This is a genomic window from Sphingomonas sp. 1185 (assembly GCF_040544655.1).
In the GTDB taxonomy this organism is placed as follows: domain Bacteria; phylum Pseudomonadota; class Alphaproteobacteria; order Sphingomonadales; family Sphingomonadaceae; genus Sphingomonas.
In genome coordinates this window covers 1-53,814 of record NZ_JBEPKL010000029.1, presented here as the reverse complement: position 1 = coordinate 53,814, position 53,814 = coordinate 1, and the positions used below count along the sequence as shown (strand labels likewise).

Below are 53,814 nucleotides of genomic sequence, written 5' to 3'. Positions count from 1 at the left end.
CGATCTGGTTTACCCCACCTCCCCCCCGGCAGGGGGTGGGGGCGGGCGGGCGGCATGCGGGTGGGGTTAACCCGCCCGCGCGGGAGTGAACCCCGCGCGGCGACACCCCTCCGTCACGGCCGCGCCGTGCCACCTCCCCTTGCAGGGGAGGAATGGGGGCCACCTCACCCATCGACCCGCACCGTGCCGTCCGCGCCGATCCGCACGATACTGCTGGCCCGGTCGCGGGTCAGGCGCAGTTCGACCGGACGGTCGGCCAAGCCCGTCACGTCGAAGGTGATCCGCACCCGCCCGCTGCTGTCGGGGATCGCGGCCTGTGTCCCGTCCTCCCATTGCGCGACGCGCAGCGGCTTGGCGGTCATCGGGCTCCACGCGCCGTCCGCGCGCCGGTCGAAGCCATAGCCGCCGCGCGTGACCCAGATGCTGACCGGCGACGCCTCGACCACCGCCACGTCATGCGCGGCGCGGACGCGCGCGGCGAAACGCAACGCCTCGTCGGTCAGGCGGCCGCGCCGGTCGGGCAACGACCAGACCGCGATGGCGGAGGCCAGGCCGATGACGGTGATGACGATCATCAGTTCGAACAGGGTGAAGCCGTTCGCCCGTGCACTTCGACTTCGCTCAGTGCGAACGGAGGTCGAGGCCAGTTCCTCCGCTCCGTTCAGCCTGAGCGAAGTCGAAGGCCACGCCTCCCACCCGCCGCCGTCCCCGGCATCCAGGCGGGGCCGCGTCATCACTTATCCCAGTTGCCGATATCCGCGTTGATCCCCTCGCCGCCTTCCTTGCCGTCGGCGCCGTAAGTCCAGACATCCGCCTCGCCATGCTGGCCGGGCGCGGCATAGAGATAGGGGCGGCCCCAGGGATCGTCGGGCAGCTTCTTCAGATAGCCACCCTTCTGATAGCGCGACGGATCGGCCAGACCGGCGGGCATCGACACCAGCGCCTGCAAGCCCTGCGCGGTCGTCGGGAAGGTCAGGTTCTGGAGCTTGTACATCTCCAGCCCGCCCTCGATCTGCGCGATGTCGGCCTTGGCCTTCTGCACCCGCGCGGTGTCGCCCGAGGGCAGCACGTTCAGCGCCACGATCGTCGCCAGCAGGCCGATGATGACGATGACGACCATCAGCTCGACAAGGGTGAAGCCGTCCTCGCGGCGCTTGCGGCGGGTCGGCCGTTGGGTGGGGTTACGCATCGACTTGTCCTCTCGACTCATTGTCCCGCCAGCGTGTTGAGCTGGAGGATCGGCAGCAGGATGGATAACACGATCGTCGCGACCACGCCGCCCATCACGACGATGATCGCGGGTTCGAGCAGCGAGAGCGCGGTGGCGGTGAAGCGGTCGAACTCGCGCTCCAGATAGTCGGCGGCGCGCTCCAGCATCTCGTCCAGCCGCCCCGCCGCCTCGCCGCTGGCGGCCAGATAGGTCAGCAGCGGCGGAAACACCCCCGCCCGCCGCATCGCCGCCGAGAGACTCCCGCCGCCCCGGATCGCATCGACGATCGCGTCGGAGGCGACCCGCAGCCGCCGGTTGTGGATCGTGCCCGCCGTCAGGGTCAGCCCTTCGAGCAGCGGCAGGCGGCTGGCGACCATCGTCCCCAATGTGCGCGCCATCCGCGCGGCGTGCAGGTCGCGCAGCAACCGGCCGAGCAGCGGCAGCCTGAGCAGCCAGCTGTCGAAGGACAGCCGGATCGACGGCACCTTCAACGCGCGCCAGAATGCGACACCGCCCAGCACCGCGACGCCAGCCATCAGCCACCACCAGCCGACCAGCAGGTCCGACACGCCGATCACCATGCGGGTCAGGAAGGGCAGTTCCTGCCCGACCGTGTCGAACTGCTCGACCACCTGCGGCACGACGAACATCATCAGCGCGGTCACGACCCCCATCGCCACCACCGCCAGGATCGTCGGATAGGCGAGCGCGGTGATCAGCTTGCCCCGAATCTCCGCCTGCCGCTCCAGAAGGGCCGCGAGCCGTTCCAGGATCGTCGGCAAGGTGCCCGAACTCTCCCCCGCCGCGACCATCGCGCGGTAGAGCGGGGGGAAGCTCTTGGGTTCGCGCGCCATCGCATCGGCCAGGCGACGCCCCTCGGTTACGCCCTGATGCACCGTCGCGACGATGGCGCGCACCCGCTCCTGCTCGGTCTGGCGGGTGATGGTGCGCAAGGACTCCTCCAGCGGCGAGACGCGGTTGAGCGTGGCCAACTGGCGGGTGAACAGCGTCAGCTGCTTGACCGACATGCGCGCGCGGCCGAGCTTCAGCCCGAATAGCGGGCGACGCTCGGCGGTGTCGCCGCTGCCCGGCTTGACCGAGACGATATAGAGCCCCTGCTTCTCCAGCGCGGCACGCGCGGCGTCGGCGGTCTCGGCGGGGATGAAACCGCGCTTCTCGGCGCCCTTGGTGTCGATGACGACATAGTCGAACCCGGCCATGTCAGCGCCTTACCCCATCCACGGGCACCACCCCGGCGAAGGCCGGGGTCCAGTCGCGATGTCGGTGCAGACGCGGGGTTTCGGATGGAAATCCTATCTCACGCGGAGACGCGGAGACGCGGAGAGAAGATTGGTTCGTGCAGAGGCGCAGAGGACGCAGAGATGTCGTCCTCGCCGCGCCAGCGGCCCTCCTGCTTTGGCTGCTTGAAAAAGCTGTGCGCTGCCGCGCACGAGTCGTCTCTGCGTCCTCTGCGCCTCTGCGCGAACACACCTTTCTTCTTCGCGGCTTCGCGCCTTCGCGTGAACACAGCTTTCCTCTCCGCGTCTCCGCGTCTCCGCGTGAACGCGAATGCACGACGCACGGCAACTGGACTCCGACCTTCGCCGGGGCGGTACGGGAAAGGGAACGAGCCGCCATCCTCACCCCGCGTCGGAATCGCGGCGGGACACGCGGATGGCTTCCTCCGCCGTCGTCACGCCGTCCAGCACCAGCGTCCGCGCGGCGCTGGCCAGCGGCTGTTGCCGGGCAAAGGCGTGCGCGGCGATCGCCTGTTCGTCGCCGCCTTCGTTGATCAGCCGCCGGATGGTGTCGTCGACCCGCACCGCCTCATAGACGCCGGTCCGGCCCTTATAGCCGCTGCCGTTGCACTGGGGACAGCCGACCGCTTCGTACACCGTCGCCTGCGGGTCGATGCCGAGCAGCGGCGCGACCGTGTCCCGGGCCGCGACCGGACGCTTGCAGGCGGGACAGAGCCGCCGCACCAGCCGCTGCGCGATGACGGCACGCAAGGTGGAAGCGAGCAGGAAGGGCTCGACCTTCATGTCGCGCATCCGGGTGATCGCGCCGACCGCATCGTTGGTGTGGACGGTCGACAGCACCAGATGCCCGGTCAGCGACGCCTGCACCGCGATCTCGGCGGTTTCGCGGTCGCGGATTTCGCCGACCATCACCACATCGGGATCCTGGCGCAGGATCGCGCGCAAGCCCGCCGCGAAGGTCAGTCCGACCTTGGCGTTGACCTGGGTCTGTCCCACCCCTTCCACCGCATATTCGACCGGGTCCTCGACGGTCAGGATGTTGCGGCTGCCATCGTTCAGCAGGCGCAGCGCGGCGTACAGGCTGGTCGTCTTGCCCGAACCCGTGGGGCCGGTGACCAGGATGATGCCGTTGGGCTCGCTCAGCGCCTCGCGCAGCAGCGCATACATGGCCGGGTTCATCCCCAGCGCGTCGAGGTCGATCCCGGCATTCTCCTTGTCGAGGATACGCAGCACCACCCGCTCGCCCGCACGGCTGGGCAGGGTCGAGACGCGCACGTCAAGCAGCTTGCCGCCCAGCGTCAGCGCCATGCGCCCGTCCTGCGGCACGCGGCGTTCGGCGATGTCGAGTCGCGCCATGACCTTGATGCGGCTCACCACGACCGGAGCGACATGCGGCGGCATGCGCAGCGTCTCGCGCAGCACGCCGTCGATCCGCATCCGGACGACCAGGCCGGTCTCATAGGGCTCGATATGGATGTCCGACACGCCGTTGCGCGCGGCGTCGGCGATGATGCCGTTGATCAGCCGGATGGCGGGCGCGTCGTCGGCGGTGTCGAGCAGGTCCTCGGCGGTGGGGATCCCGTCGGCCAGCATGTCCAGCTCGTCGCCCATGCCGACGGCCGCGATCGCGGTCGCCTGTCCGTCCATCGCATAGGCATCGGACAGCAGCCGGTCGAAGGCGGGCCCCTCGACGCGGGCGATGGCGAAGGGGCGGCCGATATGGCGGCGCAGCTCGATCAGCGCGCGCGGGTCCGCGCCTTCGCGCAAGGCGACGGTCAGCGGGTCGGCGGTCTGGACCACCGTGCCGAACTTGCGCGCGAAGGCATAGGGGATGGTCAGCGGGGCAACCAGCTCCAGCGCTTCGTCGGGCGCGGGGAGCGGGAGAGCGGTTGGCCCTCTCCCATCCCCTCCCGCCTGCGCGAGGGGCGTGCCCAGTGGCAGAGGGACCATATCACCCGTGGGGAGGGATTCCGGCGTGTCAGTCACGGCGCTTGATCGATTCGACCGGCTTGGCGACGGGGACCGCGATGCGCGGGTCCTCGATATTGCCGGGCATCGGCGCGTGCGGGATCGGCGGCGCGGCGTTCATGTAGTCGCGGACCAGCTCATCGATCGACGGCTCGACGCCGGGTTGGGCATAGCCCTGGAGCTGGCGGAGATAGCCGTAACGCTGTTCGGTGACGCGGCGGCTGTCCTCGGGGGTGCGCAGGATGGTGGGGCGGATGAAGACCATCAAATTGGTCTTGGACCGGCTGCGCGCCTTGGACCGGAACAGCGCGCCCAGGCCCGGAATGTCGCCCAGGAACGGGATCTTCTCGATCGTCCGCCGCTCATTGTCGTCGAGCAGCCCGCCGATGACCGTGATCTGGCCGTCATCGGGGGTGAACACATTCTCGAACGCGCGCTTGTTGAGGATCAGTTCGCTGTTGTTGCTCGACACCGGCCCCGCGATCGAGCTGACCTCCAGGCGGACATAGAGTTTCAGCGAGCCGCCCGCATTGACCTGCGGCTTCACGTCCAGCTGGATGCCGACATTCTGCCGCTGCACGGTGCGGAAGGTGTTGTTGAAATCATTGGACAACGCCTGGCCGGTCGTGACCGGAATTTCCTGCCCGACCAGGCTGTGCGCCTGTTGATTGTCCAGCGTGATGATGTGCGGGACCTGCAACAGGTTGGAGGTGGTGTCGCTCTTCACCGCATTGATGATCGCGCCGAACACCGTGTTGCCGACCTTCCCGCCCCAGCCGGCAAAGCCGCCGGTGGTGCCCAGGATCGACTGCACCGCCGACTGGGTCAGCTGGCTATAGGCCTGGTTGGGGACGTTGGTCGTGGTCCGCGTGCCGTCGGGCGCGACCACCGTGGTCGTGGTGCCGCCGATCGTGTTCGCCCCGACCGCGCCTGCGATCTGGAGGATGTTGGGCGCGGTGTTGCCATAGGTCGACGCGGCGAACGCGCCGCCCGTCAGGCTGCCCAGCAGGAACTGCGCGCCCAGCCGCCGCGCGGTCTGGTCGGAGACCTCGGCGATGATCGCCTCGATCAGCACCTGTTCGCGACGCACGTCCAGCTGGCGGATCACCTCGCCGATCTGGCGCTGGATATCGGCGGGCCCGGCGATCACGATGGCATTGGCGCCGACGAAGCGGGTGACGACCGCCGCGGTGCGGCCGCCCTGCGTGCTGATCGCGGGTGGCTGGCCGGTCTGGCCACCTGCACCGGGCGCGCTCGCCGCCTGGGGCTGGGCGACCGGCTGGACACGCTGCGCGATGGCGGTTCCCGCCGCCGATCCCGACTGGCTGTTGGTCTGGGTGAAGCTGCCGCGCGACAGGGTGGTTTCCTGCACCGGATCGGGCGTCTGGCCGACCAGCTGCTGGAGCACGGGCAGAAGCTGCTCGGCATCGGCATTTTGCAGGAAGACGACGCGGATCTCGGTGCCGCTCTTGGCCTTGTTGTCCAGGTCCAGCGCGATCTGGGCGAAGCGCGCGACGCTCGACGGATCGCCGCGCAGCGCGATCGAATTGGAGCTGTCGATGGCGACCACCGACACGCCGGTTCCGCCTTGCGCAGGCGCTCCGCCCTGCCCGCCGCCGCCATTGCCCGCCAGCGTCTGGAGCGCGGTCGCGATCTCGCGCGCGCCCGCATTCCTGAGCGCGATGACGCGGGTCGAGGCATTGTCGGCGTCGATCCGGCGGACCACCTCGCGGATGCGGCGGATATTGTCGGCGAAGTCGACCACGACCAGGCTGTTGCCCGCGCGGTTCGCCGTCACCGACCCTTGCGCGCTGACCAGCGGGCGCACCGTCTCCAGCGCGCTCGGCGCGTCGATCGCGCGCAGGCGAATGATCTCGGTGACATAGGAATTGCGGTTCGCGCCCGACGATCCGATCCGGCTGGGCTGCGAGGCGGCATTGTCGATCGGCTGCACCCGGAACGCCCCGCCCGCGCTGGGCACCGCGACCAGCCCGTTGGAGCGCAGCGTCGACAGGAATATCTCGAAATATTCGGACTTGGACAGCGGCCGGTCGGTCACCACCGTCACCTTGCCGTTCACCCGGCTGTCGATGATGAAGGTCCGCCCCGTCACCTTGGCCGCATCGGCGATGAAGGCGCGGATATCGGCGTCGCGGACGTTGAGCGTGGTCTGCGCCTGCACCCCCGCCGCCAGGGCGAGCGCCAGAACCGAACCGAGGACGAGCTTCTTCATGGCCGTGGTGCCGCAATCTGAAGGGAGAGCGGCAGCGTCTGATCGCCCCGCTCGACCGTGATGGAAAGAGAGCCGCCCTGTGCGAAATCGCTCGCCAGGCGGTCAAGATCGCCGGGGCCGGTCACGGGGCGGCCGCCGAGCGCGGTGACGATATCGCCCTCGCGCAGCCCCGCCGCGCGGAACGCCGTGCCCGCGCCCATCGGCCGGACGACGAGACCGGAGACGCGCCCGCCGTCGAGCCGGGGGATGAAGCCGATATCGCTGCGCAGCTGCGCGATGGCGATGCCGCCCTGCCCGGCGGCCGGGGGAGCGGCGATGCCGGGCACCGGCGCGCCGGGCGCGGCGGGGGGCGCGTCCGACTGGTCGAGATACAGGTCCTCGGTCGCGCCGCCGCGATCGATGGTGATGTGATCGAACGCCACCGACTTCAGCGTCACGCCCGGCTGGATCTCCTCGCCGACCGAGACCGGGCGCTGGACGCCGTCGGGCCCCGCCACGATCGCCGAGCCGCGCCCCGACGCCTCGTCGATGCGCGTGCCGAACAGGGTGAGTTGCAGGCTGGTCACCGCCGAGGGCGCGGCCTGCTGTCCCTGCAACCGGAAGAACGGGTCGAAGCCGTCGAGGATCGCCGCGGTCGATCCGACGACGCTGGGCGCGACCGGCCGCCACTCGCCCAGCGGCGAGACCGGCGTGACGAGCACCCATAGCAGCCGCGCGCCCTGAACGGCGAGGACCGCCATCAGCGCCAGTTCGGCCACCGAATAGACATTCACGACCGGCAGCCGCCGCAACCATCGGCGCCCGCGCGCGTCGAGCCTCAACCGCATGAAATCAGACCCCATCCGCTTTTCCGGGCACTAGGCATGGCATGTTACATGTTTGCGTCAAAGCCCCGAAACATGTTCGTCATATGGGTTTCACATGGACATTGCGATGAACCCTATCCCGACCGACCCGCCAGAACTGGGCAACGGCCTTGATCCGACACCGATTATCGCCCGACTGGCCGCCACGCCGGGGGTGCAGCGGCTGCCAAGCCCCAAGCTGACGCTCTTCGTGAAGCGCGACGTCCTGCCGCTCGAACTCTGCCAGGCGTTGATGACGCGAATCGACGAGGTGCGCCGTCCCTCGACCATCGCCGACGCCAATGGCGACGCCAGCTATCGGACCAGCGAGACGGGCGACCTGCCCGGCGACGACCCGGCGGTGATCGAAACCGAACGCCGCATCGCGATGCTGACCGGGCTGTCGGCCGCGTTCGGCGAACCGATCCAAGGCCAGCGCTATGCCGTCGGGCAGGAGTTCAAGCAGCATACCGATTATTTCGAGCCATCGGGCCTCGACTATCACCGCTATTGCGCGCTGTCGGGCAACCGGACCTGGACGGTGATGCTGTACCTGAACACGCCCGAGGCCGGCGGCGCGACCCGGTTCAAGGCGGTGGACAAGATGATCCAGCCCGAACCCGGCAAGCTGGTCGCCTGGAGCAACCGCCGCGCCGACGGCTCACCCAATCCGGCCACGCTGCATCAGGCGATGAAGGTGCGCGCGGGGGTGAAATACGTCATCACCAAATGGTATCGGGAGCTGCCGTGGCGGGGGTAGAGACGGACGTCCGTTCGCGGCGCAGCGAATCCCTTGGCCTTCGACTACGCTCAGGCTGAACGGACGGGGGATAATTGCATTCCCATCCGCCGTTCAGGCTGAGCGAAGTCGAAGCCCACGCCCCACCCTCTCCGCCGAACCGAAAAGGCCGCCGCCCGGATCGCTCCGGACGACGGCCTCATGCCGGGATCAGAAGGTCGTGCTGATCCCCAGCGAGAAGATCCGGCCCAGATTATACCGGTTCAGATAGACGAACCGGCCATTCCCGAAATCCTGCCGCTCGTTATAGCGCGTGCGGGTCAGGTTGCGGGCCTCGGCCTTCAGCTCGAACTTGCCGCCCGCCAGCTCGAAGCCCTGCCGCGCCACGAGGTCGAGGCGGATGCCCGGCACCTCGATGATGTCGGGCTGGAAACCGTCACCCGACAGGTTGGAGGGGCCGCGATTGGTCACGCGGTTGCTGGCATAGTTGAACAGCACCGTCACCTGCGACAGCGCGGCGGTGTCCTCCATGCCGAGTTGCAGGTTGACCAGATGGTCCGACTGGCCGGTCAGCGACGCGCCGTCGCGGAACAGCAACCGCGCCGGGCCGAAGCCCGAGGCGCAGCCCGCCAGCCCCGGCGACCCTTGCGCCGCCGCCGGGTTGGGCACGCAGGTCGCGTCCGCGCGGATCTTCGACTTGGTATAGGTATAGTTGGCCATCGCGACGAGGCGGCGGGTGGCGAAGAAGTCGCCGCCCAGCCCGGCGAGCGGCACATATTTCTGCAACTCGAACTCGCCGCCATACAGATTGGCCGAGGGCAGATAGGTGAAGCCCGTCTGCAATCGGTCATCCGCGCCGGTATAGAAGCCGACCTGCTCGATCGGGTTCTTGATCCGCTTGTAGAAGCCCGCGACCGTGAAACGCTGGTCGCGCGCATAGAACCATTCGTAGCGCGCCTCGAGATTCCACAGCTCGCTGTCGCGCAGGTTCGGGTTGCCGAAGAACAGGCGGTCCGAATCCGGGTCGCGGAACTGCTGCGGCGCCAGCTCGCGGAACTGCGGGCGCGAGATGGTCTTGGCCCCGCTCGCGCGCAACTGCATGTCGGGTGCGAAATTCCAGGTCAGCGTGCCAGCGGGGAGGAAATAATCGTTCTTCAGCCGCGTCGTCGCGCTCTGCACCGGCGTCACCGTCTCGACCGCCGTCTCGTAGCGGACACCCGCCACCGCGCGCAGCCCGTCGGCCACCTCGGCCTCCGCCTGGACGTATCCGGCATGGACGTCCAGCCTGGCGTCATAGGCATAGGCGCCCAGCTGCTGCGGCGAGCCGAGCTGGAGCGTACACGCCCCCTGCCCGCGCAGCGGACAGGCATTGTTGATGACGTCGGGGCTCAGCAGATAGTCGGGGCGATAGAGATTATAGGGAAAGCCCGGTGCGGTCCCTGCGCCGTCGCTCGTCTGGTAGTTGAACTGGATACGGCTCGAATAGCGGTCCGTGCCCTGGTAGAAATAGCCGCTGCTCAGCGTGATCGGCCGCTCGCCGTCGATCCTGTAGGAAAGATCGGCCTGGCCGGTCCAAAGATTCTCGTTGAGTTCCGAGAAGATGATCGAAGCGAAGGGGGTGAAGCGCTGCGTCACCTGATAGGCGCCGTTGCACTGGAACCCGCCCGCGCCATTGCCGCCGTCATAGCTGATCGGCAAGCCCGTGGTGGTGCGGTTCGAGCAGAGATAGTCGAACTGGCGCTCATAGGGCGCATTGCGCTTGGAATTGGCGAAAGCGCCGCGCGCATCGAATTTCAGCGCGTCGGTCAGCTTGAACTCGCCGACCAGCTGGCTTTCGATCAGCTGACGCTCGAACCAGTTGGTGTTCTGCTGGAAGCGAAGCCCGCTGGCATTGTTATAGACTTCCGCCGCCGATCCACGCCCCTGTTTCAGCGTGTCGTGGATATAGACATTGGTCCAGCGCACCGTGTTGTCGCCGAACTCGTAACCCAGCCCGACCAGCGCATTGGCGACGATGCGGTTGTCGGTCAGCAGGGTGCGGAAATCGTTGCGGATCGTGCCGTCGGTGGACACCGAATCCTGCTGGATCGCAGAGCGGGTGCGGAAGGTGTTGGACAGGCTGAGCGACGAGATCACGCCCAGCCGGTCGCTGCCGATGTCGAACACCGACCCAGCCGAAATCTCGCCCGACAAATTGGCGGGCAGATGGTTGTTGCGCTGGAGCAGCGTGGTCGAGGCATTGGAGAGCTGCGCCACCTGTGCGGCGGGCACGATGCCCGATCCGCGCCCCGCCTGGACGTCGCGCACGAACTGCGGCACGGCGCGCGTCCCGTCGTCATAGCCCAGCCAGTCGGCCTTGCCGCCCGCATAGGTATAGCCCAGCTCGCTGGTGGTCACATCGTCGGCCGCGACCGTGAACCCGCCCGAGAGGAAGTTCTTAGCCGGGATCGCCTTGGTCGTCAGGTTGATGACGCCGCCGCCGAACTCGCCGGGATAATTGACCGAATAGGTCTTCTGGACCAGCGCCGAGCCGACGATGGTGGTCGGGAAGATGTCGAGCGGGACCGAACGGCGCAGCGGCTCGGGGCTGGGCAGCGGCGATCCGTTGAGCAGCGACGAGGAATAACGGTCGCCGAGGCCACGCACATAGACGAAGCCGCCGCCGACGACCGACAGGCCGGTAACGCGGGTCAGCGCGCCCGCAATGTCGCCCTCGCCCGTGCGCGCGATATCGGCGGCGGACAGGACCGAGACGATCTGCGGCGTGGCGCGGATCGTGTTGGGGATGTTACGGCCGACGACGACGATCTCGTTGCTGGCCGAGGCGTCGACGCCGGGGGCCGAGATCTCGACCGGCTCGTCCGCCGACTGGCCGTCCTGCCCGGTCGGGGTCTGGCTCTGCGGGGTCGCCTGCCCGTCGGGGCTGGTCGCGGTGGTGCTGGTCGGTGCGGGCGCGCCCACCGTCTGCGCGAGCAGGGCGGGCGTGACGAGCTGGGACGTCAGCAGAAGGAGGGAGGCATAAGCGAGGCGTCGCTGCATGGCCGGGTCATCCGATCAGATATATGGAGGAAAGCCGGGGCGGCGATGATCCGCCACCCCGGCTTGCCGAGAGCGCCCGGTCGAGCCCTGGGCGCATGGTCAGCGGGGCCTTAGCGGCCGTTGCAGCTGAAATAGACCGAGGTGAAGACGGGCGGACCGGCTTCCTGCGGGCCGCCATTGTCGGTCGGGCCGACACCGGCGGCGCGGATCGTCGTGCGGTCCGAACCCGAACCCGCACCGGCCACGATGTTGACGCAGGCGACGCCGGAATTGGTCGACTTCACGATGCCGTTGATGAAGGTCATGTCGGCCCCGCCGCGCAGACGGATCGCGGCGGGCGCAAGCGCGGTCTGGAGGAAGGTGAAGTTGGCATAGCGGCCAAAGGTGCGCGGCAGCAGTTCCTCGGCGTTGTTCGAGTCGATCTCGGTCGAGAAGCTGTCGGCGGTCGCGCCGATCGTGCGCTGCGCCGCGATCAGGAACTGCATGAAGCCGCGATAGCCATTGTCGATGTCGAAGCCGTCATCGTCCGCGCCGGTGATCGCGATATATTTCAGGTTCGACGTGCCGCCGAAGATCTCGATCCCGTCATCGGCCGAATTGTGGCTCTGGATATGGTCCAGAACCGTGCCCGAACCGGTGCCGCCCAGCGTCAACCCCTGAAGCTCGTTGCCGTCCGAGATGGCGATGCCCGAATAGCGGATCTGGACATAGGACATCTGGCCCGACGAGTCGGCCTGGTTCGCACCGCCATAGAAGCGGCCGGTCACGCCCTCGATCGCCAGCTGGCAGGTGGTCGACGAACCGGAGGCTGTGTTCGGGCCGGTGCCCGACACGCAGACCGCAGTCGGCGCGCGGCCGAGCAGGATGATGCCGCCCCACTGGCCCTGAGACGCGTCGGACACGCCGTTGCTGACCAGATTCTGCTGCGAGGTGAAGATGATCGGCGCGTCGCGGGTGCCGACCGCCGCGATCTTCGAGCCGCGATTGACCAGCAACAGGTCGTTGGTCGCCTCGGTCGAGTCCGCCGCGATCACCACGCCGGGGGCGATGGTCAGCGTGACGCCCGAACCACCGGTGGAACCCAGGTCGCTGCCCACCTCGGTCTGGCCGCGCAGGCGATAGACGACGCCCGCGATCTTGGGCAGCGACAGGTCGGCGGAGATGGTCTGCGGCAGGCGGCAGAAGCGCAGGCTGGGCGAGGACGAACTGTTGGTGCCGTCATCGATCGTGCCGGTCGGGCAGACCGAGGTGGCGGCGGCATAGGTGCCGATCGACGGCACCGCCGTGCACCGCGCGCCCGAGCCGCCGAACTCCGCCGAGGTCGAGTTGCAGGTCCAGCCCTGGAAGGCGGTGTCGGACGGGCCGTTGAGCGCGCCGACATAGTTGGTCGAGGCGAAGAAGCCGTTGATGATCGACGGATCGGCGGCGGTGGTCAGCGAGGTGCTGCTGACAGGATAGATGCCGTTCAGCGTGGCCCCGGTGCCGTTGACGTTGTTGTTGCTGCCCGCATTGACGATCGCGAGCTGTTCGTCGGCGGTGACCGAGACGCCGTTGACCGCCGTCACGGCGGCGAATTGCGCGGCGGTGATGTTGGCGGTGGGCGTCGGGGTCGGCGAGGCGCTCGGCGTCGGGGTGGGCTGCACGATCACCACGCTGCCCGCGCCCGGCGACGCCACGCTGTCCGCGCCGCCGCACGCGGCCAGCGCGGCGCAGGCCGCGCTCGTCATGAGAAGAAGGCCGAACCGCTTGATGCTCGCCATCGCCGAAACACTCCCGATCTTGTCATTGCTCTATCGGGCGAAGAGCCGCCCGCCGACCGATCCGGGACATGTCCCCCCATCGATCATGACACGGGCGTTAGGCGCGGCAGATGACGCCAAGATGCAGTTTTCGAGAATCTTTTATGACATATCCGCGTCGTTGATGTGACAGCCGGTCAGACGGCGTCCGCCCCCAGCGACTCCTCGACATCGAGCGTGCTGGAGACGGGAATGGCGATGGTGCAATGGACCCCCTCGGCCCCCAGCTCATAGGTGGTCCTGGCACCCAGCTGATAGGGAAGCGCGCGTTCGATCAGCTCGCGGCCCTGCCCCCTGCCGGGCCAGGTGCCGGCCGGGGCCATGTCGACCCCGCTTTCGCGCCAGTCGATATGCAGCCACGGCTTGCCCTCGGTCCCGCCGGGGCGCAGCGCCCAGCGGATCGCCAAGTGGCCGCCCGACTGACGCAGCGCGCCATATTTGACGGCATTGGTCGCCAGTTCGTGCAGCGCCATGGCCAGCGTGTGCACGGTCGAGGAGCGGAGCCGCACACCCGCCGGGCCCTCCAGCGTGACGCGATCCGCGCCGCCGTCCATCGCCATCAGCTCGGTGCGGATCAGGTCGTCGAACGCGACGCGGTCATGCTCCCCCAGTCGCGACAGCATCGCCTGCACCCGCGACAGCGCCGCCAGCCGATCATCGAAATGGGCGCGGAATTCGGGCAAGTCGCGGCTGGTGCGCGTGCTGTGGTCCGCGATGGATCGGACGATCCCCATCAGGTTGCTGGTCCGATGCTGCAACTCGGCGATCAGCACACGTTGCAGCGCCTCGCTCTTGCGCAGTTCCTGGTCGGCCCGTCGCCGCTCGGTCAGGTCGGTGGTGACGACGAGGAAGCGATTCCCGTGCCCGCCGCTGTCGGGCAGCAGCGATATGATGCTGCTCGCCCACACTTCCGTTCCGTCGGGGCGGCAATAGCGTTTGTCGAGGCTGCTCGGCATCCCGGTTTCGGCCGCGTTGGCAATCGCCTTCAGGCTGGGCGCGAGATAGGCGGGATGGGTGACCTCGGCGACGTTCAGCGCCAGCACCTCCTCGCGCGATCGGCCCAATATCCGGCACAATTCCTCGTTCACCCGGACGAAACACCCGTCCGAGGTGATGACCGACAGCCCGACCGGCGCGGTGGCGAAGATCGCGGCGAGCTGTCCCTCGGTCTCGGCGAGCTTGATCTGCACGACCTCCTCGCGAAGCCGCACGATCTCCGCCTGCGAGCGTTTCCATTCGGTGATGTCGCGGGTCGTGGTGGCGATGCCGTCGCCCAGTTTCACCACCGTCTGGAAGAACCAGCCGTCGAACTGCTCATGCGCGTAATAGCGTTCGTCCTGTTCGGCCACGCCGGTTTCGGTGACGCGGCAGAAGGTGTCGAAAATGCCCTCCTGCACGACGCCCGGATTGCGCTCGAGCAGGCTCTCGCCCCGCACCTCGCCATATTTGCTTTGCGAGGTGTGGTTGTTGAGCACCCAGCGGAAATCGACGATCCGCCCCTCTTCGTCACGGATCGCCTCGAACACCTGAATCATGTCGGTCGAGGCGTCCATGGTCGCCTGGAGCAGTTCGGGGCTCACCTGCAATCTGGGCATGGGCTGGGGCATCGGTCCCTCGCGATCTGGCATATCCCCGCCATCATGCCCTGTCCGCGCCAAAAGGGGAAATGGCGTCCCCTGCTATGACGGCTGGCGGCGGCGGGCATCGATGCTCCACGCGCCGCCGCCGACAAAGGCCAGGTAGAAGAAGACGAAGCAATAGAGGATCGCCTCGCTGCCGCCATTGACGCCGGGCCAGATGCTGGAGGGAAGGTGCGCGGTGAAATAGGCGACCGCCATCTCGCCCGAGGCGATGAAGGCCGCGATCCGGGTGAACAGGCCGAGGGTCAGCAGGATACCGAGCCCGATCTCCAGCACCGCCGCGACGACGAGCAGGGTCGGCAGCGGATCGGGCACGCCGGGCTGGGGGATCGGGAAATGGAACAGCTTCATCACCCCATGCTCCATGAAGAGCAGCGCGGCGACGATGCGCAGGAGGCTGAGGATGCGGGTAGCCCAGACGGACATGGCGCAATCTTTCGTAATGGGCCGGAGCGCCTGTGCACGGCGCCCCGGCAGGAAGGGTCAGGCGATGGCGGCTTTCACCGTCTCGGCCAGCGGGGTGGTCGGGCGGCCGATCAGGCGCGACAGCTGCCGCCCGTCATCGAACAGCGCGCCTTGCGAGGCGGCGACATCCCATCCCGCGATCGCGTGCGCCAGTCCTTCGGGCAGCCCGAAACCGGTCAGCGCGGCGGCATAATCGGCGGCGGGCATGTCCCGGTACGCGATGTCCCGGCGGGTCTGGTGCGAGAGTTCCGCCGCCAGGTCCGGCAAGGTCCAGGCGGTGTCGCCCGCCAGTTCATAAGTCCGGCCCGCCTGCGCCGCATCGGTCAGCACGATGGCCGCCGCCTCGGCATAATCGGCACGCGCGGCGGAGGAGATCTTCGCGTCGCCCGCGCTGCCGATCAGCGCCCCGGCCGCCAGCGCGCCGGGAAGCGAGCCGGTATAATTCTCGCTATACCAGCCGTTGCGCAGGATCGTGGCGGGGATGCCCGCCTCGGCCAGCGCGGCCTCGGTCGCCAGATGCTCGGCCGCCAGGTCGAGCGGCGAGCGGTCGGCGTGGAGAAGGCTGGTATAGACGATCCGCCCCACCCCGGCCTGGACCGCCGCCGCGATCACGGCGCGATGCTGCGCCACCCGCTGACCGACCTCGCTCGACGAGATCAGCAGCAGCGTGTCGACACCCGCGAGCGCCGGGGCGAGCCGGTCGGCCTGCGCATAGTCGAAGGCCCTCGCCTCCACGCCCAGATCGGCGGCCTTGTCCGGTGAGCGGGCGAGCGCGACGATCGGCTCGGCGGTGCCGTTGGCCTTCAGGTGCCGGATGACGAGGCGGCCGAGTTGGCCGGTGGCGCCGGTAACGGCAATGGTCATGACATTCGCTCCTTGTGCGTGATCAATGGAATCGGAAGGCGGAAATGGCCGCACCCGCGACGGTCTCCGAATAGATGCGCTCGCCCGCGCCCTCGGCCGCCCCGGCGGCGACCATCAGCGGCAGGAGATGCTCGGCCTGGGGATGGGCCAGCCGCGCGGCCGGGACGGTTTCCCAGCGGATCAGCGCCTCGGCCCGCGCCGCGCCGGTTTGCGTCGCCGCATGGGTCAGCCAGGCGTCGAAGGCCGCGCTCGGCTCGGCGGCGCGCGGGCTGCCGAACAGGCGCAGATTGTGGAAGCTCATGCCCGACGCCAGGAGCAGCACGCCCTCGTCGCGCAAGGCCGCCAGCGCGCGGCCCGCCGCGACATGCCGTTCGGGGTCAAGCCCGCGATCGACTGACATCACGACGACCGGAATCTCCGCCTCGGGCCATGCCACCTTCATCGGTACGAAGACGCCGTGATCGAGGCCACGGCTCGGATCGACCGAGGCAACCAGCCCCGCCTCGCGCAGCAGCGTGGCAGCCCGTGCCGCCACCGCCGGAGCACCCGGCGCGTCGTAGCGCAGCGCATAAGTGTGCGCCGGGAAGCCATAATAGTCATAGATCAGTGTGGGCCGCTCGGCGCCGGTAAAGGCGAAGCCGTCCGTCTCCCAATGCCCCGACACGACCAGCACCGCGCGCGGCCGCTCCGCCAGCGTGCCCGGCAATGCCCGCAGGAACGCGCCCATCCCGGTCCAGATGCCGCGCGGATCGTCCATGAAGAAGCAGGGACCGCCGCCATGAGGAATGAAGAGGCTGGGTTGGCGCATGGGACATCCTTTCGCCGACCGATATGGAATGGCCCCGCATCCGTGATAATCGACGTTCTGATAGAATGACCTTCAACCAGGAGTATCAAATGGCGGATCGACTGACCGGCATGGAGGTGTTCGTCCGCGCGATCCGGCTGGGCGGACTGTCCGCCGCCGGGCGGGCGATGGGCATGTCGCCGACCATGGCGGCACGGCATCTCGACGCGCTGGAGGCGCGGCTCGGCACCCTGCTGGTCCAGCGTTCGACGCGGCGGCTGGCGCTGACCGATGCGGGGGCGGCCTATCTCGACCGCGCCGAGCGGGTGCTGGCCGAGATCGCCGAAGCCGATGCCGATGCCTCGGCCCAGTCGCGCGCGGTCGAGGGGCTGCTCCGCGTCAGCGCGCCCGCGACCTTCGGCGTGATGCATGTAGCCGGGCTGGCCGCCGAATTCCATCGTCGCCATCCCGGCGTTACGATCGAGCTGGGGCTGGACGACCGCTATGTCGACCTGCTGGAGGAGCGATGGGACATGGCGATCCGCATCGGTCGGCTGAGCGACAGCGCGCTGGTCGCGCGCCGCCTGGCTCCCGTCCGCCTCGCCATCTGCGCCGCCCCCGCCTATCTGGCCGAACGGGGCCTGCCGCGCTCACTAGACGATCTGCGCGACCATGATTGCCTGGGCTATACGCTGATGTCCCAGCCGGGCGCGACGATGTGGGGCTTTGGCCGCGACGGCAGCCGCCTGGTGCCGGTCCGGGGATCGCTGCACGCCAATAACGGCGAGGCGCTGGTCCGCGCGGCGATCGCGGGGCAGGGACTGGTCTATGGCCCCCGCTTCATCGCCGCCGACGCGATCCGCCGGGGCGAACTGGTCGAGGTGACGCTCGATGCCGATTACATGGCGCTGGGCGCGGTCCATTCGGTGACGCACAGCCGCCGCCGCCTGTCCGCGCGCGTCCGCGCCTGGATCGACTTCCTGGTCGAGCGCATACCCGGCATGGCGCAGGACTGGTGATCCACGCCACGCGCTCGGGCGATCGACATTCGGCATTGCTCCTTCTCCCCTGTCGCCTGGACAGGGGAAGAAGGAAGGAAAGGCATCGCTGAACGTCGATCCGCCCTAGGCGCGGCGGGAATGCGGGCGCGGCGCCAGCTGGTCCAGCGCATCGGCATTGGCGCGCCCCCAGCCGTAGAGGAGTTCAACCGGCTCGACGAAGCGTCGGCCGAGATCGGTCAGGCGATATTCGACCTCGGGCGGCATGGCGCTGCGCACATGGCGGCTGATCAGGCCGCTCCCCTCCATGTCGCGCACCGTCTGGGTCAGCATCTTCTTCGAGATGCCCGGCAGGCTGCGCTGGAGCACCCCGGTGCGAGCGACGCCGCCATGACGCGCGTGCAGCGTGTGGAGCACCATGCTGGTCCATTTGGTGGCGAACAGCTCCAGCACGCGGCGGGGCGCGCAGTCCTCACGCCATTCCTCGTCGGGGGTTCCGGGCTGCATATGGTTACCTTTCCGTGCCTGGGGGTCCAGATGGTGCCGTCTGGAAGCCGCGCAAGGCCATGCCTAGCTGGGGCAGCGACAAGGAGGCGTGGATGACGAAGACGGCATTGGTAGTGGGCGCAAGCGGGATCGTCGGCGGTGCGACCGCGACGCTGCTCGTGGAACGGGGCTGGACGGTCCATGGCCTGGCGCGGCGTCCCGTGGCGCAACCGGGCGTGGCGCCGGTCGCGGCCGACCTGCAGGATGCGGAGGCGACCGCCGCCGCGCTGTGCGACGTGAACCCCGATGCGGTGTTCATCACGACATGGCTGCGCCAGGACAGCGAGGCGGAGAATATCCGGGTCAATGCGGCGATGGTCCGCAACCTTCTGTCCGGCCTCCCCAGCCCGACCGGCCCGCGCCACATCGCGCTGGTCACCGGGCTGAAACATTATCTCGGCCCGTTCGAGGCCTATGGGAAGGGCACATTGCCCCAGACCCCGTTCCGCGAGGAGCAGGGTCGGCTCGACGTCGAGAATTTCTATTATGCCCAGGAGGACGAGGTCTTCGCCGCGGCCGCGCGCGACGGCTTCACCTGGAGCGTCCATCGGCCGCACACCGTGATCGGGCGCGCGGTCGGCAATGCGATGAACATGGGCACGACACTGGCCGTCTATGCGACGCTGTGCCGCGAGACTGGGCGGCCGATGGTCTTTCCCGGATCGGCGGCGCAATGGTCGGGGCTGACCGACATGACCGATGCGGGGCAGCTGGCGCGTCACCTGCTCTGGGCGACCGAGACCGAGGCGGCGCACGATCAGGCGTTCAACGTGGTGAACGGCGACGTCTTTCGCTGGCAATGGATGTGGGGCCGCATCGCCGACTGGTTCGGGGTCGAGGCCGCCCCGTTCGACGGCACCGTCCGACCGCTGGAGCAGCAGATGGCCGACTCCGCACCGACATGGCGCGACATCGCCGAACGCGAGAAGCTGGTCGAGGCGGACATCGCCCGGCTCGCCTCGCCCTGGCATAGCGACGCCGATCTCGGCCGCCCGATCGAGGTGGTGACGGATATGAGCAAGAGCCGACGGCTGGGCTTCACCGATTATCAGCCGACCGACGACGCCTTCTTCGCGCTCTTCGCCCAGTTGCGCCGCGAGCGGCTGATCCCGTGAAGAGGTACGGCAGGGGCGCGGGGGCCGACTGGCCTAGTCGCGGCCGCCCCTGCTATCGTCGGCCATGGCCTCTCTGAATTTCGAGCTTCTGGACATAAGGGTGTTCGTGGCGATCGCGGACGGCAGGAGCTTCCTGCACGCCGCCCGCCAGCTGAACCTGTCGCAACCCGCGATCAGCCGCCGGGTCCAGAAGCTGGAGGCGACCATCGGCACCCCCTTGCTGGAGCGGACCACGCGGACGGTCCGCCTGACCCCGGCGGGGCAGGAGATCGTGCCGCTGCTCCGTCGGCTTCTGGGCGAGCTGGACGAATCGATGCTCGGCATGATGGCGCTGGGCGAGCGGCAGGCGGGGCGGCTGACCGTCGCCAGCATACCCAGTGCGACGGTGCGGTTCCTGCCCGACGTGCTGGAGGCGCTGGGCCGCGACTATCGCAATGTGCGGGTGCGCGTGCTCGACCTGACCGCCACCGAATGCGCCGAGGCGGTGCGGACCGGCGAGGCGGAGTTCGCCATCACCCTGCCCGTCTCGGCGGACAGCGATCTGACCTATGAGCCGCTGACCGACGATCCTTATGGGCTGGTCTGTCGCGCCGACGATCCGCTGGCCGATCTGGTCGATCCGGCGTGGAGCGACCTGGCCGGGCTGCGGCTGGTCACCGTGCATCCGGGCAGCGGCAACCGCACCGCACTCGACGCCGGACTGGCCCGCGCGGGGATCGAGCTGCGCTGGTTCTATGAGGTGACGCGGCTCACCTCGGCGCTGGCGCTGGTGCAGGCGGGGCTGGGTCCCTCGGTCCTGCCCCGCCTGGCGTGCGAGGGGCCGGATGCGCGCGACCTGTTGTGGCGGCCGTTGCGCGGGGCGACGGTGACGCGCACCATCGGCGTGCTGCGGCGCGGCTCCGCCACCCTGTCACCCGCCGCCGGTCGGCTGATGGGGCTGCTCACCGACGCCTGGGCCAATCGGCAGGCCCAGCCGCGCCCCGCCCCAGCGCGCGACGAGTAGCGACGCCGAGACATTGGCGGTGGCGCTGGTCAGCGCGCGGAGTTCGGACAGGAAGCGGTCGACCGCGATCAGCATGGCCGCCGCCCCGACCGGAATATCGGGCAGCAGCGACAAAGTGAGGAGCAGGGCCGAAAAGCCGCTGCCCGTCACCCCCGCCGCCGCTTTCGACGTGACCAGCATGACGCCCAGATAGACCGCCACCCGCGCCGGGGTCAGCGCGATCCCCAGCGCCTCGCCCAGGAACAGCGTGGCGACGACCAGATAGACCGCCGTCCCCGCCAGGTTGAGCGAATAGCCCAGCGGCACGGTCAGGCCCGCCACGCTGCGCGGGCAGCCCAGCGACTCCAGCTTCTGGATCAGGCGCGGCAACACCACCTCGGTCGAGGAGGTGCCGAGGACGATCAGGATCTCGTCGCGGAACACCCGCAGCAACGCGCCGCCGCCCAGGCCGGTGGTCAGCCATACCATCACCGCCAGCCCGGCGATCAACAGGGCGCAGGCCAGCGCCAGCGTCGCGACCAGCAGTCCCAGCGAGCCGATGAAGCCGACGCCGTACGTCCCGACCGTGTACGCGATCGCGCCGAACGCCCCCACCGGCGCGGCGCGGATCAGAAAGCCGAAGATCGCGAATTGCAGCCGGGTCAGCGCCTCGACCGCGCGGACGATCGGCGCGCCCGCCTCGCCGATGCGCAGCAAGCCGAAACCGACCAGCCCGGCGACGAACAGCACCGGCAGGACGTCCCCCGCGGTAAAGGCGGAAAACAGCGTGTCGGGCACGATGCGGACCAGGAAATCCCCCGCCCCCGTGATATGGTGCCCGGCCAGCTGGCGCTCCACCTCGGCCATCGCCTCGCCATAAGGCGGCAGCGGCAGGCCGCGTCCCGGCTGCATCAGCGCCGCGACGCCCAGCCCGATGGCGAGCGCGGCGACCGTGATGCCCAGAAAGACGATCAGGCTGCGCAGCACCGTCGCGCCCGTGTCGCGCGCGGCGCCGTGCCGCACGATCCCCTCGACGATGGTGCAGAACAGCACCGGCGGCACCATCATCCGCATCGCCTTGACGAAGGCGATGCCCAGCGGCCCCAGATCGCGACCGAACGCCGGGGCCAGGACGCCGATCGCGGTCCCCGCAAATATGCCGATCAGCATCTGGACATAGAGGTGCCGCAAGGCGCGCAAGGTCGACCCACTCCCGATATATGCGCAAAACGCATCAAGCGGACCGATCATTGCATTTGATCGAAGCACCGCTCCTGATGCCTAGTGCCGGGTAAGGCATGATGGCTCAAGCCTCTGCCGCGCAACAAGAACCCGCAACCGAGCGGGCCCGACCGAGAGAGGTATGATGAAAGCGCCATTTGCAAGGTTAGGAACCGTGATGCCCCGGCGCGGCGCGCTGGGCCTCGCGCTGCTGCTGGGTCTGGGCACGCTGGGCCAGCCCGCCGCCGCGCGCGAAACCAAAACCGCGACGGTCCGCGAACTCCATGTCGTGACCTCGGGAGGCTTCACCGCCGCCTTCCGGGCGCTGGCGGCGAAATATGAACGCGATACCGGCGTCCATATCGTCACTGAGCACGGCCCCTCGATGGGCGACACGCCCCAGGCGATCCCCAACCGGCTGGCGCGGCACGAGGATGCCGATGTCGTGATCCTCGCGCGCAGCGGCCTCGACACGCTGGCGCAGGCCGGGACCGTGACCAGCGGGACCGTCACCGATCTGGGCCTGTCCCGGATCGCGATGGCGGTGAAGGCGGGCGCCCCCGCCCCCGACATCGCCACCCCCGACGCGCTGCGCGCGACCCTGGTCCACGCCAGATCGGTCGCCTGGTCGGACAGCGCCTCGGGCGTCTATATCCAGTCGACGCTGCTCGACCGGCTGGGCGTCGCCGATCAGGTCCGGGCGAAGGGCCGGATGATCCCCGCCATCCCGGTCGGCCGGATCGTCGCCGAGGGCCAGGCCGAGATCGGCTTTCAGCAACTGAGCGAATTGAAGCCGGTCAAGGGCATCCGCATCGTCGGCCTGATCCCCGAATCGCTGCAAAAGGTGACGCCCTTCTCCGCCGGGGTCGTCGCCTATTCGCCGCATCAGGCGGAGGCGCGCGCGCTGATCGCCTATCTCGCCTCCCCCAAAGCCTATCCGATCATCCGCGAAAGCGGATTGGAACCCGCGTCGCAAAAGGCCAAGCCATGACCTCCGCCTCCACCCACGCATCCCTCCCCTTCCCCGCCGCCCCCGCTGCGGCCGAGCCGATATCGCCCGAGCGTCGCCGTTCGGCGTTCAAGTCGATCTTCATCGTTGCCAGCGGCAACTTCCTGGAGATGTTCGACTTCATGGTGTTCGGCTATTACGCCACCTATATCTCCAAGGCGTTCTTCCCCACGGGCAGCGATTTCGCCTCGCTGATGCTGACGCTGATGACCTTCGGCGCGGGCTTTCTGATGCGGCCGGTCGGCGCGCTGGTGCTGGGCGCCTATATCGACCGGCATGGGCGTCGCCAGGGCCTGCTCCTGACGCTGGGCCTGATGGCGCTCGGCACGCTCGCCATCGCCATCACCCCCACCTATGCGCAGATCGGCGTGGCCGCCCCGGTCATCATCCTGATCGGCCGACTGGTCCAGGGCCTGTCGGCGGGCGTCGAGGTCGGCGGCGTGTCGGTCTATCTCAACGAGATCGCGCCGCCGAACCGCAAGGGCTTCTTCTGTTCGTGGCAGTCGGCCAGCCAGCAGGCGGCGGTGGTCTTCGCCGCGCTGATCGGCCTGATCGTGTCGACCAGCCTCGATCCCGTCACGATGCAGGCCTGGGGCTGGCGCATTCCGTTCATCATCGGCTGCGTGATGATCCCCTTCCTGTTCGTCATCCGCCGCCACATGGAGGAGACCGAGGTCTTCCTGAAGCGCAAGGAACATCCGCCGCTGTCGCAGATCATGCGGACCATCGGCGGCAATTGGGGCGTGGTGCTGCAGGGTGCGCTGATGGCGGTGATGACGACCGTCTTCTTCTACATGATCACCGCCTATACCCCGACCTTCGGCAACAAGGTGCTGTCGCTGACGCCGGGGGCCGCGCTGTTCGTCACGGCCTGCGTCGGCGTGACCAACTTCGTCCTGCTCCCCGTCATGGGCGCGCTGTCCGACCGGATCGGGCGCAAGCCCTTGCTGATCACCGCGACGCTGCTCGGCGCGCTGCTCGCCTATCCGCTGATGGGCTGGCTGGTCGCCGCGCCCAGCTTCGGGCGGCTGCTGACGGTCGAGCTGCTGCTCGCGGCCATCTATGCCACCTATAACGGCGCGTTCATCGTCTATCTGACCGAGGCGATCCCGGCGCATGTCCGCACCGTCGGCTTCAGCCTGGCCTATAGCCTGGCCACCGCGATCTTCGGCGGCTTCACCCCCGCGATCAGCACCGCGCTGATCGGCGCGACCGGCGACAAGGCGATCCCCGGCGCGTGGTGCGCCGCCGCCGCGCTGCTCTCGCTCCTCGCCCTACTGATCGGATCGCGCCTGAGCCGCCGCACCACTCCCTGACCCCTTCGGCCGCCGCACGCCCCCCCGGCGGCGCGGCGGCCCCCGTTTGCGATCATCGAGGCGGCGGCCACGGAGCCTCTCGCCCACCCCGAGAGGATGTCCGTCATGCACCGAGCCGCCATGCTCGCCATGGGCCTGTGCGCGCCCGTGCCCGTCGCCGCGCAGACCGCCCCCGCGCAAGCCCCCGACGCCCCGGCGCAAGCCACCGACAATGTCGCCCGCCTGACCCGCCTGCTCGAACAGCAACAGGCGCAGATCGCGCGGCTGGAGGCCCGGCTGGCCGCGATCGAGGCCCAGGAGTCCAGGGCTATGGCCACCGCAGCCAACCCAGCACCGGGTCCCGCGCCTCTGGGTCAGCCCCTGCCCTCCGACGCCCATCCGGCCGCACCGCCGCAGCTCGCCTCGCCATCGCCGGCCCGGCCCCAGATCCGCCAGCCCGCGCCGCTGGGCCAATCGCTCCCCTCCGACGCGCATCCCCCCTCGCTCGACGCGCGGCTGGCGCGGATCGAACAGGCGCAGAAACAGGGCGTCCAGGTCGACTGGTCGAAGGGGACGCCCGAATTCACCAGCGCCGACGGCAAATTCTCGTTCCGCCCACGCGGCCGTATCCTGGTGGACGCGGCCACCACCGGCGGCAGCAACCTGCCCGCGCGCAACGTCACCGGGACCACCGCCCGGTCGCTGCGCGTCGGTTTCGAGGGATCGATCGGCCGCCATTTGTCCTATCTGTTGGAGGGGGATTTCGCCGACAATGACGTGGCGATCAAATCCGCCTATCTCGCCTGGACGACGCGCTTCCTGGGGCAGCAGACCGAGTTCGCACTGGGCAACCGCCTGAACGATCGCGGGCTGGACGGGTCGAGCGGCACCATCTCCGTCCCCTTTCTGGAGCGCAACTTCGTCGGCCAGGGGATCATCCCGGTGCGCGGCTTCTTCGGGCTGGGCGCGGCGGCCCGCGTTTACGGCGATGGCTGGCATGTCGGGGTCCAGCTGTCGGGCGACGACATCAACAATCCGGGGACCGAGAGCGACGGCCTGACCATCGGCGCGCGGGCGCACTGGAACCCGGTCAAGACCGCCGACTGGCTGGTCCATCTGGGCGCCTGGGGCTTTCGCGAGCGCATCGCCGCCGATGCCAGCCGCCCGACGCGCAGCATCGCGGTCGGCGGCTTCTTCAACGACAATCTGCGGATCGCGCCGGGCACCTTCACCGGCGCGCGGTCGGGCACCGGCTATGGCCTGGAACTGGGGACGTTCCACAAGTCGCTCTGGGCTTATGGCGAATATGGCCGGCGGCGGATCGAAAGCCGCACGGGCGCCGCGACCGACCAGTCGGCCTGGGCGGTGCAGGCGGGCTGGTTCCTGACCGGCGAGACCCCGCCCTATCTGACGCGCGGCGGCGTGTGGAGCCGCCCCAGGGTGCTGCGCCCCTTCACCTCGGGCGGGCGCGGCGCGATCGAGCTGGCCACCCGCTATGAGGAACTGGATTACAGCGACAACCCCACCGGCGGGCGCGGCACCGCGCTGACGCTGGGGGTCAACTGGTATCTCAACAATTTCGTCCGGCTCCAGCTGAACGCGATCGACTGGACGGTCGCCAATCCGGCGCAGAATGCCGGGGCCTCGGATCACGGACGAACCCTGATCGGCCGGGCGCAGATCGCCTTCTGACCATTACCGGCCTTGCTCGCCCATCGGCCTGATCGACGGACATGCGGAGCCAAAGGACTGATCCATGTGTTGGATCGACCATGGGCGCGAAACACGAAGTCACGGCGGTCGAACAGGCCGACCGCCGGATCACGACGAAGGTCAACGGCCAGCGCGATTCGCGGCCCATACGGGTGATCGGCACAGTCAGCGAGATCGGGGATCAGCCGCAGATGCGGACGATCTGCGCCGCGACGGTCCTGCTGGGTCTCGCCCGGCGCGACCGGCACCTCGCCGAGACCGGGCTGCGGATGCTGGCCGCCCACACCATCGCCACCTGGGGCAAGAGCGGGATCAAGGCCGTGATCGACCGGAGGCGGCCGAAGGACGGCGACGACCCTCGGCTGCGCCCCGGCGACAGCGACCGTCACGAGGACAATTCCTTTCCCTCCGGTCACAGCGCAGGCGCAGTGGCGGTCGGTGAGGCGCTGGCGCGGGCCTATCCCGACCATGCGGTCGGCGCGCGGGGCGCGGCCTTGTCGGTGGCCATCGTGCAGGTGCCGCGCGGCACGCATTATGCCGGGGATGTCGTCGCCGGGATCGCCATCGGCCTGATCGCCGAGCGGGCGAGCGACGCCGCAATCGGTCTGGCGCGACGATGGCTTGCGGCCGATCCGGACCGGCCACCTATCCGGAAATGACGGCCGGGCCCGTCCGATCGCAGGAGCGAACCCGCGATCGGACGGGCCGGTATCGCCGTTACGCGTCGGCCAGCGGCTTTGTCAGTTTCGGGGTCTGCTGGTGCTGGACGACGCGCCAGACCTCATGTTCGAGCCGCCGGATGACCGAGGTGCAATAGGCCTCATAGGCTTCGTCGCCTCGGCTGGCCGCGACGTGATAGCCGATGACGATCAACCCCTCCTGCGGGCGCGAGACCTGCCGCGCGGTCAACTCGGCGCTGTCCCAGACGGGCGTGTCCGCCACCGCCGACACCGCCGCCTCGCCAGCCAGCACGAAGGGCGGCCGGGGCAGCACCATCACGACCTCGGCATCGACCTTTTCCCGGTAATTGTCCGGGCCCTGGGTCCACAGGCTTTCCTCGAAGCTCCAGAGGCGTTCATCATCCATGTTGGGGACTCCCGATTGTAAAGCAGAGGGCGCTTGCGCCGGACAGCGACGGTCAGGCGAAGTCGCCGAGCGCGGCGGCCTCGTCGTCCGTGCGGTCCGGCAACGGTTTCTCGTCCGGTGAAGTCCGGTCCGGACTGACGGGCGATCCATCCTCCCCCGCCTTCTCGACGGGCGGGACGGCATGCGGCGCAGGCGAGGATGGGGGGTGATCGGACATGACGGCTCCATGGACACGGCCGACATGATCCCGTCGGCCCCGTCACAGAACGCCCCCACACGCCATCGGAGCCGTCCGCCGATCAGGAAAATCGCCGGGGAGCCGCCGCCCCGGGCCGCGCCGTCAGCTTTTCGCCGTCACCGGCACCGAAACCCGCGCGGTGGCGGCCGGACCATGCTCCATCGGCGACGGGTCCGACCCGATATGCCGCATGGCGTAGAGACGCCGCAGGATGAGCGCCAGATCGTCTTCGGTCAGCTCGGACGCCGGATCGATCAGCACGCCTGCGGGCAAGCCCTCCACCCAGGCCGCCAGGCGGTTGCACGCTGCGCCGAGATCGGCATCGGAGCTGTCGTCGAAAGCGGCCATGCGACCAGCCTAATCCTTTCACCGCCGCCCGCAAGCATCATCGCCCCGGACCGTCCGGAACGACCCTTGCCGGTGTTCGTCTGTATCCTGTCCCTTTTAGTCGAGGCAGCGAGCGTGACCAGCACCAGACCGGCCCGGCGCGTCGTGTCGCCGACGCCTCCAGCGGCGACGGAGGCCGAGGGCGCGACGTCGTGACCACGCCGGACGGCCGCTACATCGTCGTACGAGGCCGGTTGTGGCGAAAGGCCAACCCCGCTCTGGCCCCCGACGAGCGGCAGACGCTGGTCGACGCGCTGATGCACGCCCGGCGCGCGATACGGGCTGCGATTGCGCAGGAGGACGAAGCCGGGCTCCGCCACGCACGGGCGCGGGTCCAGGCCGCCAAGGTCGCGCTGGGCGAGCGCGGGCCGGTATGGTGGGACGATGGGACGCCCGACCTCAACCGCCACCTGATCCGCAACACCGGCTATGCCGAATGGTATGCCGAGGGGGCGCCGCAGCGATGAACGTCTTCCTGGATTTCGAGGCCTCCTCGCTCTCGGACAAGAGCCACCCGATCGAAGTGGCCTGGGTATTCGAGGACCGCCGCTCGCAAAGCCATCTGATCGCACCCGCGCTGGGCTGGACCGACTGGGACGCCGCCGCCGAGCGCATCCACGGCCTGTCACGCGAGACGCTGGTCCGCGACGGCGCGGCGCATGATTTCGTCGCGCGGCAGATGGTCGAGCAGCTGTCCGGCCATGCGCTGTTCGCCAGCGCACCGTCCTGGGACGGCAAATGGCTGAGCGCGCTGCTCCGCGCGGCGGGGTTCCCTCGCCACACGCTGCGCCTGCAGGACACCGACATCGCCCTGCGCGATGCGGCGATCCGGATCCTGCGCGACAGCGTGCCCCCCGATACACTCGAGGCACAGGTCACGCGCCTCGTCGCATGGGCCAACACGACCAAGGACACCACACCCGCCCACCGCGCCCTTGCCGACGCGGTCGAGGAGCGGGCGATCTGGCAAAGGGTGCAGGAGCGGGCGCAGGCGATTGTGGCAGCATCGCCCCGCGCCCCAACTCCTCCCCTTGCGGGATAGGAATGAAGGCACCGCCCTTCCCTCGCCCCTCGCAGAGGGGAGAGGGTTGCGCAGACTTGGCCTTTGCGAGAGCAAAGGCTTAGTCGGAGCTGGGTGAGGGGTGGCGCTCGCTCCGCGAGCGCGCGAGCCTTTGGGCTCGCTCCACCCCTCACCCAAGCTGCGCTAGCCAGCAGGCTGGCAAGCTTCGCTAACCCTCTCCCCTTTCCAGGGGAGAGGGAAGAAGCCGTGCCGAACGGCGATCGGCCTTAGTTCAGCCCGCCGCCCAGCGAGCGATACAGTTCCACCATGTTGCTCGCCCGGTTGAGGCGCGTGGTGACGAGCAGCTGCTGCGCCGAATAGGCGGTACGCTGGGAATCGAGCGTCGTCAGGAAGGATTCGACCCCCGTCCGATAACGCGCGTCCGAAATCTTCAGCGCGACATTGGCCGCCTCCACGCGGGCGGTCTGCGCCGCGATCTGTTCGTCGATGGTGCCGCGCTGCGCCAGGGCATCCGCCACCTCGCGGAACGCGGTCTGGACGGTTTTCTCATAGGTCGAGACGGCGGCCTGCTGCTGCGCCCGCGCGACATCCAGATTGCCGCGGAGCCGTCCCCCGTCGAACAGCGGCAGCGATACCGACGGCGCGCCGGTATAGGTGAAGCTGCCCCCCGCGAAGAGACCGCTGAGCGCGGTGCTGATCGTGCCCAGCGTCGCGGTCAGCGAGATGCGGGGGAACATCGCCGCGCGTGCCGCGCCGATATTGGCGTTTTGCGCGATCAGCTGGTGCTCGGCCTGCAACACGTCGGGACGGCGGAGCAATATGTCCGACGACAGGCCGGTGGGCAGCACCTGCAACGCCGCGTTCGCATCGCCCAGCCCCTGCGGCAGCAGCTCGCCGGCCACGGGCGCGCCGACCAGCAGGTCGAGCGCGTTCTTGTCCTGCGCCACCCGCGTCTTGAGCACCGCGATATCATTGCGCGCGCCCTGATAGGTCGTCTCGGCCTGCCGCGCCTCCAGCTCCGAGGCGACGCCGATACGGAATTGCGCCCGCGTCAGTTCCAGCGACTGCTCGAAGGATTTCAGCGACTCCTGCGAGATGCGCAGCTGATCCTGATCCGAGGCATAGGTCAGCCAGGCCGTCGCGATCTCGGCGATCAGGCTGATGCGTGTCGAACGCTGGGCTTCCTCGGTCGCGAAATACTGCTCCAGCGCCGCCCGGTTCAGGTTGCGGACACGACCGAACAGATCGAGTTCGAAGGCGGAGAAACCGGCATTGACCGAATAGAATTCGAGGTTGGACGAGGATGTCCCCACCCCGGCACCCAGTCCGGTGCCGCCGGAACCCGCGCCGGTTCCGGTACCCGTGCCCGACCCTGTGCCCGTGCCGGTTCCACCACCGGCCGCCCCGCCCAGCGCGCCCGAGGCGCCCTGGATGTTGTTGGTATAGGTCCCCGAGGCGGACAGGGTCGTCGACGGCACCAGATCGGCACGCTGGATGCGATATTGCGCCCTGGCTTGCAGCACGTTGGCGGCCGCGATCCGCAGGTCGCGATTATTCTCCAGCCCCAGCGCGATGGTTTGGCGCAGCCGGTCGTCGGTGAAGAAGTCCCGCCACCCGATCCGGGTGACGTCGGGCGCGTCGGATGCCGCCGCCGGATAGATGCCGTCCTGGGGAAGCGTCGCCGGGACGGCTCCCACGGGGCGGACATATTTGGGAGCGAGATTGCACCCGGCCAGCGTCGTGGCCGCCAGCAGGGCCAGCACGAACTTGGAATGGATCACGATTCAAACTCCCTGCGGCACGGTCGGCGGGTTCTGCTCGCCATCATGGGGCCTGCCGCCTTCGTGCGGCTGCGCATCGCCCGGCGGCATTTCGCCCTTCTTGCGATCGAACAGCCGCATGACGACGACGAAGAACATCGGCACGAAGAAGATCGCCAGGACCGTCGCCGACAGCATGCCGCCGACCACCGCGCGACCGATCGCGTTCTGGCCGCCCGCGCCCGCGCCGTCGGCGATCGCCAGCGGGAACACGCCGAAGATGAAGGCCAGGCTGGTCATCAGGATCGGACGCAGGCGCAGCTTGGCGGCTTCGATCGCCGCGTCGAACGCATTCAGCCCCTCCCGCATCTTCTCCTCGGCGAACTCGACGATCAGGATCGCGTTCTTCGCCGACACGCCGATCGTGGTGATCAGGCCGACCTGCAGATAGATGTCGTTGTTCAGGCCGGTGATCAGCGCGGCCAGCAGCGCACCGACCACGCCCAGCGGCACGACCAGCATGACCGAGATCGGCACCGACCAGCTTTCATAGAGCGCCGCAAGGCACAGGAAGACGATCAGCAGCGACAGCCCGTAGAGCGCAGGCGCCTGGCCGCCGGACAATTGCTCCTCATAGCTGAGGCCCGTCCAGTCGAGCCGGGTGCCCGGCGGCAGCTTGGCCTGCATCTCCTCCATCGCCTTGATCGCGGCGCCCGACGACACGCCCGGCGCGGCCTGGCCCAGGATTTCCATCGAAGGCTGGCCGTTATAGCGGGTGAGCTGCATCGGCCCCTGATGCCATGCGACGGTGGAGAAGGCGGTGAACGGCGCCATCGTACCCGTGGCCCCGCGCACATAGAGGTCGCCGATATCCTCGGGCGCCATGCGATAGGCGGAATCGGCCTGGATATAGACGCGCTTCACGCGGCCCCGGTCGATGAAGTCGTTCACATAGGCACCACCCCAGGCCGTGGCAATCGTGTTGTTGACGGTCGACAGGTCGAGACCCAGCGCGCCCGCCTTGTCCTGGTCGACATTGACCTTGAGCTGCGGCGCATCGTCGAGCGCGTTGGGGCGCACGCCGACCAGCAGCTTGTTCTGCGACGCCATGCCCAGCAGCTGGTTGCGCGCCGCCAGCAGCCTTTCGTGCCCGATGCCGCCTTCGTCCACCAACTGCATGTCGAAGCCGGTGGCGTTGCCCAGTTCCTGGACAGCGGGCGGGATGACCGCGAAGATCAGGCCGTCGCTGTAACGCGAGAAGGCCCCCATCGCACGGCCAATGATCGCCTGCGCCTTGTTCTCGGCGCCGGGGCGGTCCTTCCATTCCTTCATCGGGATGAAGGCGATGCCGCTATTCTGACCCTGTCCCGCAAAGCTGAACCCGTTGATCGTGTAGACACCGCGAATGGCGCTGCCCGCATCGCTCAGGAAATGGTCGCGAACAAGGTCGAGCCCCTTCTGGGTCCGCGCGCTGGTCGCCCCCGGAGGCCCCTGGACCAACGCGATCATCACGCCCTGATCCTCGTCGGGAAGGAAGCCGCTCGGCAACCGCATGAACAGGAAAGCCATGCCCGCGACGATCAGCGCATAGGCGATCAGCGAACGTCCCCAGCGCCGCGCGGTCGAGCGTGCGCCCTTTTCATAGCGATCGCGACCACGGTCGAACCGGTCGTTGAACCAGCGGAAGAACCGCGCCAGCGGGCCGTTCCCCTGCCCCTTGTTCGGGTCATGCGGCTTCAGGATCGTGGCGCAGAGCGCGGGCGTCAGGATCAGCGCGACCGCGACCGACAGCGCCATCGCCGACACGATCGTGATCGAGAACTGGCGATAGATGACCCCCGTCGATCCGCCGAAGAACGCCATCGGCAGGAACACGGCGGACAGCACCGCCGCGATGCCGATCAGCGCGCCGGTGATCTCGTCCATCGATTTGCGCGCCGCCTCCTTGGGCGACAGATGCTCGGTGGTGATCAGCCGCTCGACATTCTCGACGACGACGATCGCGTCGTCGACCAGCAGGCCGATGGCCAGCACCATGCCGAACAGGGTCAGCGTGTTGATCGAATAACCGAACGCCGCCAGCACCCCGAACGTGCCCATCAGCACCACCGGCACCGCGATCGTCGGGATCAGCGTGGCGCGGAAATTCTGGAGGAAGAGGAACATCACGAGGAAGACGAGCACGACCGCCTCGACCAGCGTCTCGATCACCTGCTCGATCGACAGCCGCACGAAGGGCGACGTGTCATAGGGGTAGATGACCTTGACGTCGGGCGGGAACTGCTTGGCCAGTTCGTTCACCCGCTCCTTGACCGCCGCGACGGTGTCAAGCGCATTGGCGCCGGGCGCCAGCTTGATGCCAATGCCCGACGCGGGCTTGCCGTTCCACTGCGACGAGAAGGCGTAGTTTTCCGCGCCGATCTCGACACGCGCGACGTCGCCCAGCCGGACGATCGAACCGTCGGTGTTGCTCTTCAGGCGGATCTTCGCGAACTGCTCAGGGGTGGTCAGCCGCGACGAGACCGACACGGTCGCGTTGAGCATCTGTTCCTTGGGTGCGGGCTGCGCGCCGATCTGGCCCGCCGAGACCTGCGCGTTCTGCGCCGTGACCGCATTGGTCACGTCCGCCATGGTCAGCGCATAATTGTTCAGCTTGATCGGATCGACCCAGATGCGCATCGCATATTGCGATCCCAGGATCATCGTATCGCCGACACCCGTGACGCGCGACAGCGGATCGGCGATCCGCGAGGCGACGATATCGGACAGGTCGTCCGCGTTGTGCTTGCCGTTTTCCGAATAGAGGCTGACGAACAGCAGGAAGTTCTGCGTCGCCTTGGCGACGATGATGCCCTGGCGCTGGACCTCCTGCGGCAGAAGCGGGGTGGCCGCCTGCAGCTTGTTCTGGACCTGCACCTGCGCGATGTCGGGATCGGTCCCCTGCTCGAAGGTCAGCGTGATCGTCACGCTGCCCGCCGAGGACGAGGAGGACGAGAAGTAGCGAAGGTGATCGATCCCCTTCATCTGCTGCTCGATGATCTGGGTGGTCGTGTTCTCCAGCGTCTGGGCGTCGGCGCCCGGATAATTGGCCGTGATCGACACCGCGGGCGGCGCGATCGCCGGGAACTGGGAGATGGGCAGCGTGCGCAGCGACAGGAAGCCGGCGATGACGACCATCACCGCCAGCACATAGGCGAAGATCGGGCGATCGATGAAATAGCGTGCCATGGCCGTTTACTTCGCCTGTGCCTGTGCCTGGCCCGCTGGCGACGGCGCGCCGGCAGGCTTGGCATTGGGGTTCCATGGCTTGCCCTGGACGGGCATGCCCGGCCGCAGCAGCATGCCGCCTTCGACGATGATCTTGTCCCCGGCCTTCAGCCCGCTGTTGACCAGCCAGTTGTCGCCGATCGAGCGGCCGGTCTGGAGCGTCCGCACCTCGACCTTGTTACCCGCGCCGATCACCATCACCGTCGCCTGCCCCTTTTCGTCGCGGCTGACGGCGCGTTGCGGCACCAGGAAGGCGTTCGACCGCGTTCCCTCGACCAGCGACGCGCGCACGAACATGCCGGGCAGCAACAGGCCGTTGGGGTTGGGGAACAGCGCGCGGATCACCTGCGAGCCCGTCGTCGGGTCGACGGTAACGTCGGCGAAGCGCAGCGTGCCCTGCGGGCCATATTCGCTGCCGTCCTCCAGCGTCAGCTTGACGCGGGCATTGCCGTCGCGGGTCAGCTGGCCGCTCATGATCTGCTGCCGCAGCTTCAGCAGTTCGGCGCTGGGCTCCTGGATATCGACATAGATCGGGTCGAGCCGCTGGATGGTGGCCAGCGCATTGGCCTGCGACGCCGACACCAGCGCGCCGGTGGTGAACACCGAACGGCCGATCCGCCCGGTGATCGGCGCCCGGATGGTGGTGCGGGCCAGGTCGATCTCTGCGGTGCGCAGCGCGGCCTGTTGCGCGGCGACATCGGCCTGCGCCTGCGCCGCGCTCGTCTGGGCGTTCTCGAACTCCTGGCGCGCGATCGCGTTGATCTTGACCAGCTCGCCATAGCGGCGGGCCAGCGCGGCGCTGGACGCGATCCCTGCGCGTGCACGGGTCAGCGCGGCGCGCGCGCTGGCCACCTGGGCCTGATAGGGCGCCGGGTCGATACGGTAGAGCGGCTGGCCCTGACGGACCATGTCGCCCTCGACGAACAGCCTCTGGGTGATCAGGCCGTTGACCTGGGGGCGGACATCCGAGGTTTCGAATGCGGTGGTTCGACCGGGCAATTCGGTCGTCAGGGTGACAGGCTGCTCGCTCGCCACCACATAACCGACCGGCGCCGGTCCCTGGGCAGCCTGCTGCTGCTGTTGCTTGCTACCGGCACCGCAAGCGGCCAGTGCGAGCAAGGCTCCGGATGCCAACACACGACCCATCAGCCGATTGGAAGACATATCATTTCCCGCTTGCTAAATTGTATGAGAGCGATCACTCACAAACGGTGTCGTTAGACCCGCCGCTCGAGTGCGTCAACATCCTAAGAGAGGTCCCAACGTGTTGAATACCCAGTGCCCACCTCCCACCCGTGCCGAATTGCGCCGGCACAATATCAAGGAGGTGGCGCGTCGCCTGTTCGTCGAAAATGGCTTTCACGCCACGGGAATCGCGGCCATCGCCAAGGAATCGGGCGTCGCGGTTCAACAGCTGTACCGCGACTTTCCGTCGAAGGAGGACATCATCGCGGCCATCGTGGCGGCCGACTGCGAACGGTTCGCCGACCAGAAGACGCTGAACAGGGCGCTGGCGACGAAGGACCGCGACGGGATCATCGCGTGGCTGGTGGGGACGCCGTGCCGCAAGGACGAACCCGGAGACCGGCTGTTCCTCGAGATCGCGGCGGAAGCGGCGCGGAACGATCGAATCAGGGCCATCTTCCTCGACGTGCGCGAGAGCGCGTCGGAGAATATCAGCCGCGCCTTTGCGGGCCTGATGGGCAGCGACTCGGTCAAGAGCGAGCATCACACGCTGGCCCAGGCCTTCATGGTCATTTCGCTGGGCTCCGTCTGCGCCAGGGCGCTCCATCAGGAGAATGTAAAGCCCGCCAGTGACAAGCTCATTGCGTGCCTGATCGACGGCGCGCATCCCTGACATCGGCGCAACACGGGCCACGGCCTCGGCCCGCGCCGCTCAAAAGAGGATCGCGCCGCCGGTTACGAGGCGCAAGCCCGGCGCGGCATGGTTCAGGCCGGCCGATGCCAGAATGTCGAGTTGCACGACCTTGGTCGGGCGCCACGCGGCCGACAGGGCGGCCAGCGCCAGCGTCTCGTGCCCATCGGGTTCGTCGTCGCGCTCCAGCGACAGTTCGGCGGTCGCGGTGACCCGCTCGGTGAACTTGTAGCGCAGGCCCGCAATCTCGCTATAGGCCAAATGCCGTCCCGTGCCGGACTGGTTCGCCGCGGCATCGGCCTCGGCCGTCACGGCGATCGCGACCTTCCTGGTCAGCTCATATTGGACGGGGACGATGATACCCGTCGACCAGGCGCCCGCACCGACCGGATAACGCCCCGTCGCGGCGGTCACGAACGCCTGCACGCCCGCCGAGAAGGGCTTTTGCTTGTCCCCCGCCAGATGCTGGCGGATCGCGAAGGTCACATCGCCGGTGCCCGTCACGGTATCCACCGTGCCCGCCGCCTTGTCGCGCGTCCGATTCCGGCCATAGCCGACCCAGTCGAGCTGCACCTCGCTATTCTTCCCGATGCCAAGACGGGCCAGGATGTCCGCCGTGACGATACGATCCTCGCGCTGGTCCGCTTGGTCGTCGCGCTGCCAGTCCAGCGCCGACACCTCGACATGGATGCGCCCCGGCTCGGTCGTGCAGCTCGATCCGCCGAGGTTCGGCCTGGTGGGGCAGAAGCGCGGTTCGTCTTCGGCAAGGGCAGGAACCCCCATCGTCAGGACCGCCGCACTCAGCGCCCAGCCTATCACCCTCACCATCGACGCCCCCGCTAACTATTTGATCGGAAAGCATTGCACCGGCTTGGCTGCACCTTGCAACGCCAAAGCCCTTCCGGGCGAGCGGCCGCGTCGCGCTTAACGAAATTTCGGCGGTTCGATGGCCGTCAGCCTCTGCCGCGCTGGCGAGGGCATCATTGGCCAGTTCGCGAGAGCGTTCACGATCGGTCGATGAGAACCGGATCAGGAATGGCCCTCGATGTGAGCGGGGGGGGCCCGGGTTTCAACGCCTTGCTTGAAATCAGCGAGATATGGCGGAGAGGGAGGGATTCGAACCCTCGGTACCGTTGCCGGCACGCCGCATTTCGAGTGCGGTGCATTCGACCACTCTGCCACCTCTCCGCGAGGACGATCCGAAAAAGGCCGGTTGGCCTTCGGGGCTGATCGATTGGAGGCGCGCTGTTAGATCAGCTTTTTGCGCATTGCAAGCGCCTAAACTTGTGCGGCGCGATAAAGACATTAAATCGGGCGATATGGACGCCACCGACATGATGCCCCTGACCTCGCGCCTGGATGTGGACGCGCCGATGATCGCGACCGCGCGCTTCGCGATCGGGGATGTCGTGCGCCACCGCATGTTCGACATTCGCGGCGTCATCTTCGACGTCGACCCCGTCTTCGCCAATAGCGACGAATGGTATGACGCCATTCCCGAGCAGATCCGGCCCGCCAAGGACCAGCCCTTCTATCACCTGCTCGCGGAAAACGCCGAATCGAGCTATGTCGCCTATGTCTGCCAGCAGAATCTGTTGCACGACGACAGCGACGAACCGATCGAGCATCCCGCGATTCCCGGCCTGTTCACCGGCTATGCCGATGGGCGTTATCTGCTGCGGCGCGAACATCGCCACTGAGTCGCCTGCGGCATCGGGGATTTGGGGTGCGCGGACCCCCTGACCCGGCATCAAAAGCTGCAATCCTTGGTTGACAATCGGGCCACCTTTGCCTAGCTGACCCTTCTTTCCCGACGGGCATTCCCGCGCGGGAGCCATGCATTTGGGAAGTGATAAGAGCCATGTTCGCAGTCGTGCGCACGGGCGGCAAGCAGTATCGCGTCGCCGCCGGAGATAAGATCGTCGTCGAGAAGATCGAGGGCGAAGCCGGCGCGTCGGTGACGCTGGGTGACGTTCTGCTGGCGGGCGAAGGCTCGGAGCTGAAGGCCGTCGACGGCATCACCGTTGCCGCCGAAATCATCGCACAGGCGAAGGCCGACAAGGTCATCGTCTTCAAGAAGCGTCGTCGCCACAACTATCGTCGTCGCAACGGCCACCGTCAGCAGCACACGATCCTGAAGATCGTGTCGGTCGGCGCCTGAATCTCAGCCGCGCCACCCAACGAAATCCAGGAGTAGTTCGCAATGGCACATAAGAAAGCAGGCGGTTCGTCGCGTAACGGTCGTGATTCGGCCGGCCGTCGCCTTGGCGTGAAGAAGTTCGGCGGCCAGGAAGCCATCGCCGGCAACATCCTCGTGCGTCAGCGCGGGACCAAGTTCTATCCGGGTCGCAACGTGGGCATGGGCAAGGACCATACCCTGTTTGCGCTCGTCGATGGCCGCGTCTCGTTCCACGAGGGCAAGCTGGGCCGTAAATTCTGCTCGGTCGAACTGGCCGCAGCGGCCGAATAATCGGGCAACCGCGCCGGGTTGCCCACCAGGGTGACCCGGGTTCCGCGCAGGAACCAGCAAAAAAGGGAGACGGGTCACCCCGGCTCCCTTTTTTTCATGCTCCCTCCACCGCCCCCGCGCCTGTCTCCGTCCCGTCATCGGGACGTGCCACAGGCGCCGGGCGTGACGAGGAGTTGTCGAGTGATGTTCGCGCGGACCCCAAGATTGTTGCTGCGGCCGGCCTGGCCGGAAGATGCCGGCGCCCTGACCCGGGCGATCGGCCATGAAGCCGTCGCCCGGATGGCGGCGCGCGTTCCCTATCCCTATGCGCAGGCCGATGCCGAGCGCTGGCTGGCGCTGCCCTGCGGCGCGACCGAGCCGCGCTTCCTGATCACCGCGCTGGATCGCGGCGGCGCGCCCGAACTGATCGGCGGCATCGCGATCATCGCGGGCGATACCGGGCATGAACTCGGCTATTGGCTGACCCCGGCGGCCTGGGGGCGCGGCTATGCGACCGAAGCGGGCCGCGCGGTCGTCGAGATGGCGCGCCATGCCCTGCCGATCCGGCGGCTGGGCGCCTGGCACTTCGCCGACAACCCCGCCTCGGGGCAGGTGCTGACGAAGCTGGGCTTCCGCCCGAGTGGGCAGCGCATGGCCCGCGCCTCCGCCGCGCGCGCGACGCTGTCGCCCAGCATCCATTACGCGCTCGACCTGGATGACGACCGACGGGCGTCCATGCCCCTCGCCGCCTGAACCTCTTCGCCTTTCCATCACCGGAAAGGCGAAGCCGGGCCCCGCCGCGAATCACCGCGACTCGGGGGATGGGGCATGCCCTCCACGCGAGCAGCCGCGCGTTAACCATTCCCGCTTTGAACATATTGTCCGCATGCAACAAGGCGATTCCTGCCCGTTATGGTCGCTTCTGCTAGCATGCCCAAAAATTCACGGGGTCAGCTGAATAGATTTAGGCGATTGATAAGGATCAACGCCCCTTATGTGCTATATCGATCAGCCGTCAGGGGGGAAATCGGTGGTCCATATTACCCGTTCGCAGCCCTCACCCGGGGCGCTTCGATTTCGGCTTTTTGTTCCGACCTCTTCGCTCGGCCGCGATCGTCGGGGCGTGGCGGTGGTGGAACTGGCGCTGGTGCTGCCCATCCTGCTGGGGCTGTTGATGGGGATCGTCAGCTTCGCCGATTATTTCCTGACCGCGCATATGGTGCAGCAGGCCGCCAATGACGCTGCCCGCGCCGCGCTGGCCGGGATCGATGCGGGCGAGCGCCGGACGATCGCGGTCGATACCGCCCGGCGGCTGCTCGGCGCGGCGGGCACGCTTCGGCCCGAACGGGGCGAGATCATCGCGGTCGAGCAGAATAATATCCTGACCGTCTCGATCCGCTATGATGCGCATGACGATCCTCTGCTGAACCTTCCCTTCGTGCCGACGCCCGGACGCATATTGTCGGCCCGGGGCGTGGCGATGATCGGCGGCCTGTGAGGGCACGGCTCCGCGACGACCGGCGGGGCGGCGTCAGTATCCTGACCGCGATTTCCGCCATGGCGCTGATCGGCTGTGCGGCGCTGGGCGTCGATATCGGCATGCTGACCCTGTCGCAGCGCAAGTTGCAGGGGGTGGCGGACCAGGCCGCGCTCGCCGCCGTCGCCTCCAGCCCCGAGCGGCGCGCCGAGGCGGTGCAGCGCCTGCTCGCGGCGAACGGCCTGGTCCATGTGTCGAGCACGCTGGCGATCGGCACCTACCGCGCCGACCGCTCGATCGCGCCGGAAAACCGCTTCGCGACGGGCGCGGATGGCGGGGCGATTCGGGTGGTACTGCGCCAGCCGGTGCGTCTGTTCTTCGGGCGGGTGCTGACCGGCGATGCCGAGCGCCCGGTCGCGGCCAGCGCGGTGGCGCGGCGAGTCGATCTTGCCGCCTTCTCGCTCGGCACCCGGCTGGCGCAGGTCCAGGACGGGCTGCCCGGCGCGCTGCTCAGCGGCCTGGCGGGCAGCGACCTGTCGCTGTCGCTGCTCGATTACCGGGCGCTGGTCGACACGCGAATCGAACTGCTGCCCATGATCAAGGCGCTCGGCACGCGGCTGAACCTCACCGGCGCCAGCTATAACGAGATACTGGCCGCCGACGTCACCCTGCCCGCCCTGTTGAACGCCATGGCCGACACGGCGGGCCAGGCGGGTACGGCCTCGCTGCTGCGCCGCCTGGCCTTGCGGGTGCCGGGATCGCCGGTGCCGCTGACCCGGCTGATCGATCTGGGGCCGCTGGGCGATGCGACATCGGCGACGTCGCGCGACCTGATCGGGGTCGATGCCTATTCGATGCTGCGCGAGTCGCTGGCCATCGCCAATGGACGGCGGCAGGTGGCGCTGGACCTGGGCGCGTCGGTGCCCGGACTGGTGTCGACCAGGGTGCTGCTGGCGATCGGCGAGCGGCCCGCCGCCTCGCCCTGGCTGGCGGTGACGCGCGACGGGTCGACGACCGTCCGCACCGCGCAGCAGCGGTTGCTGGTCGACACCCAGATCGGGGTGCCGTTTCTCGCCAATATCCAGTTGCCGCTGTTCGTCGAGACCGCCTCGGCCCAGGCGCGGCTGAACGCGGTGCGCTGCACGGGCACGACCCCAACGGTGACGGTCGACAGCTTCCCCTCGCCCGGCACGCTGGCGGTCGCGCAGGTCGACCGGACGCTGTTCGACGACATGAACCGCGCGCCGATCACCGGCGCGGCGACGCTGCTCCAGATCCCGCTCGCCAAGGTCATGGGCCATGCGCGGATCGACCTGGCGAGCGACACCGCGTGGCAGCAGATCCGTTTCGACCAGACCGATATCGCCCATGCAACGACCAGGACGGTCACCGCCAATTCGGCGGTGCGCGGCATCGCCCAGTCGCTGATCCGGCAGGTCGACCTGCAACTGGTGCCGCTGGGCATCCCGATCGGGCTGGGCGGACTGACGGGCGCGGTCGGCGCGGCGCTGTTGCCGGTCGCCCCGGCGCTGGACCTGCTGATCGGCAATCTGAGCGACCTGATGGGCCTGCATGTCGGCCAGGCCGATGTGACGATCAACGGCGTGCGGTGCGGCGGGGCCGTGCTGGTGGCCTGATGGCGGGCAGGATGACGGGCGGGCTGGCCTCTTGGCGCGGCCCGGACTAAGAGCGCAGCCATGCATTTTCTCGATCAGGCCAAAATCTTCGTCCGCTCCGGCGCGGGCGGCCCCGGCGCCGTTTCCTTCCGGCGCGAGAAGTTCATGGAATATGGCGGCCCCGATGGCGGCAATGGCGGCAAGGGCGGCGACATCATCTTCGAGGCGGTCGCCGGGCTGAACACGCTGATCGACTTCCGCTATACCCAGCATTTCCGCGCGCCGCGCGGCCATGGCGGGTCGGGGTCGAACCGCACGGGCGGCGGCGGCGACGATCTGGTCATCAAGGTGCCGGTCGGCACCCAGGTCCTGTCCGAGGACAAGGACGAGGTGCTGCTCGACTTCACCAAGGTCGGCCAGCGCGAGGTGTTCCTGCGCGGCGGCGACGGCGGACGCGGCAATGCCAGCTACAAGACCTCGACCAACCGCGCGCCGCGCCAGCACGGCACCGGCTGGCCGTCCGAGGAGGCGTGGGTCTGGCTGCGGCTGAAGCTGCTGGCCGATGCGGGTCTGGTGGGCATGCCCAATGCGGGCAAGTCGACCTTCATCAACGCGGTGACGAACGCGCAGGCCAAGGTCGGCGCCTATGCCTTCACCACCACCCGGCCGCAGCTGGGCGTGGTGCGGCATCACCAGCGCGAATTCGTCGTCGCCGACATTCCCGGCCTGATCGAAGGCGCGGCGGACGGCGCCGGGATCGGCGACCGCTTCCTGGGCCATATCGAACGGTGCCGCGTGCTGCTGCATCTGGTCGATGCCAATGACGCGGATGTCGCGCAAAGCTATCGCATCGTGCGCGACGAGCTGGAAGCCTATGGCGGCGGGCTTGCGGAAAAGCCGCACATCATCGCGCTCAACAAGATCGACACGCTGGATGACGAGCTGATCGAGGCGCTGTCGGCCGAACTGGCCGAGGCGAGCGGCGCGGACGTGATCCCCTTGTCGGGCGCGGCCGGGATCGGCGTCGACTGGGTGCTCGACAAGCTGCTCGAGGCGATCGGGCCGGGGCCCGATGCGGTGCCGGAGGGCGACGAAGGCGAGGACGAGATCACGTGGTCGCCGCTGGCCTGACGGTGCGGGCGGCTGGCTCGGTGAGACACCCTGCCCTCCCCCATCCCCTCCCGCTTGCGGGAGGGGAGAGCCAAGGTCGAACGCTTGCCCCACAACCTCTCCCCTCCCGCAGGCGGGAGGGGTTGGGGGAGGGAAACGTGCCTCGCAGAGACCATCGCTCACGACATTCCTATCCTATGACCATTTCGCCATGATCTTCCCCCCCACCACCTGCCAGCGGCTGATCGTCAAGGTCGGCTCCGCGTTGCTCGTCACGCCCGAGGGCGAAGTCCGTCGCGACTGGCTGACCGGGCTGGTCGCCGACATCGCCGCGCGCGTCCGTGCAGGCCAGCAGATCGCGATCGTCTCCTCGGGCGCGATCGCGCTCGGCGCACGCCGCCTCGGTCTCCCCAAGGGCGGTCGCGCCAGCCTGGAGGATGCGCAGGCCGCCGCCGCGACCGGGCAGATCGCGCTCAGCCAGGCCTGGGCCGAGCTGCTCCAGGCGCAGGGGCTGACCGCCGCCCAGATGCTGGTGACGCTCGACGATCTGGAGGATCGCCGCCGCTACCTGAACGCGGCCGCGACTCTGGGGCGGTTGCTGGGGCTGGGCGTGGTGCCGGTCATCAACGAGAATGACAGCGTCGCGACCGAGGAAATCCGGTTCGGCGACAATGACCGGCTCGCCGCGCGGGTGGGTCAGGCGGCGGGCGCCAACGGGGTGTTGCTGCTCTCCGACGTGGACGGGCTGTACGACAGCAACCCGCATACCAACCCCGCCGCACGCCATATCGAACGGGTCGATCGGATCGACGCGGTCAGCGGCATGGCCGATGGCGGCTCCGCCTCGGGCATGGGCTCGGGCGGCATGGTGTCCAAGATCGCCGCGGCGCGCATCGCGGTCAGCGCGGGTGCCCACCTTGCCATCGCGTCGGGGCGGATCGAGCATCCGCTGTCGACCCCTGCGCGCCACACCATCTTCGTCGCCGAAAAGAGCGCACCCGCGCGCAAGGCATGGCTGGCGGGCGGACTGACCGCACGCGGGGCGATCACCGTGGATGCGGGCGCGGCAAAGGCGCTGGCTGAGGGCGGCAGCCTGCTCGCGGCGGGCGCGACCGGGGTGCAGGGCCATTTCGCGCGCGGCGATCTCGTGACCGTCGAGGGGCCGGGCGGCACCATCGCTCGGGGCCTCAGCGAATATGATTCGACCGAGGCGCGCGCGCTGATCGGCACGCGGTCCGACCAGCAGGCGCGGATATTGGGCCATGCCCCGCGCGCCGCGCTGATCCATCGCAACCACCTCGCTTTGCTATGATCGTCGCGGTGACGGGAGCGACCGGCTTTGTCGGTCGCGCGGTGGTGGATCGCGCCGCCGGTTCGGGGCTGTCGCTGCGCGCGCTGACCCGGCGCGCCCAGCCATCGCGTGCCGGCATCACCTGGATCGCGGGCGCGCTCGACAAGCCGGAGAGCCTCGCGACGCTGGTCGAGGGCGCGGATGCCGTGCTGCACATCGCGGGCGTGGTCAACGCACCCGACCGCGCGGGCTTCGTCGCGGGCAATATCGACGGCACCCGCGCCATGGTCGAGGCGGCCGAGGCGGCGGGCATCCGGCGCTTCGTCCATGTCTCCTCGCTGTCGGCGCGCGAGCCCGACCTGTCCACCTATGGCTGGTCCAAGCGGCAGGCCGAGGATGTGGTGACGGATAGCGGCCTCGACTGGACCATCGTCCGGCCGAGCGGCATCTATGGCCCCGGCGACATGGAGATGCGCGACATGTTCCGCGCCGCCAGGCTGGGCCTCGCGCTGATGCCGCCGCCGGGCAAGCTATCGCTGGTCGCGGTCGAGGATTTCGCGCGGCTGTTGACCACTTTGGTCGCCACCGACGGCCCGCGCGCGGTGCTGGAGGTGGATGACGGACAGGTCCTGACCCATGCCGACCTGGCCGCCGCGATCGGGGCAGCGGTGGGGCAGCGTGTGATGACCTTCCATCTGCCCAAGACCTTGCTGAACCTGGGCGCCAAGATCGACCGCAAGCTGCGCGGGAATGGCGCCAAGCTGACCCCCGACCGGGTCGGCTATCTCTGCCATCCCGACTGGACCGCCGACCCCTCGCTCCGCCCCGACCCCGCGCTTTGGGAACCGGCCATCGCGCTTTCCAAGGGGCTGGCGGATACGGCACGGTGGTATCGCGCCAACGGCTTGCTATAGCGAACGCCATCACGCGGTCGAAAAGCCGCCGCATTTGGGTGCCACTGGCCCCCTCGAAAGGATCATCATGAGCGACCGCCAAGCCATTTTCGACACCGTCGCGGCCCAGATCGCGCCCTTCAACAAAAAGGGTGTCGAACTGACCGAGGCGGCGACCTTCCAGGGCGACCTGGAGTGGGACAGTCTGACCGTGATGGATTTCGTCGCCGCGATCGAGGACGAATTCGACATCATCATCACGATGAACATGCAGGCCGAGATCGAGAATGTCGGCCAGCTGGTCGACGCGGTCGAAAAGCTGAAGCAAGCCTGATCGCCTCCAAACGGACACCGACATGACCGAAGCCGCTGCCCAGCCCCACGCCCTGCCCGCCGACCCCGAGACGGTCGCCCCCGAGCATGACCTGCTGTCCAAGTTCGACGGCCTGATCGCCGAGCGGCAGAAGCTGCTCGACTCGGGCGTCACCGATCCCTTCGCGATCGTGATGGAGCAGGTGAAGTCGCCCACCGAGGCGGTGATCCGGGGCAAGGACACGATCCTGCTCGGCACCTATAATTATATGGGCATGACCTTCGACGCGGACGTGATCGCGGCGGGCAAGACCGCGCTCGATCAGTTCGGTTCGGGCACCAACGGCAGCCGGATGCTGAACGGCACCTTCCACGACCATATGGAAGTCGAACAGGCGCTGCGCGATTTCTACGGCACGACCGGCGCGATCGTCTTCTCGACCGGCTATATGGCGAACCTCGGCATCATCTCGACGCTGGCGGGCAAGGGGGAATATGTCATCCTCGACGCCGACAGCCATGCCTCGATCTATGACGGCTGCCAGCAGGGCAATGCCGAGATCGTCCGCTTCCGCCACAATTCGGTCGAGGATCTCGACAAGCGGCTCGGCCGACTTCCGAAGGAACCCGCCAAGCTGGTCGTCCTCGAGGGCGTCTATTCGATGCTGGGCGACATCGCCCCGCTGAAGGAAATGGTCGCGGTCGCCAAGAAGCACGGGTGCATGGTGCTGGTCGACGAGGCGCATTCGATGGGCTTTTTCGGCCCCAACGGGCGCGGCGTGTACGAGGCGCAGGGACTGGAAGGCCAGGTCGATTTCGTCGTTGGCACCTTCTCCAAATCGGTCGGCACGGTCGGCGGCTTCGTCGTGTCCAACCATCCGAAGTTCGAGGCGGTGCGCCTGGCCTGCCGCCCCTATATCTTCACCGCCTCGCTGCCCCCCTCGGTGGTGGCGACCGCGACGACCTCGATCCGCAAGCTGATGACCGCGCACGAAAAGCGCGAGCGGCTGTGGTCGAACGCGCGCGCGCTGCATGGCGGGCTGAAGGCCATGGGCTTCCGCCTGGGCACCGAAAACTGCGACAGCGCCATCGTCGCGGTGATCCTGGACGACCAGGAACAGGCGGTCATCATGTGGCAGGCGCTGCTCGACGGCGGTCTCTATGTGAACATGGCGCGCCCGCCCGCGACCCCGGCGGGGACCTTCCTGCTGCGCTGCTCGATCTGCGCCGAGCATACGCCCGAACAGATCGAGACGGTACTGGGCATGTTCCGGGCGGCGGGCCAGGCGGTCGGCGTTCTCGCCTGATCGGCCTATGCCCCTGGCGGCTTTGCAATATCCCATGCTTGCGATAGCGTGGCGACCGTGACCGAACAGGAGGACCAGGGAAGGGTCGGCCGGTGGCGGACCTTTGCGCTGATCGCCATGGCGCTGACCGGCGCGGCGACGCTGGTCCTGCTCATCGTCACGCTGGGCCATGCCAATCGCGAGCGGGACCGCGCGCTCGACCTGCAAAGCCGCAGCTATGACGTGATGATCCTGGCCCGCACCGTGGAGGGCACGATCGCCCGGTCGGAGGCGTCGCTGGGGCGGTACGTCATCTCGGGCGACAACAAGATCGGGCAGATCTATTCGGAAGAATGGTCGCTGGCGGCGGCGCAGCTCGACCGGCTGGACATGCTGGTCGAGGATTCCCGGCAGCAGCGGCTGGTCGACCAGCTGCGCGCCGCCTATGAGGCACGCGGGCGCGAGCTGTCGGCCATCGCCCTGTCGACCACCTATCACCGTGATCGTCAGGCCTATGCGCTCTATCACCAGGCGCGGCGGGCCGAGGCGCTGTTGCAGATCAACCGGACGCTCAACGTCCTGATCGCGGGCGAGCGCCGCCTGCTCGAACAGCGCACCGCCGCGGCGCGCGACACGGTGCTGCACTCCAACCGGATCGCCAGCGGGCTGGGCCTGTTCGGGCTGGCGCTGGCGCTCGGCGCGATCCTGCTGGCCTGGATGATCGTCCATGCCGTCGGCGAGCGGGCGGAGGCGCGCGCCGAGGCGCATGCCGAACGCGCCCGTGCCGAGGAACTGGCGGACGCGGTCGATGCCGCGACCGAGGAGCTGAAGCTCCAGGAAGCCAAGCTGCGCCAGGTGCAGAAGATGGACGCGCTGGGCCAGCTTACCGGCGGGATCGCGCATGATTTCAACAATATGCTGGCGGTCGTTCTGGGCGGGCTGGAACTGGCGCGCCGGGCGGACGGGGTGGAGGATGCCCGCCGCCATCTCGACAGCGCGACCGAGGGTGCGCACCGCGCGGCCGCGCTGACCCGGCGATTGCTGATGTTCAGCCGCGAGGAGGCGCTGACCCCCGAGCCGCTCGTGCCCCGGCAATTGGTGGCCGGGATGCGCGACCTGCTCGACCGGACGCTGGGCGACGGGGTGAAGGTGACGGTCGAGGACCGGACGACCGGCTGGATGCTGTTCGGCGACCGGACGCAGATGGAGAATGCAATCCTGAACCTCGCGGTGAATGCCCGCGACGCGATGGACGGGCGCGGCGAGCTGACCATCCGCACCGCCGAGGCGCATGTGATGGCAAACGAGCTGCCACGCGCGGCGGCGGGTGACTATATCCTGTTGTCGGTGACCGACACCGGCGCGGGCATGTCGCCCGAGGTCGCCGAGCGGGTGTTCGAGCCATTCTTCACCACCAAGCCCGCAGGCAAGGGCACCGGGCTGGGGCTCAGCCAGATTTTCGGGCTGGTCGGCCAGATGGACGGCGACGTCACCATCCGCACCGCGCCCGGCGCGGGCACCACGGTCCATCTCTATTTCCCGCGCCACCGCGCCGCGACCGCCCCCGCCCCCGTTGCCGAGCCGGTCGCCCCCGCGCCGGACGCCGAGAACGCCGGCGGCATGCGCATCCTGGTGGTCGAGGACGATCCGCGCGTGCTGTCGGCGACGATGGCCGCGCTGACCGAGCTGGGGCATGATCCCCTGCCCTGCGGCGATCCGCGCGAGGCCGAGGGGATGCTGGCGCGCCAGGCCGACATCAGGCTGATCGTGTCGGACGTGCTGATGCCGCACCAGACCGGACCGGAGATGATCGCCGCGCTCCGCCCCCGCTATCCCGAGGTCGCGGTGTTGTTCGTCACCGGCTTTGCGGGCGATGCGCAGGCGACCGGGTTCGAGGGCTATGAGGTGCTGCGCAAGCCCTTTACCCTGGTGGGGCTGGAGCGGGCGGTGGCGGCGGCGCTGGCGCGCAATGTCGGGGACGGGTCGGTCAGCGCGGCGGCTTGAGCCGGGGTCGGGGCATGGCCCTCGATGTCACCCGGACTGAACGGCTTTTGCTGCCCTGTCCCGCATACGACCTCGGTTCGGCGCGGGCGAAGTCGAAGGCTACGCCGATCCAACGCAAACAAGGGGTGACGCGCCCCTCCCCCGATCGTATAGCCATGGCCGTTTTATCGCGCGAGTGATGTCCCCCGCATGAAGTCCATCGATCGCTACATGGCCCGGCTGATCGCGTTGCCGCTGTTCGCGACGCTGATCATCTCGGCGATGCTGCTGGTGCTCGATCGCATCCGCCGCCTGTTCGAATTCGTCGCGACCGAAGGCGGGCCGATCAGCGTGGTGTGGCGGATGCTCGCCAACCTGCTGCCCGAATATCTGGGGCTGGGCATTCCGATCGGGCTGATGCTGGGTATCCTGCTGGCCTTTCGTCGCCTGGCCACCTCGTCCGAGCTGGACGTGATGCGCGGCGTCGGCATGAGCTATACTCGGCTGCTGCGCGTCCCCTATATGTATGCGATCGTGCTGGCCGCGCTGAACCTGGCGATCGTCGGCTATATCCAGCCGATCGCGCGCTATTATTATGAGGGGCTGCGCTACGAGCTGCGCACCGGCGCGCTGGGCGCCTCGATCAAGGTCGGCGAGTTCACCCATCTGGGCGACCGCATGACGCTGCGCATCGAGGAGAGCCGCGAGAATGGCCGCGACCTGTCGGGCATCTTCGTCCACGCCAACACGTCCAAGGGCGACTGGATCGGCGTGACGGCGCAGCGCGGGCGGTTCCTGGCGACCGACGATCCCAATGTCATCATCTTCCGGCTGACCAACGGCACGCTGATCCACAACCGGCCCGAATTCAAGGCGCCGCGCGTGCTGAGCTTCTCCAGCCACGACCTGCCGATCGACCTGCCCAAGTTCGACAATTTCCGCCAGCGCGGCGGCCGTGACCTGGAGTTCACCCTCCCCGAGCTGGCCCGCCACGGCCAGGATGCCCAAAGTGCCGAGGCGCGCGCGGGCAGCCGGGCGGAATTCCATTTCCGCGTGGTCGAGGTGGTGACGATGTTCCTGTTGCCACTGCTCGCGGTGTCGCTGGGCATTCCGCCCAAGCGATCGACCTCGGCGCTGGGCGTCTTCCTGTCGATCGTCATGCTCGTCACCTATTTCAAGGTGAACCAATATGCCGCCGATATCGGCGCACTGGGCAGGGTCGATCCGCTGCTGGCGCTATGGGGGCCGTTCGCGGTCTTTGCGGGGCTGGTCCTCTGGATGTATTATGTGACCGCCTATGTCCCGGGCGGCCAGCCGATCGGGGCGCTGGAGCGCGGCGTGGCCAAGATCGCCAAGGCGATCGGCCGCTGGCTGCCCGGCCGCCGCCGGAAAAAGGCCTATACGGCATGAGCCTGTCCAACATTTTCCCGTCCAGGACGATCGCCATCTACATGGCTAAGATGTTCCTGATCCGCACCTTCGCCATCCTGTTCGCGGTGGCGCTGGTGCTCCAGACGCTGGACGTGCTGAGCGAGTCCGGCGCGGTGCTGGCCGCGCCCGGCAACGGCCAGGCGCAGGTGTGGCGTTACGTGTCGCTGCGCGCGCCGCAGATCATCTCGTTCCTGCTGCCCTTCTCGGTGCTGCTCGGCACCATCCTGACCTTCTTCACGATGAACCAGAATTCGGAAGTCATCGCGCTGAAGGCGGCGGGCATGTCGGCGCATCAGGTGCTCGCCCCGCTGCTGATCGCCAGCGCGGGCGTGGCGGTGGTCAGCTTCGTCTTCAACGACCGGATCGTACCGCGCGCCAGCGCGACGCTCAGCGCCTGGCAGAAGGTCCAGTATGGCCCGCTGCCCATCGACAGCGGCGACCGGTCCAATGTCTGGGTGCGCGACGGCGACGACCTGATCTCGGTCGATCTGATCCAGGGGCGCGGCGCCAGGACCCAGCTGGGCGGCGTGACGCTCTATGACCGGACGGGCGGCAGCCTGGTGGCGATCGTGCGTGCGCCGCGCGGGCAGCGTGACGGCGATGGCTGGCGGATCGGCCCCGCCACCCGGTTCCAGGTGGCGTCGGGCAAGGTCACCACCTTCCCCTCGCTGATCGTCGGCCGGGGGGTGACGCCCGAACAGCTGACCCTGGCCAGCGTCAGCGCCGACAACATGTCCTTCGACGCCTTGTCGAGCGCGATCGACGACCTGCGCGAAGCGGGACGGCCGACCACCTCGCTGGAGGGATCGCTGTGGCATAAGCTGTCCGCGCCGATGTCGGCCATGCTGATGCCGCTGCTGGGCGCGGTCGCCGCCTTTGGCATCGCACGCTCGGGCAAGCTGTTCGTCCGCGCCGTGATCGGCATGGCGCTGGGCTTCGCCTATTTCGTGGCGGACAATTTCTCGATGGCGATGGGCGACCTGGGGGCGTACCCGCCCTTCCTCGCGGCATGGGCGCCGATCCTGTTGTTCCTGCTGATCGGCGAAGCGGTCCTGTTCCGGACCGAGGAATAGGGGCCAGATAGGATCGACATTCGGCCATGCCTTTCCCTCCCTCGCCCCTCGCAGAGGGGAGAGGGAAGAAGAAGCAATACTGAATGTTGATCCAACCCAGCTTCGTCAGAAGCGCGGGTTAGGGATAGCAGCTGGACAGGGATTTCCCTTGGCCTTCGACTGCGCTCAGGCTGAACGGATGATGGGATTATCGGGAAGGCCGTTCGCGCCGAGCGAGGTCGAAGCGCACGCCCCTTCCCTCGCCCGGCGCCTTTCGCTCACTTCCCCCGGTGGAAGGTGCTCAGTCCGATCTTAGCGACCAGCCCCGGCAGGCCCTTGTAGCTGGCCTTGTGATAGGGCGAGTTCGGCTCCAGCGCCGCGCTGATCCGGCGATGCGCCTCGCCCAGCGCATGATAGGGCAGCGACGGCAGCAGGTGGTGCAGCGCGTGATAGCGCAGTCCCACCGGCGCCCACAGGCCTGGCAACAAGGCGGGCGGCGGCACATTGACCGAATCCAGATATTGCGCGGTCACCGTCATCGGCTCGCCCTCATTCTCCCAGAGATGGGCGACGAGCGTCCGGACCTGGTTCAGCACCGCCACCGCCGAGCCGATCGCGAACCCGATCGCAAAGCCGCGCACCGGGATCACCCCCGTCGCGACCAGCGCCACCAGCGCGATCGCCCAGATCGAGGCCGCCGCATCGGTCCGGTTGAAGCGGACCAGCGCCTCGCCCTCGGGCATGCGGCGGCGGAACTGCGGATTGATCGCCAGTGCCGAATAACGCTCGACCACGATCCGGCGCAGCCCCGGCACGACCCAGGACAAGGGCGACAGGATCGCGAAGCGGATCAGCAACCCCAGCGGCGCCAGCGCGGACACCAGGACGAACATCGGCAGCGTCCACGGCTTCATCAGCGCCAGCGGCAGATATTCGGGATCGTCGGCCGTGCCATAGCGGGTCTTGGCATGGTGCAGATTGTGCACGCCCTCATACATGAAGGCGGGCGTCAGCAGCGGCACGCCGACCAGCGCGTTCCAGCCTTCGCGGAAACGCGGCAGCGCCGAATGCTTCATATGGCTGACTTCATGGATGAACAGCAGCGCGCGATACAGCGCCAGTACCGACACGACCGACGCCGCGACGATCACCCCGGTCGACGAGGCGGTCACTGCCACCGCCAGCGCCGCATAGCCGACCAGCGCGCTGCCCACCATGTCGGCCCAATAGAGCCGGGGACGCGGCGCGATCAGGTCGCGGGTCAGTTCGGCGGCGGCGCGCAGCATCGCCTTGTCGTCCGCGATCGGGACACGCGCGGCGGGCGTCGCCGCAGCGGCGGGGGCAGCCCGTTCGAAAGAAAGCGTCGATTCCATAGCTCTATCCTTTGCCCCCACATAGTGGCGACACGGTGGCATTCCCACGTCCGGCAATGACGGAATCCTCACTCGCCATGATCGAACCAGACGGTTAGGACATGGTTTTCCCGTTTCCGCTGGACCCGATCAGACATGGCCCTTTCGATCCGCCCCGTCGCCACCAAGCGCGACCGCAAGACCTTCGTGGACTTTCCCTTCGGTCTGTACGCGAACGATCCGCACTGGGTGCCGCCGCTGAAGGGCGAGGCGCTGGGCCTGATCACCCCGGAGAAGAACGGGTGGTACAGCCATGCCAAGGCACAGCTGTTCCTGGCCGAAGAGAATGGCCGCGTGGTCGGACGCATCTCCGCGCATCTCGACACGCTGGCGCTCGAGATGGATCCGTCCAAGGGGTTCGGGCCCGGCACCGGCTTCTGGGGCCTGATGGATGCCGAGCGGCAGGAGGTGTTCACCGCGCTGCTGGCCACGGCCGAGGGCTGGCTGCGCGAACAGGGCATGACCCGCGCGATCGGCCCCGTGTCGCAGTCGGTCTGGGAAGAGCCGGGCCTGTTGGTCCAGGGTTTCGACCAGGACCCGACGATCATGATGGGCCATGCGCGCCCCGAATATCAGGGCTGGATCGAGGCGGCGGGTTACACGACGATCAAGCAGCTCTTCACCTATGAGCTGGACATCACGCAGGAATTTCCGCCGATCGTCCAGCGGATCATCAAGTCGGGCGAGAAGAACGAGCGCATCCGTATCCGCGAAGTGAACAAGGCCAAATTCGACGAAGAAGCGGCGATTATCTTGGGCATTTTCAACGATAGCTGGGCAGACAATTGGGGCTATGTTCCGATCACGCCACCCGAGATCAAGGATGTCGGCGTCAAGCTGAAGCCAATCGTGTTCAACGACCTGATCCGCATCGCCGAACTGGACGGCAAGCCGGTCGCCTTCATGATCACCCTCCCCGACTTGAACGAAGCGATCAAGCCGCTCAAGGGAAGCTTGCTGCCCTTCGGCTGGGCCAAGCTGCTGCTGTGGCTGCGCGCGCCCAAAGTGCGGACGATGCGCGTGCCCTTGATGGGGGTGGTCAAGGAGCTTCAGTCGTCGCGCATGGCGAGCCAGCTGGCCTTCATGATGATCGAATATATCCGCCGCGCCTCGGTGACGAAATATGGCGCCTCGCGGGGCGAGATCGGCTGGATCCTCGACGACAATCAGGGGATGCGCTCGATCGCCGAGACGATCAACAGCCGGGTGAACAAGACCTACAATGTCTATGCCCGCGATCTGGGCTGATCGCGGCGGGCGGGGCCGTCCGGTCGCGGCGGCCCCTGCCCTTCACGGTCACTTGCGTCGGCCGATATAGTCGAGCGGGTCGACGCCGTGCCACATCCACTGGGCACGGGTGCGGCAGAGCTTGCCGACGACGATATGGTCTTCCTGCACGTTGCGGAAGCAGTAGCGGACCGTCTTGGCTGGGGCCAGGCCGGGCGCCTGGGCGGGCGGGACGGACGCCGCGACGGACACGGGCTTGACCTCGCCCTCGTGCGAGGGGGCAGCGGTCAGGCTGGCGGCGGCAGCGGCGATCAGGGCGAACAGCATCGTTTCTCTCCGTTCCTCGGGGCGGCGATCAGCGGGTCTTGACCGGGACGCCGGGGACCTCGCCCTCGACCGCGATCCAGTCGGCCGCAGTGCGGCAGATCTTGCGAGGAATGCGCGAGCCGGTGATGTTCGCGATGATGCAATAGCGGGTGGTGTCCGACACCGCCGTCCGGGCCGAGGAAGGCGACGGCGTCGCGGCCGGTGCAGGGGCGGCGGAGAGGGCGGAGGCGATCAGCAGCGAAGCGAACATTGTGGTAACTCCCTTTGGCGTCGGATCGGCTCCGACAGGTGAGTTACTGCATTATGCGTGCCATACAGCAGGAACGTTGAAAAACCGGGATTTTCTATTTTTGGATATGGCATAAACCGCTAAATGCCGGGGACTTATACCAATAGAGTTGGCAAAATTCACTGACGCGCCCGGCCTATCGCTTCTTCTTCCCTCTCCCTGGACAGGGGGAGAGGGTTAGCGGAGCTTGCCAGCTCGCTGGCTAGAGCAAATTCCGAGCGTCTTGAATCGATGGGGGATTCCCAAGCGGCTTGAAGTCTGATTCAAGATCGTCACCGGCGACAGGAGGCCGGTCAG

Annotated in this window: 50 protein-coding genes and 1 tRNA gene; 26 read left to right on the top strand and 25 right to left on the bottom strand. The window is 68.1% G+C overall.

Going from position 1 to position 53,814, the window contains the following annotated elements; genetic code table 11:
* Positions 1–164: 164 nt before the first annotated feature.
* The 6 genes from ABIC44_RS16265 to ABIC44_RS16240 all read right to left on the bottom strand — a co-directional run bounded on the left by ABIC44_RS16265 (position 165) and on the right by ABIC44_RS16240 (position 7,497).
* Positions 165–734: a GspH/FimT family pseudopilin gene (locus ABIC44_RS16265; protein ID WP_354296563.1), complete on the bottom strand. Its 570-nt coding sequence runs from the start codon at positions 732–734 to the stop codon at positions 165–167.
* Complete coding sequence (gene gspG, locus ABIC44_RS16260; protein WP_307103881.1) at positions 734–1,189, bottom strand: type II secretion system major pseudopilin GspG; 456 nt, start codon at positions 1,187–1,189, stop codon at positions 734–736. The genes ABIC44_RS16265 and gspG overlap by 1 nt, the downstream gene beginning before the upstream one ends.
* Positions 1,190–1,206: 17 nt before the next feature.
* Entirely contained in the window at positions 1,207–2,430 is a 1,224-nt protein-coding gene (gspF, locus tag ABIC44_RS16255; protein WP_354296562.1) for a type II secretion system inner membrane protein GspF, read from the bottom strand.
* 420 nt (positions 2,431–2,850) lie between these two features.
* The gene (gene gspE, locus ABIC44_RS16250; protein ID WP_354296561.1) at positions 2,851–4,419 is read right to left on the bottom strand and encodes a type II secretion system ATPase GspE; all 1,569 of its coding nucleotides are present in this window, start codon (positions 4,417–4,419) and stop codon (positions 2,851–2,853) included.
* A 28-nt stretch (positions 4,420–4,447) separates the two neighbouring features.
* Entirely contained in the window at positions 4,448–6,670 is a 2,223-nt protein-coding gene (gene gspD / locus ABIC44_RS16245; RefSeq protein WP_354296560.1) for a type II secretion system secretin GspD, read from the bottom strand.
* A complete protein-coding gene (locus tag ABIC44_RS16240) occupies positions 6,667–7,497 on the bottom strand; it encodes a type II secretion system protein N (RefSeq protein WP_309693556.1) in 831 nt (276 codons plus the stop codon). The genes gspD and ABIC44_RS16240 overlap by 4 nt, the downstream gene beginning before the upstream one ends.
* Before the next feature lie 106 nt (positions 7,498–7,603).
* Here ABIC44_RS16240 and ABIC44_RS16235 point away from each other — a divergent pair, with 106 nt between their 5' ends.
* Positions 7,604–8,275: a prolyl hydroxylase family protein gene (locus ABIC44_RS16235; RefSeq protein ID WP_309693553.1), complete on the top strand. Its 672-nt coding sequence runs from the start codon at positions 7,604–7,606 to the stop codon at positions 8,273–8,275.
* A gap of 189 nt (positions 8,276–8,464) precedes the next feature.
* On the opposite strand, the gene ABIC44_RS16230 is transcribed toward ABIC44_RS16235, so the two are convergent.
* The 6 genes from ABIC44_RS16230 to ABIC44_RS16205 all read right to left on the bottom strand — a co-directional run bounded on the left by ABIC44_RS16230 (position 8,465) and on the right by ABIC44_RS16205 (position 16,869).
* Positions 8,465–11,293, bottom strand: a complete 2,829-nt coding sequence (locus tag ABIC44_RS16230) for a TonB-dependent receptor domain-containing protein (protein ID WP_354296559.1) — start codon at positions 11,291–11,293, stop codon at positions 8,465–8,467.
* A gap of 110 nt (positions 11,294–11,403) precedes the next feature.
* Positions 11,404–13,053: a beta-helix domain-containing protein gene (locus tag ABIC44_RS16225; protein WP_354296558.1), complete on the bottom strand. Its 1,650-nt coding sequence runs from the start codon at positions 13,051–13,053 to the stop codon at positions 11,404–11,406.
* 176 nt (positions 13,054–13,229) lie between these two features.
* Positions 13,230–14,699, bottom strand: a complete 1,470-nt coding sequence (locus tag ABIC44_RS16220; protein ID WP_354296557.1) for a sensor histidine kinase — start codon at positions 14,697–14,699, stop codon at positions 13,230–13,232.
* Between the two features lie 72 nt (positions 14,700–14,771).
* Positions 14,772–15,158: a DoxX family protein gene (locus tag ABIC44_RS16215; protein WP_354296556.1), complete on the bottom strand. Its 387-nt coding sequence runs from the start codon at positions 15,156–15,158 to the stop codon at positions 14,772–14,774.
* A 57-nt stretch (positions 15,159–15,215) separates the two neighbouring features.
* Entirely contained in the window at positions 15,216–16,061 is an 846-nt protein-coding gene (locus ABIC44_RS16210; RefSeq protein WP_354296555.1) for an SDR family oxidoreductase, read from the bottom strand.
* 22 nt (positions 16,062–16,083) lie between these two features.
* On the bottom strand, positions 16,084–16,869 hold the full coding sequence (locus ABIC44_RS16205; protein ID WP_354296554.1) for a DODA-type extradiol aromatic ring-opening family dioxygenase: 786 nt from the start codon (positions 16,867–16,869) through the stop codon (positions 16,084–16,086).
* A gap of 89 nt (positions 16,870–16,958) precedes the next feature.
* On the opposite strand from ABIC44_RS16205, the gene ABIC44_RS16200 reads away from it, so the two are divergent.
* Positions 16,959–17,867, top strand: a complete 909-nt coding sequence (locus ABIC44_RS16200) for a LysR family transcriptional regulator (protein ID WP_354296553.1) — start codon at positions 16,959–16,961, stop codon at positions 17,865–17,867.
* A 105-nt stretch (positions 17,868–17,972) separates the two neighbouring features.
* On the opposite strand, the gene ABIC44_RS16195 is transcribed toward ABIC44_RS16200, so the two are convergent.
* Entirely contained in the window at positions 17,973–18,353 is a 381-nt protein-coding gene (locus ABIC44_RS16195) for a winged helix-turn-helix transcriptional regulator (RefSeq protein WP_354296552.1), read from the bottom strand.
* Positions 18,354–18,445: 92 nt separating this feature from the next.
* Between ABIC44_RS16195 and ABIC44_RS16190 the strand changes: the two genes are divergently transcribed.
* Both ABIC44_RS16190 and ABIC44_RS16185 read left to right on the top strand, forming a co-directional pair.
* Complete coding sequence (locus ABIC44_RS16190; protein WP_354296551.1) at positions 18,446–19,507, top strand: SDR family oxidoreductase; 1,062 nt, start codon at positions 18,446–18,448, stop codon at positions 19,505–19,507.
* A 64-nt stretch (positions 19,508–19,571) separates the two neighbouring features.
* On the top strand, positions 19,572–20,510 hold the full coding sequence (locus tag ABIC44_RS16185) for a LysR family transcriptional regulator (RefSeq protein WP_354296550.1): 939 nt from the start codon (positions 19,572–19,574) through the stop codon (positions 20,508–20,510).
* Here the strand turns inward: ABIC44_RS16185 and ABIC44_RS16180 are convergent.
* On the bottom strand, positions 20,418–21,689 hold the full coding sequence (locus ABIC44_RS16180) for a cation:dicarboxylate symporter family transporter (protein WP_354296549.1): 1,272 nt from the start codon (positions 21,687–21,689) through the stop codon (positions 20,418–20,420). The two genes, ABIC44_RS16185 and ABIC44_RS16180, sit on opposite strands and share 93 nt — an antisense overlap.
* Before the next feature lie 199 nt (positions 21,690–21,888).
* Here ABIC44_RS16180 and ABIC44_RS16175 point away from each other — a divergent pair, with 199 nt between their 5' ends.
* From ABIC44_RS16175 to ABIC44_RS16160, 4 genes are all read left to right on the top strand, one after another.
* A complete protein-coding gene (locus ABIC44_RS16175) occupies positions 21,889–22,701 on the top strand; it encodes a substrate-binding domain-containing protein (RefSeq protein ID WP_354296548.1) in 813 nt (270 codons plus the stop codon).
* A complete protein-coding gene (locus ABIC44_RS16170; protein WP_354296547.1) occupies positions 22,698–24,035 on the top strand; it encodes an MFS transporter in 1,338 nt (445 codons plus the stop codon). The genes ABIC44_RS16175 and ABIC44_RS16170 overlap by 4 nt, the downstream gene beginning before the upstream one ends.
* A gap of 105 nt (positions 24,036–24,140) precedes the next feature.
* Positions 24,141–25,706: an OprO/OprP family phosphate-selective porin gene (locus tag ABIC44_RS16165; RefSeq protein ID WP_354296546.1), complete on the top strand. Its 1,566-nt coding sequence runs from the start codon at positions 24,141–24,143 to the stop codon at positions 25,704–25,706.
* An 80-nt stretch (positions 25,707–25,786) separates the two neighbouring features.
* On the top strand, positions 25,787–26,386 hold the full coding sequence (locus ABIC44_RS16160) for a phosphatase PAP2 family protein (RefSeq protein WP_354296545.1): 600 nt from the start codon (positions 25,787–25,789) through the stop codon (positions 26,384–26,386).
* A gap of 58 nt (positions 26,387–26,444) precedes the next feature.
* Here ABIC44_RS16160 and ABIC44_RS16155 read toward each other — a convergent pair whose 3' ends face one another.
* From ABIC44_RS16155 to ABIC44_RS16145, 3 genes are all read right to left on the bottom strand, one after another.
* Positions 26,445–26,813, bottom strand: a complete 369-nt coding sequence (locus tag ABIC44_RS16155; RefSeq protein WP_354296544.1) for a DUF4440 domain-containing protein — start codon at positions 26,811–26,813, stop codon at positions 26,445–26,447.
* Positions 26,814–26,865: 52 nt separating this feature from the next.
* Positions 26,866–27,030: a hypothetical protein gene (locus ABIC44_RS16150; protein WP_354296543.1), complete on the bottom strand. Its 165-nt coding sequence runs from the start codon at positions 27,028–27,030 to the stop codon at positions 26,866–26,868.
* Positions 27,031–27,153: 123 nt separating this feature from the next.
* The gene (locus ABIC44_RS16145) at positions 27,154–27,399 is read right to left on the bottom strand and encodes a hypothetical protein (protein WP_354296542.1); all 246 of its coding nucleotides are present in this window, start codon (positions 27,397–27,399) and stop codon (positions 27,154–27,156) included.
* Positions 27,400–27,590: 191 nt separating this feature from the next.
* Between ABIC44_RS16145 and ABIC44_RS16140 the strand changes: the two genes are divergently transcribed.
* Together ABIC44_RS16140 and ABIC44_RS16135 are read left to right on the top strand one after the other, a co-directional pair.
* Positions 27,591–27,905 carry a hypothetical protein gene (locus ABIC44_RS16140; RefSeq protein ID WP_354296541.1) on the top strand — a complete coding sequence of 105 codons (315 nt, stop codon included), beginning with the start codon at positions 27,591–27,593 and terminating at the stop codon, positions 27,903–27,905.
* Positions 27,902–28,480: a 3'-5' exonuclease gene (locus ABIC44_RS16135; RefSeq protein ID WP_354296540.1), complete on the top strand. Its 579-nt coding sequence runs from the start codon at positions 27,902–27,904 to the stop codon at positions 28,478–28,480. The genes ABIC44_RS16140 and ABIC44_RS16135 overlap by 4 nt, the downstream gene beginning before the upstream one ends.
* A 245-nt stretch (positions 28,481–28,725) precedes the next feature.
* Here the strand turns inward: ABIC44_RS16135 and ABIC44_RS16130 are convergent, their stop codons facing one another.
* The 3 genes from ABIC44_RS16130 to ABIC44_RS16120 are packed head-to-tail and all read right to left on the bottom strand — an operon-like array spanning position 28,726 to position 34,650.
* Entirely contained in the window at positions 28,726–30,240 is a 1,515-nt protein-coding gene (locus ABIC44_RS16130; protein ID WP_502959859.1) for an efflux transporter outer membrane subunit, read from the bottom strand.
* 3 nt (positions 30,241–30,243) lie between these two features.
* Positions 30,244–33,447: an efflux RND transporter permease subunit gene (locus ABIC44_RS16125; RefSeq protein WP_354296539.1), complete on the bottom strand. Its 3,204-nt coding sequence runs from the start codon at positions 33,445–33,447 to the stop codon at positions 30,244–30,246.
* Positions 33,448–33,453: 6 nt separating this feature from the next.
* A complete protein-coding gene (locus tag ABIC44_RS16120; protein ID WP_307103829.1) occupies positions 33,454–34,650 on the bottom strand; it encodes an efflux RND transporter periplasmic adaptor subunit in 1,197 nt (398 codons plus the stop codon).
* A gap of 100 nt (positions 34,651–34,750) precedes the next feature.
* Between ABIC44_RS16120 and ABIC44_RS16115 the strand changes: the two genes are divergently transcribed.
* Complete coding sequence (locus tag ABIC44_RS16115; protein ID WP_354296538.1) at positions 34,751–35,344, top strand: TetR/AcrR family transcriptional regulator; 594 nt, start codon at positions 34,751–34,753, stop codon at positions 35,342–35,344.
* Positions 35,345–35,383: 39 nt separating this feature from the next.
* On the opposite strand, the gene ABIC44_RS16110 is transcribed toward ABIC44_RS16115, so the two are convergent.
* A complete protein-coding gene (locus ABIC44_RS16110; protein WP_354296537.1) occupies positions 35,384–36,190 on the bottom strand; it encodes a transporter in 807 nt (268 codons plus the stop codon).
* 270 nt (positions 36,191–36,460) lie between these two features.
* Positions 36,461–36,550, bottom strand: a tRNA-Ser gene (locus tag ABIC44_RS16105).
* A 146-nt stretch (positions 36,551–36,696) separates the two neighbouring features.
* Here ABIC44_RS16105 and hspQ point away from each other — a divergent pair.
* From hspQ to lptG, 14 genes are all read left to right on the top strand, one after another.
* On the top strand, positions 36,697–37,062 hold the full coding sequence (hspQ, locus tag ABIC44_RS16100; protein ID WP_502959858.1) for a heat shock protein HspQ: 366 nt from the start codon (positions 36,697–36,699) through the stop codon (positions 37,060–37,062).
* Between the two features lie 161 nt (positions 37,063–37,223).
* Entirely contained in the window at positions 37,224–37,523 is a 300-nt protein-coding gene (rplU, locus tag ABIC44_RS16095) for a 50S ribosomal protein L21 (protein ID WP_007405484.1), read from the top strand.
* Positions 37,524–37,565: 42 nt separating this feature from the next.
* Positions 37,566–37,832, top strand: a complete 267-nt coding sequence (gene rpmA / locus ABIC44_RS16090) for a 50S ribosomal protein L27 (protein WP_183951678.1) — start codon at positions 37,566–37,568, stop codon at positions 37,830–37,832.
* A 183-nt stretch (positions 37,833–38,015) separates the two neighbouring features.
* Positions 38,016–38,564 (top strand): GNAT family N-acetyltransferase, encoded by a 549-nt coding sequence (locus ABIC44_RS16085; RefSeq protein WP_354296564.1) that lies wholly within the window; start codon positions 38,016–38,018, stop codon positions 38,562–38,564.
* A 370-nt stretch (positions 38,565–38,934) separates the two neighbouring features.
* On the top strand, positions 38,935–39,309 hold the full coding sequence (locus ABIC44_RS16080) for a TadE/TadG family type IV pilus assembly protein (RefSeq protein WP_354296536.1): 375 nt from the start codon (positions 38,935–38,937) through the stop codon (positions 39,307–39,309).
* Positions 39,306–40,925 (top strand): pilus assembly protein TadG-related protein, encoded by a 1,620-nt coding sequence (locus ABIC44_RS16075; RefSeq protein ID WP_354296535.1) that lies wholly within the window; start codon positions 39,306–39,308, stop codon positions 40,923–40,925. Before ABIC44_RS16080 ends, ABIC44_RS16075 begins: the two co-directional genes overlap by 4 nt.
* A gap of 60 nt (positions 40,926–40,985) precedes the next feature.
* Positions 40,986–42,035 carry a GTPase ObgE gene (gene obgE / locus ABIC44_RS16070; RefSeq protein WP_354296534.1) on the top strand — a complete coding sequence of 350 codons (1,050 nt, stop codon included), beginning with the start codon at positions 40,986–40,988 and terminating at the stop codon, positions 42,033–42,035.
* 190 nt (positions 42,036–42,225) lie between these two features.
* Positions 42,226–43,326: a glutamate 5-kinase gene (gene proB, locus ABIC44_RS16065; protein ID WP_354296533.1), complete on the top strand. Its 1,101-nt coding sequence runs from the start codon at positions 42,226–42,228 to the stop codon at positions 43,324–43,326.
* A complete protein-coding gene (locus ABIC44_RS16060) occupies positions 43,323–44,219 on the top strand; it encodes an SDR family oxidoreductase (protein WP_354296532.1) in 897 nt (298 codons plus the stop codon). The genes proB and ABIC44_RS16060 overlap by 4 nt, the downstream gene beginning before the upstream one ends.
* A 67-nt stretch (positions 44,220–44,286) precedes the next feature.
* Positions 44,287–44,532 carry an acyl carrier protein gene (locus tag ABIC44_RS16055; protein WP_354296531.1) on the top strand — a complete coding sequence of 82 codons (246 nt, stop codon included), beginning with the start codon at positions 44,287–44,289 and terminating at the stop codon, positions 44,530–44,532.
* A 22-nt stretch (positions 44,533–44,554) separates the two neighbouring features.
* On the top strand, positions 44,555–45,817 hold the full coding sequence (gene spt / locus ABIC44_RS16050; protein WP_307103457.1) for a serine palmitoyltransferase: 1,263 nt from the start codon (positions 44,555–44,557) through the stop codon (positions 45,815–45,817).
* A gap of 117 nt (positions 45,818–45,934) precedes the next feature.
* Entirely contained in the window at positions 45,935–47,800 is a 1,866-nt protein-coding gene (locus ABIC44_RS16045; RefSeq protein WP_502959860.1) for an ATP-binding protein, read from the top strand.
* Positions 47,801–47,989: 189 nt separating this feature from the next.
* Positions 47,990–49,189, top strand: coding sequence for an LPS export ABC transporter permease LptF (gene lptF, locus ABIC44_RS16040; RefSeq protein ID WP_309698765.1), 1,200 nt, complete (start codon positions 47,990–47,992; stop codon positions 49,187–49,189).
* Positions 49,186–50,283: an LPS export ABC transporter permease LptG gene (lptG, locus tag ABIC44_RS16035; protein ID WP_307103452.1), complete on the top strand. Its 1,098-nt coding sequence runs from the start codon at positions 49,186–49,188 to the stop codon at positions 50,281–50,283. Before lptF ends, lptG begins: the two co-directional genes overlap by 4 nt.
* Positions 50,284–50,540: 257 nt before the next feature.
* On the opposite strand, the gene ABIC44_RS16030 is transcribed toward lptG, so the two are convergent.
* A complete protein-coding gene (locus tag ABIC44_RS16030) occupies positions 50,541–51,635 on the bottom strand; it encodes a fatty acid desaturase family protein (RefSeq protein WP_354296529.1) in 1,095 nt (364 codons plus the stop codon).
* Between the two features lie 135 nt (positions 51,636–51,770).
* Here ABIC44_RS16030 and ABIC44_RS16025 point away from each other — a divergent pair, with 135 nt between their 5' ends.
* The gene (locus tag ABIC44_RS16025; protein WP_354296528.1) at positions 51,771–52,922 is read left to right on the top strand and encodes an N-acetyltransferase; all 1,152 of its coding nucleotides are present in this window, start codon (positions 51,771–51,773) and stop codon (positions 52,920–52,922) included.
* Positions 52,923–52,970: 48 nt separating this feature from the next.
* On the opposite strand, the gene ABIC44_RS16020 is transcribed toward ABIC44_RS16025, so the two are convergent.
* Both ABIC44_RS16020 and ABIC44_RS16015 read right to left on the bottom strand, forming a co-directional pair.
* Complete coding sequence (locus ABIC44_RS16020) at positions 52,971–53,228, bottom strand: hypothetical protein (protein ID WP_354296527.1); 258 nt, start codon at positions 53,226–53,228, stop codon at positions 52,971–52,973.
* A 28-nt stretch (positions 53,229–53,256) separates the two neighbouring features.
* Complete coding sequence (locus ABIC44_RS16015; protein WP_307103444.1) at positions 53,257–53,478, bottom strand: hypothetical protein; 222 nt, start codon at positions 53,476–53,478, stop codon at positions 53,257–53,259.
* Between the last annotated feature and the right edge of the window lie 336 nt (positions 53,479–53,814).

Bases quoted from the DNA above. Each gene is read 5' to 3' on its own strand.
- ABIC44_RS16265 (WP_354296563.1), bottom strand. From the start codon at position 734: ATGACGCGGCCCCGCCTGGATGCCGGGGACGGCGGCGGGTGGGAGGCG.
- gspG (WP_307103881.1), bottom strand. From the start codon at position 1,189: ATGCGTAACCCCACCCAACGGCCGACCCGCCGCAAGCGCCGCGAGGAC.
- gspF (WP_354296562.1), bottom strand. From the start codon at position 2,430: ATGGCCGGGTTCGACTATGTCGTCATCGACACCAAGGGCGCCGAGAAG.
- gspE (WP_354296561.1), bottom strand. From the start codon at position 4,419: ATGGTCCCTCTGCCACTGGGCACGCCCCTCGCGCAGGCGGGAGGGGAT.
- gspD (WP_354296560.1), bottom strand. From the start codon at position 6,670: ATGAAGAAGCTCGTCCTCGGTTCGGTTCTGGCGCTCGCCCTGGCGGCG.
- ABIC44_RS16240 (WP_309693556.1), bottom strand. From the start codon at position 7,497: ATGCGGTTGAGGCTCGACGCGCGCGGGCGCCGATGGTTGCGGCGGCTG.
- ABIC44_RS16235 (WP_309693553.1), top strand. From the start codon at position 7,604: ATGAACCCTATCCCGACCGACCCGCCAGAACTGGGCAACGGCCTTGAT.
- ABIC44_RS16230 (WP_354296559.1), bottom strand. From the start codon at position 11,293: ATGCAGCGACGCCTCGCTTATGCCTCCCTCCTTCTGCTGACGTCCCAG.
- ABIC44_RS16225 (WP_354296558.1), bottom strand. From the start codon at position 13,053: ATGGCGAGCATCAAGCGGTTCGGCCTTCTTCTCATGACGAGCGCGGCC.
- ABIC44_RS16220 (WP_354296557.1), bottom strand. From the start codon at position 14,699: ATGCCCCAGCCCATGCCCAGATTGCAGGTGAGCCCCGAACTGCTCCAG.
- ABIC44_RS16215 (WP_354296556.1), bottom strand. From the start codon at position 15,158: ATGTCCGTCTGGGCTACCCGCATCCTCAGCCTCCTGCGCATCGTCGCC.
- ABIC44_RS16210 (WP_354296555.1), bottom strand. From the start codon at position 16,061: ATGACCATTGCCGTTACCGGCGCCACCGGCCAACTCGGCCGCCTCGTC.
- ABIC44_RS16205 (WP_354296554.1), bottom strand. From the start codon at position 16,869: ATGCGCCAACCCAGCCTCTTCATTCCTCATGGCGGCGGTCCCTGCTTC.
- ABIC44_RS16200 (WP_354296553.1), top strand. From the start codon at position 16,959: ATGGCGGATCGACTGACCGGCATGGAGGTGTTCGTCCGCGCGATCCGG.
- ABIC44_RS16195 (WP_354296552.1), bottom strand. From the start codon at position 18,353: ATGCAGCCCGGAACCCCCGACGAGGAATGGCGTGAGGACTGCGCGCCC.
- ABIC44_RS16190 (WP_354296551.1), top strand. From the start codon at position 18,446: ATGACGAAGACGGCATTGGTAGTGGGCGCAAGCGGGATCGTCGGCGGT.
- ABIC44_RS16185 (WP_354296550.1), top strand. From the start codon at position 19,572: ATGGCCTCTCTGAATTTCGAGCTTCTGGACATAAGGGTGTTCGTGGCG.
- ABIC44_RS16175 (WP_354296548.1), top strand. From the start codon at position 21,889: ATGCCCCGGCGCGGCGCGCTGGGCCTCGCGCTGCTGCTGGGTCTGGGC.
- ABIC44_RS16170 (WP_354296547.1), top strand. From the start codon at position 22,698: ATGACCTCCGCCTCCACCCACGCATCCCTCCCCTTCCCCGCCGCCCCC.
- ABIC44_RS16165 (WP_354296546.1), top strand. From the start codon at position 24,141: ATGCACCGAGCCGCCATGCTCGCCATGGGCCTGTGCGCGCCCGTGCCC.
- ABIC44_RS16160 (WP_354296545.1), top strand. From the start codon at position 25,787: ATGGGCGCGAAACACGAAGTCACGGCGGTCGAACAGGCCGACCGCCGG.
- ABIC44_RS16155 (WP_354296544.1), bottom strand. From the start codon at position 26,813: ATGGATGATGAACGCCTCTGGAGCTTCGAGGAAAGCCTGTGGACCCAG.
- ABIC44_RS16150 (WP_354296543.1), bottom strand. From the start codon at position 27,030: ATGTCCGATCACCCCCCATCCTCGCCTGCGCCGCATGCCGTCCCGCCC.
- ABIC44_RS16145 (WP_354296542.1), bottom strand. From the start codon at position 27,399: ATGGCCGCTTTCGACGACAGCTCCGATGCCGATCTCGGCGCAGCGTGC.
- ABIC44_RS16135 (WP_354296540.1), top strand. From the start codon at position 27,902: ATGAACGTCTTCCTGGATTTCGAGGCCTCCTCGCTCTCGGACAAGAGC.
- ABIC44_RS16125 (WP_354296539.1), bottom strand. From the start codon at position 33,447: ATGGCACGCTATTTCATCGATCGCCCGATCTTCGCCTATGTGCTGGCG.
- ABIC44_RS16120 (WP_307103829.1), bottom strand. From the start codon at position 34,650: ATGTCTTCCAATCGGCTGATGGGTCGTGTGTTGGCATCCGGAGCCTTG.
- ABIC44_RS16110 (WP_354296537.1), bottom strand. From the start codon at position 36,190: ATGGTGAGGGTGATAGGCTGGGCGCTGAGTGCGGCGGTCCTGACGATG.
- hspQ (WP_502959858.1), top strand. From the start codon at position 36,697: ATGATGCCCCTGACCTCGCGCCTGGATGTGGACGCGCCGATGATCGCG.
- rplU (WP_007405484.1), top strand. From the start codon at position 37,224: ATGTTCGCAGTCGTGCGCACGGGCGGCAAGCAGTATCGCGTCGCCGCC.
- rpmA (WP_183951678.1), top strand. From the start codon at position 37,566: ATGGCACATAAGAAAGCAGGCGGTTCGTCGCGTAACGGTCGTGATTCG.
- ABIC44_RS16085 (WP_354296564.1), top strand. From the start codon at position 38,016: ATGTTCGCGCGGACCCCAAGATTGTTGCTGCGGCCGGCCTGGCCGGAA.
- obgE (WP_354296534.1), top strand. From the start codon at position 40,986: ATGCATTTTCTCGATCAGGCCAAAATCTTCGTCCGCTCCGGCGCGGGC.
- proB (WP_354296533.1), top strand. From the start codon at position 42,226: ATGATCTTCCCCCCCACCACCTGCCAGCGGCTGATCGTCAAGGTCGGC.
- ABIC44_RS16060 (WP_354296532.1), top strand. From the start codon at position 43,323: ATGATCGTCGCGGTGACGGGAGCGACCGGCTTTGTCGGTCGCGCGGTG.
- ABIC44_RS16055 (WP_354296531.1), top strand. From the start codon at position 44,287: ATGAGCGACCGCCAAGCCATTTTCGACACCGTCGCGGCCCAGATCGCG.
- spt (WP_307103457.1), top strand. From the start codon at position 44,555: ATGACCGAAGCCGCTGCCCAGCCCCACGCCCTGCCCGCCGACCCCGAG.
- ABIC44_RS16045 (WP_502959860.1), top strand. From the start codon at position 45,935: ATGGCGCTGACCGGCGCGGCGACGCTGGTCCTGCTCATCGTCACGCTG.
- lptF (WP_309698765.1), top strand. From the start codon at position 47,990: ATGAAGTCCATCGATCGCTACATGGCCCGGCTGATCGCGTTGCCGCTG.
- lptG (WP_307103452.1), top strand. From the start codon at position 49,186: ATGAGCCTGTCCAACATTTTCCCGTCCAGGACGATCGCCATCTACATG.
- ABIC44_RS16030 (WP_354296529.1), bottom strand. From the start codon at position 51,635: ATGGAATCGACGCTTTCTTTCGAACGGGCTGCCCCCGCCGCTGCGGCG.
- ABIC44_RS16025 (WP_354296528.1), top strand. From the start codon at position 51,771: ATGGCCCTTTCGATCCGCCCCGTCGCCACCAAGCGCGACCGCAAGACC.
- ABIC44_RS16020 (WP_354296527.1), bottom strand. From the start codon at position 53,228: ATGCTGTTCGCCCTGATCGCCGCTGCCGCCGCCAGCCTGACCGCTGCC.
- ABIC44_RS16015 (WP_307103444.1), bottom strand. From the start codon at position 53,478: ATGTTCGCTTCGCTGCTGATCGCCTCCGCCCTCTCCGCCGCCCCTGCA.